The organism is Melioribacteraceae bacterium (assembly GCA_035362835.1).
Classification (GTDB): domain Bacteria; phylum Bacteroidota; class Ignavibacteria; order Ignavibacteriales; family Melioribacteraceae; genus DSXH01.
Window position 1 is genome coordinate 173015 of sequence record DAOSDY010000004.1, and the last position, 57671, is coordinate 230685.

The following is a 57671-nucleotide window of genomic DNA, read 5'->3' on the forward strand; positions in this document are numbered from 1 at the left end:
TTTGCCCTTTGTTGCCATTGATGAACCGACTCTTACTATGAATTTTATTGTAAACAATTCACCGTTTGCAGGGCTGGAAGGGAAATATGTTACAACAAGAAATTTGAGTGAAAGACTTTCCAAGGAATTAAAAACGAATGTCTCTCTGCGTGTGGAAATGACCCAATCTCCGGATGTTTTCAAAGTTAGCGGAAGGGGAGAACTTCATCTGGCTATCCTTGTCGAAAATATGCGAAGAGAAGGGTATGAACTTCAGCTGAGCAAACCTGAAGTGATTATGAAAAAGATTGATGATGTGCTTTGCGAACCGTTCGAACACGTCATCATCGATGTGCCCGAAGAGTTTGTCGGCGTCGTTATTGAAAAACTGGGCAAGCGAAAAGGTGAAATGAAAAATATGATTTCATTTAATGATAATACGCGGCTCGAATTCTTAATCCCTGCAAGGGGACTTATCGGATACCGTTCGGAATTCATGACGGACACGAAAGGTACAGGAATACTTCATCACAATTTCCACGGATATGAACCATTCAAAGGTGAAATAAGTAATAGAACACGGGGTGCTCTTATCTCTATGGAAAGCGGAGTCGCCTCCGCATATGCTATGTGGAAACTTCAGGAAAGGACTCTCTTCTTTATTGAACCGGGTATTAAAGTTTATGAAGGAATGGTTGTAGGTGAAAATTCCAGGGACAACGATATGAGGATCAATGTTTGTAAAACCAAACAACTTACAAATATGAGAGCCTCAGGAGCCGACGAAGCTATCCGTCTGGAACCGCCCCGTTTATTAAGTCTCGAAACTGCTATTGAATGGATTAATGATGATGAATATGTTGAAGTTACGCCGCAGAATATCAGAGTTAGAAAAAAGTATTTAACAGAACTCGACCGTAAAAATGCCCGGCTTGCGGAGAAACAATCCGCTGGTTAAATTCTAAATGAAATTTTTGATTAAATGTGAGGTGTTATGAAAGCCATAGATGGTTTAGCCCCGGCGGTTCTATGGAATCGATTCTATGAAATCTCTCAGATTCCCCGTCCATCTAAACATGAGGAGAGAATTCGGCTCTACCTGAGAAACTTTGCCGGCACTAATAATCTTGAATTTAGAGAAGATAAAGTGGGTAATATTGTGATCACAATTCCCCCTAAACCCGGATTTGAAAACGTACCCGGCATTGTTCTTCAAAGCCATGTTGATATGGTCTGTGAAAAAAATAAAAATACTGACCACGATTTTTATAACGACCCGATTAATCTTGTTAGGGATGGTGAATGGATTAAAGCCGATGGAACCACTCTCGGTGCCGATAACGGTATCGGTGTTGCCGCAGCTCTCGCTATTGCAACCGATAACCATTTTAATCATGGTCCTATTGAATTACTCTTTACCGTTGATGAAGAGACAGGATTAACCGGCGCTAATAATCTTGAACCCGGTTTTATTAAGGGTAAATTCCTGTTGAATCTAGATACCGAGGAAGACGGATTTTATTATGTAGGCTGTGCCGGTGGTATGGATACAATGGGATCATTTAAAATCGAATCGGTTCAAATCGATGATTCATGGTTGCCCTATACTATTTTTGTCAGCGGCTTAAAAGGAGGACATTCCGGAATAAATATTTCTGATAAAAGAGCAAACGCAATTAAACTGCTTGCTCTCCTTCTTAATAAATTAAAAGTGATTGATTATTATGTCGTTATTATCTCAGGCGGTTCCAAAAGAAATGCCATTGCAAGAGAAGCTGAAGCTCAGATTCTGATTAAAAGTGAATATGAAGCAGTATTGCGCGAAAAAATAAACGAGTTCTCACTTGAATCGGTCCTTGAATTCAAATCGACCGACCGCGACTTAAAGATTACATTTGAAAAATCTGAAAGCGGAAAAACAGGAACAGTCTATACAAAGGATTTCACAAATAAAATCTTAAATGTTTTGCTCTCAATGCCTCACGGAGTAGTCTCAATGAGCCCGGATATCCCCGGACTTGTAGAAACCTCTACCAACCTTGCAACTGTTGTTGTTGAAAATGAACTGATGAAAATCGGCACAAGTCAGAGAAGTTCTATTGAGTCAGCAAAAAAGAATATTGCCGCATCCGTTAAAGCGGTGTTCGACCTGGCCGGTGCCGAGGTTATAGTGGGCGACGGGTACCCGGGCTGGCAGCCGAACCTGGATTCCAAACTGCTTCGCCTTTCCAGAAAAGTATTTAAGGATTTGTTCGGTCACACTCCTGAACTGAAAGCAGTTCATGCGGGTTTGGAATGCGGAATTCTGGGTGATAAATATCCGGGCCTGGAAATGATTTCTTTCGGACCGACAATTGAAGGTGCCCATTCACCCGATGAAAAAGTTAAAATTGAGGATGTTGAAAAATTTTACCGCCTCCTCAAGGCAATTTTAGTGGAAGTATCTAAGACTAAATAGATCCCGTCCCTTATGAAAGGGATTTTGTTCATTTAAATAAATTATATCGTCAGGATTATTTCCAACTAAAAATAGAGATGAAATGAAAAATGAACTAAAACTATATCCTGTCCCCAGAATTGAATCGATTCAGGATATGATCGTTCAATCGTCAAGAAAATTCAGCTCCAAAATTGCTTTGGAAGATCTAAATTCAACTCCTATCGGTAAATTGAATTTCAGAGAACTTCTTGATAACATTTTAAGGTTCGGTTCCGCATTAAGGGAAATCGGAATCAAAGAGCGTACTCATATCGCATTGATCGGCGAAAACCGCGTTCAATGGGCCGTATCCTATCTTACGGCTATGTGCTTCAATTATGTAATTGTTCCTATCGATAAAAATCTTACTACCAACGAGATAATGAATATCATGCATGAGTCGGACTCCGAAGCTGTTATTTTTGCCGGCTCCTACTCAGGAATTATGGCCGAAGGTAAATCATCTCTTAAAAAAATTAAACATTACATCTGTATGGACGAGACAGGCGAGGATAAAGAATTCCTCAATATGTCTAAATTAATCAGGCAGGCCAAAGAAATAACAACAGATAACCTTCCGAGGATTAATCCGAACGATCTTGCAGAGATTATTTTTACTTCAGGTTCACTGGGACGCGCAAAAGGTGTTATGCTTACTCAAAAGAACCTTGCGTCGAACCTGATGGATATGGTGAGCATGGTTCTAATAACCGAAGCCGACCGTTTCCTCTCCGTTCTTCCTATGCATCATACTTATGAATGTACGTGCGGTATGTTGTGCCCACTTTATTGCGGAGCCTCTGTGCATTATGCCCGCTCCTTGAAAACTGTAGTTGATGATATTCAGCAGGTGAAAGCAACTATTCTGCTCGGCGTTCCTCTCCTCTATGACAAAATGTTCCGGAGAATAGTTAAGACAATTAAAGAGAATAAGGTTAAAAATGTTATTGTACCGCCGCTTGTAAAACTTACAAACATTTTTGCCCAGGCAGGATTATCCAATATAAAGAAAAAAGTATTTTCAGAACTGCATCATAAATTCGGCGGAGCCGTAAGAATCTTTATTGCAGGCGGCGCCGCGCCCGACCCTCTTGTTGCAAAAGGTTTAAGAGAATTCGGATTTACTTTTATTCAGGGATATGGACTTACAGAAACCTCACCCATTCTGGCATTAAACCGTCTCGATAATTTGAAAGATAATGCCGCTGGAATTCCTCTCCCTTCAGTCGAAATTAAAATAAATAACCCCGACGAAAATGGAAGCGGCGAAATCTGGGCTAAAGGTCCCAGCGTTATGCTTGGATATTATAAAAATGATAAGGCAACTGCGGATACTTTTGATAACGGATGGTTTAAAACAGGGGATATCGGTTTCGTTGATAAGGATGGATTCCTGCATATAAACGGTAGACAAAAAAATGTTATTATTTCACGTACGGGCAAGAATGTATTCCCGGAAGAAATTGAAGATATCCTTAACAGAAGTCCTTTCATACTCGAATCCTTAATCTTCGGCGAAAAAGATCTTAAGCAGGATGAAATAATTGCTGCTCAGGTTGTTGCTGATGCCGAAGCGTTTATTGAATATTCCGGATCGAATAATGTATCTATTACCGGCGACCTGATTAATAAGATTGTTCAGGAGGAGATCGATAAAGCTAATAAACAGCTCCCATCCTATAAGCAAATTAAAAAAATATATATCCGCGAAAAAGAATTCGAAAAAACTACTACTCAGAAGATTAAAAGATATCTTGTTGGAAGCACAGACAATCAGGATTAGAAATTATTAGGGCAGCATCATAAACGGTGCTGCCTGCAATTAAGTTTATTTTTTCAACTGCTAATTTATTTCTGAAAATATAATTGGATAAACCGATTAAAATTGGCATAACGGGCGGAATTGGATCCGGCAAATCAATTGTAAGCGATTTAATCGAGAAGAGCGGCTTTGCTGTCATCCGTTCCGATCTCGTCGCTAAAGAATTAATGGCAACCGATCAGAAAATCCTTGGCAGAATTGTAAAAACTTTCGGAAAGGAATCTGTTGCCGGCGGCAAATTAAATACACATTACCTGGCCGGAAAAGTTTTTAACAATAAAAAAAATGTTGAATTGATTAATAGTATAGTCCATCCTCCTGTTATCCGGAAAATAAATGAAATGATTGAATCGGAATTCGCAAAATCGAAAATCGTTTTTGTTGAATCCGCCCTGATCTTTGAAGCAAAGATTAAAGATATGTTCGATTATGTTGTCCTGATTTATACCGCTAAAGATCTCAGAATTAAAAGGGTAATAAAGAGGGATAAAACAAATGAATCTGATATTATCTCGAGAATGACCTACCAGATTGACGATGAACTGAAAAGGGATAAAGTTGATTTTATTCTTGAAAACAATTCTACACTCGCAGAACTGAAGATTAAAGTTTCTTTCCTGTTAAAACTTCTCAATTCTATAGCTTCAAGTAGTAATTAAGACCTGTCGGTCCTTCCTTGATTTATATGGTATGTTAGGGTAATTTTGATAACTAATTTTTCAATTATAGGTGCTACTGTGAATCCATTTAACAAATTAATCGTCGAATTTGTAAAGTTATTACCAAAATCCGTTGTTTATCTGTTTGCTAAGAAGTATATCGCCGGCGAAAAACTTGAAGATGCCGTAAAAGTTGTTAAGGAATTGAATGCAAAAGGAATTGTTGCTACTATGGATGTTCTCGGAGAAGCTGTTACATCCAAAGCCGAATGTGAGGAAGCTAAGAAGGAATGTCTTGAAGTTCTTGATACGATCAATAAAAATAAGCTTAACTCCAATCTCTCTCTTAAGCCGACCCAGTTAGGACTTGTAATCGACCCCGACTTCTGTTACCAGCAGATATCAGAGATACTCGAGCGGGCAAAATCGTATAACAATTTTGTAAGAATCGATATGGAGGATTCGCCTACAACCGATGCTACTATCAACCTTTACAGAAAGCTTAGAGAGAAGTACAATAATGTTGGTATTGTTGTGCAATCTTATTTAAAACGGACACTCGACGATGTAAAATCACCGGAATTGAAAGGCACGAATTACCGGTTGTGTAAGGGAATCTATATTGAGCCTGAGGAAATTGCGTACAAAGGAAAACAGCCTGTCCGGGATAATTTTGTTAGGATTATGGAATACCTTCTTGATAACGGAAACTATGTGGGTATTGCTACTCATGATGATTATCTTATTGATCAGGCCTATAACCTGATTAAAAAGAAGAACATTGCCAGAGATAAATTTGAATTTCAGATGCTCTATGGCGTGAAGGAAAGGTCCAGAGACAGAATAAATGCCGACGGGTATAAAATAAGAATCTATGTTCCATTTGGAGATCACTGGTATAAATATTCAATACGAAGATTGCAGGAAAATCCGAACATGGCATGGCATATTACCAAGAGCATACTCACTTTTAACTGATTTTCAATTTTGCCTGTTTGAAAGATTAGAAAGGGATCTGTTACTAATAGAATGAATTTACTCGGAATAGAAACTTCATGCGATGAAACTTCGGTTGCAATTCTTTCGGACGGGGTGTTAAAAGCAAACCTTATTTCTTCACAGGATTTTCATCAGGATTTTGGAGGTGTTGTTCCCGAGCTCTCTAGCAGGGCGCACCTCCAGATTTTATTGCCTCTCATCAAAGATGCTCTCGCTAAGTCAAATCTTAAATTGCAGGATCTCGATGTTATTAGCGCAACTGCAGGTCCGGGACTTATCGGGGCTTTACTTGTAGGATTAACATTTGCTAAAAGCTTGTCATACAGTCTGGATAAACCTTTTATCCCTGTTAATCATATAGAGGGACATATTTTTTCCGGTTTTCTAATGGATGAAAAACCGGAATTCCCGTACCTCTGCCTTCTCGTTTCCGGAGGTCATACACTTCTGTTAATAGTAAAAAGTGATATTGAGATTATCCGTGTCGGATCCACTATAGACGACGCTGCGGGAGAGGCATTCGATAAAGTTTCCAAACTTCTCGGCTTGGGATATCCGGGCGGCCCAAAAATTCAAAGCGTATCTCAAAATTATGATTCAGAACTGATAAGTTTCCCCATTGCACGGTGTAAAAACGAATACGACTTTTCCTTCAGCGGACTTAAGACAGCTGTACTAAGGTATATTCAAAAAAAATATGGTACTGCTGATAATATTCCGGCCGATCACCTCCCGGTAATTGCTTCTTCATTCCAGTGGACAGCAGTTAAATCCCTAACTGATAAAGTAGAGAAGGCCCTTAGCAGTTTTGATGTAAAAGCTGTGTCTCTCGTCGGTGGAGTTGCGGCAAATAAACTCCTCAGGGAACAGTTCATTCGTATTGCAGACCGTTTTAATAAAAAGCTTGTAATCCCGTCTCAGGAATTCTGCGGGGATAATGCGGCGATGATAGCATACAGAGGAATGCGGCTTTATGAGTCGGGCTTCACATATTCTCTTGAATATAACGCATTCCCGGGTCTGCAGGATAATACAATTATCACGTCTTCCAGCCGGTAGATGTGATCGCCTTAATTTTTTTTATGCATTTTAGAATTTTTTCCCCCCTCATCTTATGGGTCTTTCCTATAAAAATAAAATCGATATATTTAAGAAACCGAATAAGGAACTCTATTGAATAATTCCTTCAAAAACATTCTTAAATCCGTCTTCTCCCGGAAAGAGATGATCTACATCGTTTCTTTTTTCTTCTTTGTCCTCGGTCTGCTGGTTTTCACTTTCTTCTTTCCCAACTATCATGATCTAAAAGAACCGGTTTTAGTTGAAGTAAAAAAAGGGCAAACGTTATCACAGATAAGTGATACTCTCTACCAGCGGAAAATTATTCCGAGTAAAATAAATATGAAGATTGCCGCTATCATCTACGGAGCGGAACGTAAAATTAAAGCCGGCCGATATGTTATCCCGAATGGATTGAGTTATCTTCAACTGGTCGAATTGCTTATTGAAGGCTCTCCTGATCCCGAAGTTTTAATTACAATCGGCGAAGGAATATGGCAGATGGATCTTGCAAAATTGTTGAAGGAAAATTTCGGGATCGATTCTTCCAGTGTGATTGAACTCAGCAGAAGTAAATCGTTCTTAAATTCGCTTGGTATTTATGCCGATAATCTGGAGGGTTATCTTCTGCCGGAAACATATTTCTTTTATGCGCATAGCGCCCCGGAGGAAATTCTACGTAAACTTGCTTCTGAAATGGATAAAATCTTTTCGGATAATAAAGTAATTGCGCGTATGAAGGAATTGAATATGGATAAGCACAAGATTCTTACAATGGCTTCCATAATCGATGCGGAGTCGAATCTTTTCAGCGAGTTTAAGACTATCTCGGGTGTTTATCACAACCGGCTTAAAAAAGGCATGCTTCTGCAGGCGGATCCGACTGTCCAATATCTGATTCGGGACAGGCGAAAGAATAAAATCTATTTCAAGGATCTTGAGATCGATTCGAAATATAATACATATAAATACGCCGGACTTCCGCCATCACCAATCAATAATCCTGGAAAAGACGCAATCTACGCTGCGCTTTATCCGGAGAATCATAAGTATCTCTATTTTGTAGCAAACGGGCAGGGCGGTCATTATTTTTCAACAAACATGAATGATCACTCCGTTAATGTCTCACGTTACAGACAATGGCGTGCGTCTCAAAAATGAATATGAAATTTTTATTTAAAATATCTTACTGTTTGAAATTTCTGCACCTCTTGACGGCATTGTTAATTTTTAATTCATGCGCAAGCCAGCTGCCGCCGGGCGGAGGTGAGATTGATAAAACTCCACCTGAAATTATTGGGGTATTTCCGCAAAACGGTTCAACAGATTACAAAGATGATTTTTTTGAATTGATTTTTTCAGAATACGTTGATAAGAGGTCGGTTCAGGAAGCGATTTTTATTTCTCCTCCGTTAAATAAATCACTTATATATGATTGGAGCGGAAAACGTCTTTCGGTATTCTTTCAGGATACACTTAAAGAAAATACAACTTATACCGTGACTCTTGGCGCCGAAGTTGCCGACCTTAATAATCAGAATAAGATGATTGAACCGTTTACATTTGCATTCTCAACCGGCGGCACAATAGATAGCGGAAAAATCGCCGGGAAAATATACGACGTCGATCCCGGCGGCATTATGGTCTATGCTTATGTGAAAAATGACCACGAAGTAGATCCTTCGGTTCGAAAGCCTGATTATATATCCCAGGTCGGTAAGAACGGAAAATTTATCCTTATGGGTCTGAGTGAAGGCGAATACAGGGTCTATGCATTAAGGGATAACCTGAGGGATTTCCTGTATCAGAGTAATGAAGATCAGTTCGGCGTTCAATTTAAAGACTTAAAATTAAGTGGTGAACAGAATGTAATTACAAATTGCGATTTCCTCATGAGCAGGGAGGATACTATCCCTCCGAAAATCAGCAGCGTTGTTATGAGAGACCGTAATCATTTCTTAATTGAATTTTCCGAACCGGTCGATAGTACAAATATTCTTAACACGAACTTTTTCGTTTACGATTCCACTTTACAGAAGCAGTACAATATTAAATACTTTTTCAAAGGCGACTCACGGCCCGGTCAGTATTTCCTTTCAATAAGTGACTCACTGGTTAACGGAAATAAAATTTACCTGACGGTTAATTCCATCTATGATAGAACCGGTAATATCAATCCATCTGAAAGTATTTCAATAACTCCAAAGGCCGATCCGGATACTATCCCTCCTAAAATACGCAAGATTGCCGGTTCAATGCAGGGAGAAAAAGTGGATTTCATTAATCCTGTAATCACTATTAAGTTCGACGACGGATTTTCGCGCGCAGGCATTGAAAGCGCAATAACTATTGACGACGGTAAGGGGATTATATTTCCCGTTGAGATCAGTTTTGTTGATGACGCATCATTCGATGTCAGGATTAAAAGTAAGCTTCAGCAGCGGAAAGACTATTTATTAAAACTGGATTTAAATAAATTTATTGATGCTGCAGGCAATACTACCGATTCGTTGCATATTCACAAATTTACAACCAACAGCGAACTCGATTTCTCCGGCGCCGCAGGTGTGGTCTCCGGAATAAATGACCCTTCGGATGTATATGTGGAATTAAAAAGTATTGAAAGCGGAAGTAATACTTATATCAAAAAGATCGGTAAAGACAAATCCTTTAATGTCGATAGAATTGTACCGGGTAAGTATTTGCTGAACAGTTTTATCGATAAAAATAAAAACGGTAAATATGACCACGGTAAAGTGAAGCCATTCACATATGCTGAAAAGTTTACATTCTACCCGGATACTCTTAATCTGAGAGCTCGCTGGCCAGTTGTTGATTTGATCCTGGATTATTAATTATAAAGAAAGTATTTACCCGATAAATTTCTGAATGATGTGAGGTCTTTTCTTAAGTAATCTTTGATTGCATCTACTTTATAATCTCTGCTGAATAATATTCTTACCCTATCGGTGCCCATAACCTTATCGAACATCTTGATCCTCGTTGAATCGGTCAGATCGAAAATCTTTTTGTCCGGGTAGAGATTATTGTGGACCTCCATAAAATAGAACTGCAGTTCCATAAGATTTACTTTGTCGTAATCAGTTATATGTATTTGAACGCCCTTTAATATTTTATCGATCCAGATACCGTAATTAGTTCTGTAAATTATCGGCCGGAATCTGACTCCCTTAAGTTTTAAATCGTTCATCCTTGCCGAAAGTGTGTCGGGATCAATCCACTCTGCTGCAAACGTCTGGAAGGGAAGAGTATAACTAATTCCTATCGAAATTGTTACGAGCTCGCCAAGTATTCCGGAACCGACTAAATAAAAGGGCGTTGAACTGTAAGGTACATTAGTAGAAGAAGGAACCCAGATAAGGCCGGTATCATAAAAATGCATCCATCGTTCCCATCCCACCATCTTAACAATATGCAACTTACATTTAACACTGTCTTTAAGCATTCCTTCTTCGTTTATTAGCGTGGCGAGTTCTCCGCATGTTAGCCCATATACATATGGAATTTTGAATGGACTAACGAATGAAGTAAAACCATCTTCAACGATGTTCCCTTCGATTCTCAAGCCGCCGAGCGGATTAGGCCGGTCAAGAATGATAAATTCCTTTCCGGATTCTGCCGCCGCTTCCATTGCCAGTCCTAATGTTGTGATATATGTATATGCTCTGCATCCGATGTCCTGAATATCATATACAATCGCGTCAATATTCGTAAGCATTTCCCGGGTCGGCTTCGTCCGCTTTCCGTAAAGAGAATAATATTTAATCCCTGTAGTTGAATCGGTAAAATCCTCAACTGATTCACCGGCGGTGTTTAATCCGTGAAAACCGTGCTCGGGGCTGTATACAGAAACCAGTTGCAGATTCTCTGCTCTGCTTAAAAGATCAACTGTTGAGACAAGTCTGCTGTTCAATCCAGTCTGATTGGTGATTAATGCGATCCTCTTATTCTCTAAAAGCGTAAAATTATCTCTCTCCAGCAGATCAATACCCAATAATACTTTCGGAGTCTGAGTAAATAGTACTAAGGGAAAAAATAAAAAGAGGAGGAGAATTTTTTTTATCATAATGGCATTAACGATTTGGTTATTATTTCAAGAAGTCCTGATGTCGTTCTGTCTGTCTCCTCAAAAATAATATCGGCTCTCTTTCTTATTTCACCTGCGATTGTCTGATTGCTCAGCGACCCGCAATTGATCAGCACATTTAAATAAGCTCCCTGAGCAGACGATCTTACAAGAGAAATTGCAACACCGGCATCAGAGAGCGAGTTTTTGTTCCCTTTCTCGGAAATAGTTTTAAGAAGTGGGAGCAATTCATAACAGAGTCGCATCACTTCCGAAGGAACCTCCGCGGCTTCTATTGTTGCTTCTTCTATTTTTGCATTACGCAGAACTTTATCGTTTTCCGTTTCTTTGGGGAGTTTGAATGCCTCCATCACTTTGTCGAATGCTGCATTGTCTTTCTTTGCCAGCTCAACAAAATCACTCTGGTATTTAGTCAATTTATCTTTTAATTGGGTCATCTCTGCCTCAACTTCAGCATATTTCTTCTTGCCTATTGTAAGGTTGCATACCATAGTACCGAGTCCGCTTGCCAGCGCACCGCACAGCGCTGCAACATTTCCGCCGCCGGGTGTAGGTGATCCGGAAGAGAGTTCGTTCAGATATTCCTGTATTGTTCTGGATAATTCCATTTTACCTCCGTAGTTGATCAGATCATTAATCAATCTGGTTTAGATCATATATTCAATTATTTTTTCTTCAGGTTTGAAAGTGTTCAGTGTACTCAGGCCGAGATGATTAATCGCTTCTTCAACCAATCTGTTCTCATTTGTTTCTTTTCCGCCTGTATAAAACCTGCCTGCCTGAAGCATTGCTTCGAGAGGAACAAGTCCAACGATTTCGCTACCGTTAACTTCAGCACCGAGACGCGCCGCTTCCTTTTTCACTTCTTCAAATGCTGTGTGCATTGGTGTCACATTATAATTTGTAAGATTAATTGAAACCTGCGTACAATTGTATTTCTCAAGTGAAACACCCATTCCTTTGAATTCTTTTAAACGTCCCGGCACTTTCACAGTTTTCCCGTCAACCTTTATCAGATTGCCGTTCTCATCGCGTTTTGAATATCCGCTTTCCCTTAATACTTCAGCAATTTCCTTCGAATATTTTACGTCGGTTGAAATGATATTAACATTGTAAGCTATGAGGAAGAATCTCGACCCTGTAACAATTGCACCTAATTTCGGATTAAAAACAGGTGAACCGAAATCGGGTGACCAGGTCGGGTCCTTGAGTTTATCCTTCAATCCTTCATATTCACCCTGACGTATACTGGATAAACTCTTTCTTTCAGGTTTGCGGGCTGCACTTTCATAAAGATAAACGGGCACGTTTAATTCTTTGGATATAATTTCTCCGAAACGCTCAGAAATTCTTACGCATTCTTCGGTGGTTACATTGGAGACCGGTACAAACGGAACTACGTCAATAGCTCCGAGACGCGGATGTTCTCCTTTGTGATTTCTCATATCGATTAATTCCGCTGCGGCTTTACATGCATTAACTGCTCCATTTAGAATCCCTTCCTCGTTCCCGGCCATTGTAACTACAACACGGTTATAATCTGCATCCGGTTCCAGGCTCAGTAGTTTTACGTTCTTTGTATTTTTTATTGCTTCTTTGATAGCAGAAAAAGTTTTTTCATCCTTACCTTCACTGAAATTCGGTACGCATTCAATAATTTTAGGTTTTGCTGAATTCATTACAATCATTTCTCCGTTTTACTTTTGTAAATTATCTCGCCTTTTTTAATAGTCATTGAATTTAAGTTTTGTCCTATATTATAAATTATATCCTGATACTCCCGGGCTTTAAATACGGCAAAATCCGCCTGTTTACCTATTTCAATACTACCGGTGATCCTGTTCATATCAAGTGCTTTTGCCGCATTTATTGTAACGCCGCTTATAATTTCCTCGGCTGTCATTTTCATTTTAAGTGCGGCAAGACTCATTATGAAATGAAGATCGGGAATATTCGATGATCCCGGGTTATAGTCGGTTGATAGGGCAACCGTCGCATTGTTTTTCAGCAGCTCACGTGCAGGGGCATACTGATAATCAAGAAAAAATGAGACGCCCGGCAAAAGAACCGCCACAGTATCGGAACCGTTCAGCTTATGAATATCTTCATTTTTAATTACTTCCAGGTGGTCCACTGAAAGTGCTTTGTGTCTGAGGGCTACATCAAGGCCGCCTACATTGTTAAACTGTTCTGTATGAAGTCTTAATTTGTATCCCAGTTTTTTTGCTTTCGAAAAAATTCTATCAACTTCTTCGCTGCTGAAAGCTCCTTTTTCACAGAATGCATCCACATGCCCTGCAAGATTATTTTTTATTATGAAGGGAAGAAGCTCTTCCGAAATTATTTTTAAGTATTTATCATGGTCGTTTTTGTATTCCGGCGGATAGGTATGAGCGCCGAGAAACGTTGGTATAATTTCTATAGGCAGCGAATTCTTGAAATAATTGATTACCTGAAGCAGTTTTATTTCGTCGTAATAACTCAAACCGTATCCGCTCTTTATCTCCAGAGTTGTTATTCCCTGAGAAATAAAAAGTCCGATTCTCGGTTTTATGATTTCCACTAATTCTTCGAAAGTTGATTGCCGGACGGCTTTAACCGTAGAGATTATTCCTCCGCCGGAAGCAGCGATCTCCTCATAAGTAGCTCCACGCAGACGCATCAGAAACTCATTCGACCTTGAACCGGCAAAAGCCGTATGCGTATGGCATTCAACCAGTCCGGGCAGTATTGTACAATCTTTAACGTCGATAACTTGATCAAACGAATTATTTGCAACTGAGTAGTCCGGAACTATGTCTTTTATTATCCCATTTTCAACTATAATCGAATGATCGTACAACGGATCGATTGAGGTAAGGTCAATGCCTCTTTTCAGGTTTTTCCCCTTTGTATCAACGGTAACTATTTGCGAAGGTGCTTTTAATAGTTTTTTCATCTGTTAAAAATCTGTTTAAATATCTTTATTCAATATGATTTTAAAAATAGATAATTCAGGACTTTATTTTCTATTCTTTTTGTTCAAAAGATGTGATTTTCGTATTTTTACCTTATTGAAAAGTAAGTAATAGGGTTCAAATGCCTTCTAAGTATAAAATTCTTTTTATCACCTCGGAAGTTGTCCCATTCATTAAAACAGGCGGTTTAGCAGATGTATCCTCAGCTTTGCCACAGAAATTGCAGGAATTAGGTCACCAGGTTCGTATTGTTGTCCCTAAATATGGTGCAATTGATGAACGGAAATACAAAATCCACGAAGTTGTTCGACTCAAGGATCTTAAAATAAATATTGGGAACAAAGAAGTTGTTTTTTCACTTAGATCTTCATTCCTGATAGGACCAAAAACCAGGGTTCAAATCTATTTCCTTGATAATCCCGAATTTTTCGGGAACCGGCACAGTCTCTATTCCGACCCATTAAGCGGCGAGGACTATCCTGATAATGACGAAAGGTTTATTCTTCTTTCGCGTGCTGTCTTTGAACTCGTTACTAAATTAGGCTGGGTTCCGGATGTAATCCACAGTAATGACTGGCAGACCGGACTAGTACCGGCTTACCTGAAATCGATGTTCGCAAAAGATCCTTTATTCTCTCCGATTAAAACACTTTTCACAATTCACAATCTGGCTTTTCAGGGGGTCTTCCCCAAGACTTCATTTGCTAAAACTGAATTGCCAAAAGAAATGGAGAGTGAAAAGGGGATTCTGCATAAAGGTAAAGTTAATTTTCTGAAAGCAGGATTGGTTTATTCTGATATGATTACAACCGTTAGCGAAACTTATGCAAAGGAATTATGCCTGAAGAAAGATTTCGGTGCCGGCTTGCAGGATGTGCTCTGTAAACGTAAAAAGGATATGTACGGCATCATTAATGGAATTGATGAAGCAATCTGGAATCCTGAAATAGATAATAAAATTGCTCAGAAATATTCAGCCAGGAACCTGGAACATAAGAAGGAGAATAAAAAAGCTCTGGCTGATAACTTCGGATTTAAGTATGATGAAAAGGTTCCTGTTATCGGTATGATCTCCAGATTAATCGAGGATAAAGGTCTTGATCTTCTGGAAAAGGCTTTTCCACAGTTAATGAAATTGAACCTCCGTCTAATCTTACTCGGTACGGGCGATAAAAAATATCATAAATTTTTCACAAGCGCGGCTTCCAAATATCATAATAACTTCTCCTGTTTTATCGGATTTGATGAAGAACTTGCTCATCTTATTGAAGCAGGTTCGGATATGTTCCTAATGCCTTCGAAGTATGAGCCTTGCGGACTCAATCAGATGTATAGCCTGATGTACGGTACTGTTCCAATAGTTCGTTATACTGGCGGTCTGGCTGATACCGTTCAACCGTTCAATCCGAAATCTAAATCGGGTAACGGATTTGCTTTCGAAAAATATGCCGTTGGCGATATGATTGCTGAGATTAAAAAAGCGATCAAGATTTTTTCTTCGGATCAGGAAACCTGGCAGACAATTATGCGGAACGGTATGAAATCTAATTTCACCTGGCTCAGCTCAGCCAAGAAGTATCTCGACTTATATAAAAAGCTTACCGATTAATTGATGCAGCACGCGGTTTTTTTAGACAGAGACGGTACTATCAATTTTGACCCCGGATACCTGAAGGATCCCGAATTGGTCAATCTTTTTCCGGGTGTTGCCGAATCTATTAAAAAACTGAAAGACCAGTTTGGCTTTAAAATAATTGTAATCTCTAATCAGGCGGGTATTGCTTACGGAATGATGACTGACCTAGATGTGATAGCTGTCAATAATAAAATTAACTCGCTTCTGATGGAAAAAGGTACTTCAATCGATCATTTTTATTTCTGCCCGTTTCATCCTGATTATAGTAATGAAGAAGATTCAAAATGCAGGAAACCATCTCCGTATATGATTGTACAAGCTTCTAAAGATCATGGATTAGATTTGAATAGATCTTATATGGTGGGTGATAAAGGAATTGATGTAGAATGCGGACTTAATGCCGGTATAAAAACAATTTTAATAACTCATAGTAATGACAATAGAGAAATTAATAGCTTGCATAATCAAGGGAAAAAGCCCAATTTTGTAGCCGCTAATTTCATAGATGCATGCGACTTTATTGTCAGGGATTACCTGGAGGTTAATACTTGAATAGGCTTTATAAGTTTCTTCTTATCCCGATCCTTTCGATTTTTTTTATATCGTGCAACGAGGATCCAACTTCAACCGGAGCAGGCCTGCTGCCGGAAGACGGCAAAATTCAATTCAAACAATTCGATACTCAGAATTTTCCGGTAACCCAATCATCTGCTACTTTTAATGCCGATGTCGACTTAGATCAGTCAATTACTCTATTGTTAGGAAAAAATTCATATGCAGAATCTGTAATGCTGCTGAATTTCCCCAACCCTTTTTCAGACTCTATGATTACTTATTATAAGAATAATCAGTTTAAAGTTAGAAAAACATGGATGGAGATGATGCCGGTGTATAAACTCGGTGAAGAATCCCGGACTTTCGATTTTAATGTCCATCAGATTCGATCCGCATGGAGTTCTGCCGGATTTGATAAAGATAGCCTTGCGCAACTTAATTATGATGCTGTTAATGTTTCGTTCGATAAAAATATTACCGATTCATTGATTACATTTAAAATCAATAACAGTGTTGCAGAAGAAATGTTGAATTATCAGGCCAACTCAACAACAGGCACTAAGAATTATGGATTCTATTTTAAACCGACTTCAAACTGCGAACGTATTGTCGGGTTCAATTCTTATGATGGATTTCTAGATGGAGAATTCCTGCCCGTCCTTAAAATTGAATATGAACTAAAAACTACCACCGTAGATACAATCTTAGTGTCCCCGTTAGTTGATATCCATGTTGTAACCGGTTCTGTACCGACTCAAAATCAATTCATTTATCTTCAAGGCGGACTGGTATCAAGAGGTTTTCTTTCATTTGACCTTTCTTCACTGCCGAAAGAAATAATCGTCAATAGTGCAAAACTGGAGCTTACAGTAGATACCTTAAAATCTTTTAACGGGGTCCCTGCTTCCGATTCTATCGAGGTTAAGGCTCTTAAGGATAGTGTCGCAAAAACTTTTACATCAGATAGTCTGATTGTTTCTGTCTTGAAAAAAACGAATAACATCTATTCCGGTGAAATTACCTGGCTTATTCAGAGATGGCTCTCTTCTACCATTGCCGGTGTAAATCAGGGGATGCAATTATCACTTGCTGATGAAGTGAGATCAGCTTCCAGGATTGTAATCCATGGTAGCAGATCAACAGATTTACTTAAAAGACCAAGGTTAAAAATTGTTTACATGCAGAAGAAATAAATGAATAAAACTAAATTTATAATTGTTTTACTCTTGCTTTCATTGCCGCTAGATGTTTTACCATCCGGCGGGTCAATCTATTCGAGATATGGTCTGGGAGATTTTTATTTTTCTTTTTCAGCGAGAAGAATGGCACTGGGTGATCTTGGAATAGCTACAGCCGACTTCGACTATCTTAATTACCTTAATCCGGCCGGCTGGAATAAAGTAAGATTGTCCCGGTTCGAAACGGGTATTATAACTCATGGAAACGGTATCTCGTCCAATTCGTCATCTGTATTTCATACCCAGACAATTTTTTCAGGAATGATGCTCGGATTCCCATTGGAAAGAGATCTCGGATTAACTTTAGCAGGCGGTATTGTACCGTATTCCAATGTAAATTATGATGTTTCCTATGAGGAAGATGATCCGATTGCGGGTAAGCATTTTGTTCAATACAATGGAGACGGCGGATTATCTAAAGCTTTCATCGGATTGTCTGTAAAACTCCCGTTCGATTTTGCTCTTGGAGCTTCATTCGACTACTTTACTGGTAAGATCGAACATATTTCTTCAGCTGAATTTGGACCTGAATCTGAATTTATAAGTGCTTCTTTTGCCCGGGATTACAGCTATCATGGTATCGGGTTTACACTCGGACTTATTTCGAATAACCTGGCAGACATATTTGGTTCCGAATTTATTAAGGATCTTAGACTTGGATTTATTTATTCCAGCCAGTCCCAATTGAATACTGACACTACAGTAACATCGACTACTCTCATCGGAGATGTCGAATCTTCAACCGGTTCTTTTAAGACTGAGTTGCCGGGTAGAATTGGTGTTGGAATCTCATTGATGGTTAACGGCGGTTATTCAATTACTGCCGATTATCTGTATCAAGCTTTCAGTAATTATTCTGCCAACGGGAAAAACTTCGGTGTTCTAAGGGATTTAAGTAAAATCAGCCTCGGTGTGGAATACCGCAACCCCGATGTTAGATCATATTCTTTCTGGGAACAGGTTATGTTGAGAGGAGGTTTAAGCTATGAAAGCACTCAATACGAATTTAACGGTAAAGGTATAGATCAGATTTCATTATATACCGGTTTTTCAATGCCGCTTGGATTCGATAATACTCTGGATCTTGGTTTCCAGTTTGGCAGAAGAGGAACAAAAGAGGGAAATTTATTAAGTGAAAATTTCTATAAATTTTCCATAACTTTGAGCATTGGTGAACTCTGGTTTATCAGAACCGAAAGATAAATTAATAGAAGGAACATAAAATTGAAACGTTTACTACTTTTAACTTTACTGGTCGTTGGATTTATTTCCAATAATGAACTGTCTGCTCAGAATGATCAGGTAACTTTCAGCCTGTTCTATGAATATCATAAGAATAAGGATTTTGTGAGCGCTGTTGATTACGGCTGGCAGGTTGTTAATGGTGATCCGTCTCCCTGGTTAAAATATAAGATCTTCCCTAAAATGGAGGAAATTCTCTGGTACTTACACGATAGTTCTAAAGTGTCCGATCAGCAGAAACTGGCTATAAAGGATACTATTCTTTATTTCTACGACAGGGCAATTAAATATGAGCCGAATCTTGAAGGTTTCTATACCGCCAGAAAAGCCTATGTTATGGAAGTCTGGATCCAATCGAATCCTCTCGAAATTATTTCTCTTTACGAAGCTGCCATGGCTAAAGATCCGTCGCTGGATATTTTCTACAAAGACCGACTTGGGGTTCTCTACATAGCTAATGCAACAGAGGAGAACGATCTAAAATTGAAGGCACTTGATCTTTACAGCAAATTAGCTGAACAGGAACCTGATAATCCATTATGGAATCAGAAACTTGAAACGATTGCCGAGAATATTGACGAACTTGTTCCGATTATGAAAAAAGCCTGGGAATTTGATAAAGAAAATTTGGAAAAGGCTTATAAATATGCGGCTACATGTATTCGTGCTCAGGATTTTGAACAGGCGCAGATTCCTCTTGAGTTTCTTACTACTAAAGCTCCTGAAGTTATTAATTACTGGAAACAGCTTGCCAGTGTATATGAAAAACTTGATTTGAATGATAAAGCAATTAACGCATATAAAAAATTAATCGATCTTCAACCCGATAACCGGGATAATTATCTTAACCTTGCTCTTGTTTATAAAAGAATGGAACAACTTTCCGTATCCAGGACTTATCTCCTGAGAGCAATGAAAATTGATCCTAACTGGGATTATCCGGTTTTCATTGAAGCTCAGCTTTATGAACAGGGAGCCAGAGCTTGTGAATTCGATTTTATGGCTAAATGTGTTTATCTGCTTGCGGTTAATACCTATCGTAAAGCTGCATCTTTGGGCGGACAATTCTCTAATACAGCCTCTGAAAGAGTCAGGGCACTGCAGAATTCAATTCCTATGAAAGAAGACTACTTCTTTAGAAAATTGAAATCGGGTGATACAATTAGAATTGAAGGTGCATGCTACTCCTGGATTGATCGTAGTGTTGTTGTTCCGTAAAATCAATTAATGAAAAACGGTTTGAAATGAAAAATTATCTCAATGCTGATCCTGAAATTCTGCGTGTATCTAATCTTGAACTAGAGAGGCAGGAATCACATCTCGAATTAATTGCTTCCGAAAATTTTGTTAGTCCGGCCGTTCTACAGGCCGCCGGCTCTGTGTTAACAAACAAATATGCCGAAGGATATCCCGGCAAAAGATATTATGGCGGCTGTGAGTTTGTTGATATGGCAGAAGATATTGCAAGAGACAGGCTTAAAAAATTATTCGGTGCTGAATATGTTAACGTTCAGCCTCACAGCGGATCTCAGGCAAACATGGCTGTTTATATGGCTCTTCTTAAACCCGGTGATACTATCCTGGGCTTGAGCCTTGACCATGGTGGCCATCTTACTCACGGCTCGCTCGTGAATTTCTCGGGTCAGATTTATAGATCTGTTCCGTACATGCTTAATAAAGAAACTAAAACATTAGACTATAACCTGATTGAAGATCTTGCAAAAAAGGAAAAACCGAAGCTGATTGTTATGGGCGCCAGTGCATACTCTAGAGACTGGGACTATGCGAAATTCAGAGAGATCGCTGATAAAGTCGGATCTCTGCTTATGTGCGATATGGCTCATCCGTCCGGATTAATTGCCAAGGGCCTTTTAAATAATCCCTTACCTTATTGCGATGTAGTAACTTCTACGACTCATAAAACTCTTCGGGGACCTCGCGGCGGTGTTATACTCGTTGGAAAAGATAAAGATAATCCTATGGGCATTAAAACACTTAAAGGCGATCGATTGAAATTAATCTCCGAGGTTTTCGACGGCATGGTTATGCCCGGTATTCAGGGCGGACCTCTTATGCATATAATAATGGCTAAAGCTGTTGCTTTCGGAGAAGCTTTACAGGATTCCTTTGCGGATTATGCACGTCAGGTTATTAACAATGCTAAAACACTTGCTAACGAATTAATCGGGTATGGCTACGATATTGTCTCGGGCGGAACCGATAATCACCTGATGCTTGTCGATCTTACTGCAAAAGGTTTAAGTGGTAAGAAAATTGAAAATGCTTTAGGCCTTGCTGCTATAACTGTCAATAAAAACATGATTCCGTTCGATACTAAAAGTCCTTTTGTTACAAGTGGCATAAGAATCGGTACTCCTGCGGTTACTACAAGGGGAATGAAAGAAAATGAAATGAAGTTGATAGCGGAATTTATTAATAGAGCTATTATCAATTCTGAAAACGAATCTGAACTGAAATCCATCCGTAATCAGGTGGGTGAACTCTGTTCCGGATTCCCGTTGTATCCCGACCTAAAAACTAGTTAAGAACTGCGGTGAGTAAAAAGGAAATATCTGGTTCGGACACTTCAAGTGAAAAAGAAATTGAAATGACTTTCCTTGAGCATCTCGAGGAACTCAGATGGCGGATTATTTATGCTTTAATCGGAATCGTTATTGGCACTGTCATTGCCTGGATCTTTATCGATTTCTTTGTTGATCAAATCCTATTACTCCCCGCTAAAAAAGCTAATTTCAACCTGCAGAACCTGCGTCCCTTCGGACAGCTCTTTCTCTTCTTTGAAATCGCAATTATAATAGGATTGATCTTCAGCTTCCCGAATGTTGTCTATCAGCTCTGGAAGTTTATTTCGCCTGCCCTTCGTGAAAAAGAGAAAAAATATATTTCTGCGATTGTAATTTTCACTACACTTTGTTTTCTCATTGGAGTTGTCTTCGCCTATTTCGTAATGCTTCCATTTACACTTAAATTTGCTGCGCAGTTCGGCTCTCAGGATATTGTAAATAACTTTGCAATTGACGAGTATTTTTCGATTATTCTCAGTGTTATTATTGGAGCAGGACTTGTATTCGAATTACCGATGCTCTCATTTTTCCTTTCGAAGATCGGCATTCTGAATCCGGGAATTATGAAAAAGTACAGACGTCATTCAATCGTAACAATTTTAATTTTTGCCGCTCTCTTAACACCCGGTACTGATCCGGTCTCGCAGGTCATTTTGGCCATTCCATTGGTTTTCTTATATGAAATAAGTATTTTAGTTTCAAAAATATTTCAAAAGAAAACTTGAAAATAAATTCTCTTTCCGAAATCACTCATCTTATTGAATCTGATCTTGAACGGTTTAATGGATTGTTCAAACAATCCCTGAAATCTAAAGTCGGCTTGGTTGATCTTGTAACACGTTATATTCTTAAACAGAAAGGAAAGAAAGTTAGGCCTGTCCTCGTTCTTCTTTCTAGTAAACTGGCTGGTGGAATAAGCGAAAGAAGCTATAGAGGAGCTATACTTGTTGAATTGCTCCATACAGCAACACTTGTTCACGATGACGTTGTTGATAATGCTGAAACTCGAAGGGGTTTCCCATCCATCAATTCTGTCTGGAAAAATAAAGTTGCCGTTCTGATGGGGGACTACCTCCTTGCACGGGGACTTATGCTTGCAGTTGAAGGAAGTGATTTTGATTTCCTCGGCGTAATTACTAATACAGTAAAAAGAATGTCTGAAGGTGAATTGCTCCAGATAAGTAAAACACGAAAACTTGACAACGACGAAGAAACCTACTTTAAGATAATCTCCGATAAAACCGCCTCTTTGTTAACTACATGCTGCGAAATTGGTGCGAGAGCTGCGACAAATGATGAGAACAAAATAGCTGCGTTAAAAACTTATGGCGAGTACCTTGGTATTGCCTTTCAAATAAGGGATGATATACTGGATTATATCGGAACAGCCAAACTGTTCGGTAAACCTCTTGGCGGCGATATCAAAGAAAAAAAACTTACTCTTCCGCTGATATATGCTCTCAAAAAAGCTCCGCCTGAAGATTCAAAAAAAATAATTAAACTGATTAAAAACGGCGGAAAAAATCTGAATGTTAAAGAAGTGATCGATTTTGTTAAGAAACATGGTGGCATCAATTATGCGGAGAAGGTATCAAAGGATTTTGCTGAAAAGGCAATAGATGCTCTTAAAATTTTTGACGAAAATGAAATCCGTATTGCTCTCGAATCTTTAGTTAATTTTGTTGTTGACAGGAATAATTAATATTAAAAGGTCTTTTTCGGAAGTTTTCTATCTCAATTTTATGATAGAAAACTTTTTTGTTTTTATTCCCCATTTCTTATCTTAGCTCGTGGAATTTTTAAGAAATTCTACGGCATGTCTTAATTAAATAATCTAACTAATCTGGGATTTCAATCTGCTCTTTCGGGAAGACCAGGTTTCTTTTATAGAAGGGACTTTACTATAGGGATTAAATGAAAAAGACTGTTCTTGATTACGCACTAAAAATTCGCCTTCCATTAACTTTATTTGTAATTGCTGCAACGTTTGTGCTAACCTATTATATCTCCAGGCCCGAAAGGGACGGAATCGGTCATGCACCCGAACAGCCGATTAAATTCTCACATAAACTTCATGCCGGTACTATGGCTATCGACTGTCAGTATTGTCATACTGAAGTTGCTAAAGGAAGACATGCTACTATCCCTTCGGTAAATATCTGCATGAATTGTCATTCGGTTGCACGTAAGGATAAACCGGAAATTGTAAAATTAACTCAATACTACGAGGAAGGTAAACCCGTTCCATGGAAGAGAATTCATAAGGTCCCCGACTATGCGTATTTCAACCACAGCGTACATGTTAATAAAGGGATCGATTGTGCTAGCTGTCATGGTGATCTAAAAGAAATGGAAGTTGTTAGCCAGGTAAGGCAGTTTACTATGAATGCGTGCCTCGATTGCCATAGAGAACCGCATAAGAATCTTCCTTATCTGGAAAACGTTAACATTGGTCCCGATAATTGTGCTGCTTGTCATCGGTAATTCTACAAGGATTTAATTATGGATATTAAAAAAATTGGTAGAAAAGTTTTTGTAGGCAGATTGGGTAAAGGTGCTTTCTTCGCATTTTTGGCATCCGTATTACCTTTAAAAATATTTGCTTCGTACAAACCGGAACAGAAAATTGATATAAAAATTCATCCTTCTGCAGTTAAAAGAAATAACAAGGTTTAGGAAATGAACGATAATCGGAATTCTAAGGAAGTAAAAAAAGATTTTTGGAAAAGTCTTAAAGACTACAATAATGATCCGGAAATGATCAGGATTAAAGAGAATGAATTTCTCGAAGGTGTTACTAACGAATTTGACGAATCCGGACTTTCAGGAATTTCCAGAAGAAAATTTATCGCACTTCTGTCTGCTTCAACAGCATTTGCAGCAACTGCCTGTACCGATTATCGGGATAAAGGCGAAATAATTCCGTACAATAAAAGACCTGAGGAAATACATCCGGGTAAAGCAAACTATTATGCTTCAACTTGTAACGGTTGCGCTAATACCTGCGGGATTCTTGTAAAGACAAGAGAGGGGAGACCTATTAAAATTGATGGTAACCCCGATCACCCCGTAAATAAAGGGAAATTATGTTCAAAAGGTCAGGCCGGAATTCTAAATCTCTATGATCCCGAACGTTTAAAAGAGCCAATGTCGGGCGGCAGAAAATCCGATTGGAAAAGTATTGATGCTGAGATAATCAGTTATCTGAATGATTCTAAAATATCGAATAAAGAAATTGCTCTTATTTGCGGGACGGTTGTCTCACCAACGGTTAAAAATCTTTTTGATGATTTTTCCAGAATTTATCCGAATACAAAAATTTATCCTATAGAACTAACCGGCGACCGTATAAGACGTGAAGCGTGGTTCGATTCTTACGGTACATATGATTATCCGGCCTTTAAACTTGATGAAGCAGAAGTTATTCTCTCCCTCGATTCAGATTTCCTTGGTGTTGAAGGAAATTATATTGAGAATATGCAAAAGTATACAACAAGGCGCGAATCTGTTGATAAATTGAATTTTAACCGGCTCTATGTTGCCGAGGGCAGATTGAGCGCTACAGGAATGATGGCCGATTACAGAATTCCCATTTCTCCTGATAAGCAGTATCAGTTTGTATTGATGTTGATTAAGGAATTAGTGAAATCAGGGTCATCGGTTAATCTTGGGAATGAAGCATTATCAATAATTAATAATACTTCAGTCCAGGTAAATGCTGATAAACAGAAAATCGCTCACCTTATTAGAGACCTTAATTCTAATCGTGGAAAGTCAATTGTTATTGCGGGCGATACGTTGCCTAAAGAGGTTCATATAGCTGTAAATATGTTAAATGAAATACTGGGCAATACAACACTCTTTGATTTTTCGAAATCATTTAAATCAGTTTTACCTTTTGCTGCTCCTGATCAGATCTCCCGGTTGATAGATTCAATGAATAACGGAAATGTCGGCGTTGTTATTCATCTCGACTCTAATCCTGTATTTATTCTACCGCCTGATTACGGCTACCAAGCCGCGCTGAAAAAGGTTACTGCTACAGTTGCATTGACCGAATCGGAAAATGAAACCTCTACTCTTTGCAAATATTCTTTGCCGGTCAATAATCAGCTTGAAAGCTGGGGCGACTCAAATAACCGCTACGGAGTTTACAGCCTGCAGCAGCCTGTTATTTCACCTTTATTCAACACAAGACAAAAGGAATCTGTCTTGTTAACATGGATTTCTGGCGATGCCGCTTCTTATAATGATGATCTTTATCATAAATATCTGATAAATTATTTTAATCAGAATATTTTCACCAAAGCGAACAGCATGGCAGATCAGAAATCTTTCTGGTATTCCGCACTGCACGACGGAGTTGTTCTGTTTTCTGAGAACAAAAATAGAACTCCGTTTAATTCAGGTGCTTTCAAAATTCGGAAAGAGTCAGATCGTGAAAAAGGATTTACTGTTCATCTCACGGAAAGTTATTTCCTTGGCGACGGCCGCTTTGCAAATAACGGATGGCTTCAGGAAGTACCTCATCCGGTAAGCAAAATCACATGGGATAATTATGCGGCATTGTCTCCTTCAACAGCCGTAAGTCTCGACGTAGAGATGAATGATCTGATCGAAATATCAGTGAACAGAAAAGTTCTGCAATTACCTGTTATGGTTCAGCCGGGTATGTCGGATTCTACTATAAACATTGAACTTGGATACGGAAGAACCGTAATTGGTGATGTTGGTAAAAACGTCGGAATCAATCCTGTCCAGTTTATGTCGAAGAATAATATCGATTCACCTTTTGTCTACACTAATGCTACTGTAAGAAAAGTTGAAGGGAAACACAAATTAGTGTCTACGCAGGAACATCATTCCCTCGACGATACTTTTGTGAAAGATTTTCACAGGATCAGAAAGATTATTCAGGAAGGAACCGTGGAAAACTATCAGAAAGATCCTCACTTCCTTCATGCCAATAAACATGAAATCTTTGGAATCACAAGAGAGCATAAATACACCGGCGTTAAATGGGCTATGTCGATCGACCTTAATAAATGTACCGGTTGTACTGCGTGTGTTACTTCATGTAACGTAGAAAATAATATTCCTGTTGTCGGTAAAGATCAGGTTGAGAAGGGACGCGAAATGCACTGGATGCGCCTCGATCGGTACTACTCCGGAACACCGGATGACCCGGTTGTAAGCAACCAGCCGATGTTGTGCCAGCATTGCGATAACGCTCCTTGCGAAAATGTATGCCCTGTTAATGCTACGAATCACAGCCCGGATGGTCTGAACCAGATGGCCTACAATCGTTGTGTCGGTACACGTTACTGCTCGAACAACTGTCCCTATAAAGTTAGAAGATATAATTTCTTCGATTTCCGCGATCACTTTGCCGATGAATACTATCAGAACAACCTTACTTCATTGATTAATAATCCCGAAGTAACTGTCCGGTCACGAGGAGTAATGGAGAAATGTACTTTCTGCGTACAAAGAATTATGGAAGCCCGTTCCAATGCTATCACCGAAGGAAGAGAACTCAAAGGTACTGATGTAGTTACAGCTTGCCAGCAGGCTTGCCCGACTAACGCAATCGTATTTGGCGATTCGAATGACCCTGAATCAAAAATCTCGAAATTAAGAGAACACAACCTGGCCTATCACGTTCTCGAGGAATTGAATATTAAACCTAATGTTACATATATAGCAAAACTTAGAAATACTCATCCGGAGGGCAATTAGTGAGTTTCATCGACTATAGTCAGGAATTATCTGTTGTTGAAGGGAAACCGCCGTTACGTTCCCTTGATGATTTGATTTCAAAACCGTTAGAGACCAGACCGGATAAAAAATTTTACATCGCGCTTTCAATTACTCTTTCGATGCTTGGACTTTTTGTAATTGGTCTCGGATTAACATTCTGGTACGGCGTTGGAATGTGGGGTAATAACAACCCTGTAGGATGGGCGTTCGATATTGTTAACTTCGTCTTCTGGGTCGGTATCGGTCATGCAGGCACCTTGATCTCGGCAATTCTTTTTCTCTTCCGTCAGAAGTGGAGAACCGGTATCGCCAGGTTTGCTGAAGGTATGACGATATTTGCTGTTATGACTGCCTTACTATTCCCTTTGATACACGTTGGTCGTCCCTGGCTGGACGGGTGGTTAATGCCGTATCCTAATCAGCACGGCTTATGGGTGAATTTTACTTCGCCTTTGCTTTGGGATGTGTTTGCGGTATCGACCTATTTCCTTGTATCACTAATTTTCTGGTATGTGGGATTAATACCTGATTTCGCTACATTAAGGGAAAGAACTTCCGGAAAAATTAAAAAAGTAATCTATTCTACTTTCAGTCTCGGATGGAGATTCTCAAACCGGCACTGGCAGCATTATGAAATGGTCTATTTAATACTTGCCGGATTTGCCACTCCGCTTGTACTTTCGGTTCACACAATAGTAAGTTTCGACTTTGCCGTTTCAATTCTTCCCGGCTGGCATACAACAATTTTCCCTCCGTACTTTGTTGCCGGCGCTGTCTTCTCCGGATTCGCGATGGTTCAAAATGTTCTGATCTTTGTCCGCAAAATTTTTAACTATGAACATATTATTACCCTCGATACACTCGAGAAAATGAACAAAATAATGCTCGTAACCGGTTCAATGGTTGGATATGCTTATGCAATGGAATTCTTTATTGCATGGTACAGCGGCGTTCAGCCCGAACAGTTCACTTTTCTTAACCGTGCTTTCGGTCCATATGCATGGGCTTACTGGATAATGGTATCATGTAATGTCATCACTCCACAGCTCTTCTGGTTCAAAAAGATTAGAAGATCTATACCTGTTATGTTTGTCGTTGCTGTATTCGTTAATGTCGGAATGTGGTTCGAGAGATTTGTAATAGTTGTTACATCCTTATCCAGAGATTACCTCCCGTCAAGCTGGGCATACTATACACCAACATTAGTAGACGCGATGATATTGCTCGGAAGTTTCGGATTTTTCTTCACCTGGATCTTATTATTTACTAAAGCATTACCAGTTGTTTCAATTGCAGAAGTTAAAGCAGTCGTAGATGATGCTCAACCTACTCATAAGGATCATTGATAATGAGTGATAAGATATTATATAGCTATACCGGTATCTTCGATACACCCGATGAAATAATCCATGCCGCCGGAAAAGCCTCGGAACATGGATTTGAAAAGTACGATGTTCATACACCGTACCCGCTGCACGGTATGAATAAGGCTATGAAACTACCGCCTTCCAAACTCGGCTATGTTGCTCTCGTAGTTGGTCTGTCCGGTGCTCTGGCCGCTCTACTTTTAATGTTCTGGATGTCTGCTGTCGATTACCCGATTGTCATCGGTGGAAAACCGTTCTTTTCATTCCCAGCGTATGTACCGGTGATGTTCGAAGTTACCGTTCTATCGGCTTCGATTGCTACGGTTCTTACAATGCTTTTTGTTTTCTTTAAATTGCCTAACAATGCTCATCCACTTCATGATACTGATTATATGAAAAAGGTAGCATCCGATAAGTACGGTATTAGTATCCAGGCCGAGGATAAACTATTCTCAGAATCCTCCGTCCAGAAATTCCTTAACGAGTGCGGTGCCAAAGAAATAACGGCTGTCTATTACGATAACGATGAGATTGCTCATAAACACAAAATACTCGAACCTAAGTTTATCGCCTTCCTCCTCTTTACTGCTTTTCTTACATCAGGTGTAACATATTTCACTCTTAATAAATTACTCTTTATGCCCCCGTTCGATTGGATGATGGAACAGGCAAAACTCAATCCTCAATCAGTTTCTGAGGTATTTTCTGACGGCTTCGGTATGAGAAAACCCGTTGAAGGAACTATCGCCAGAGGATTCACTCCGTATCAGTTCGCCGGTCAGCCGGAAGTTGCTGAAGCCAATCTTGTCAACCCTATCCCAGTTTCGAAAGAAGTGCTCGAATTAGGCCAGCAGAAATATGATACATTCTGCAGTCCCTGTCACGGTTATTACGGGGAAGGGGATAGCCGATTGAGAGGCCAATTCCCGAATCCTCCTTCTCTTCATTCCGAAAAGATTAGATCCTGGAAAGACGGACGGATTTTTCATGTTATTACAGACGGACAGAATATTATGCCCTCATATTCTGGTCAACTTACGGTTGAAGAAAGGTGGGCTGTCGTTCACTACACAAGAGTTTTACAAAGAGCGCTAAATGCTAAGGAGTCTGACTTACAATGAGTTCAACTCAAAATGTAGATTATCAGAAAAAAGATTTACCGGGAAAATTGAGAATTGCCGGACAGGTTTTATTTGTAATTGGTCTGTTAGGTGTTGCAGCAGCATATCTGGTAGATGGGTCACGTGCGGCGTTCAATAACATTATTATGTTAATGTTCCTTACCAGTATCGGCCTCGGATCCTTATTTCTTGTGGCTGTTGAATATGTCGCTGGTGCTGTCTGGAGTACTCCGTTTAGAAGAATTCCGGAAATTCTCTCTTCTGTATTGCTTGTCCTTCCTGTTGTAGTAATTCCCTTACTCTTTAAATTAGGTGATATCTTTCACTGGATGCATCCCGAGGTTGTTGAAGCAGATAAAATTCTAAAAGGGAAAGCTCCCTATCTTAATACTGAGTTTTTTATCGTAAGAGTTGCCTTATTCATGATTTTGTGGATTGTCTTCTATTTTTTCATTACTAGAAATTCCAGGAAACAGGATTCATCCTTCGATCAGACTCTTACAAAGACAAACATAAAACTCTCTGCTGCGTTTATTCCTGTATTCGGGATTACGATTTCGTTCTCGGCATTTGACTGGTTAATGAGCCTCGAACCCCATTGGTTCTCAACAATTTTCGGGGTTTATTATTTCTCCGGATCGATCCTGGCTGCTTTTGCCGCCGTAACACTGATAGTAGTATGGTTGAATGAAAACGGGTACCTTGTTAAAGGATTAACCAATGATCATTATTACTCGCTCGGTGCCTTCATGTTTGCTTTCACAAATTTCTGGGCTTATATCGCATTCAGTCAGTTCCTGCTTATCTGGTATGCTAATCTTCCGGAAGAGACTTTCTGGTTTCTCCAGAGATGGGAGGGTAACTGGATGTATGTCTCTATCGGATTAATATTTATCCGCTTCGCTATTCCGTATTTCGGATTACTTACTCAGCCGTCCAAAATGGATCCTAAGAGATTGATGATTATGTCTGTCTGGCTCCTTTTTGCTCATCTCTATGATCTCTATTGGCTGGCAATGCCGAATTACAGTAAGGTAGGGGCTCTGTTCGGATGGATCGAACTCGCTTTCCCGATGCTTTCCATTGGTGTTGTTATTCTGCTCTTTGTAAATCTATCTAAGAAAAATAATTTAGTGCCGGTAGGCGACCCCAAACTTAAAAGGGGAATTGATTTCAGATTATAAAATTTTTGAATTATGGAAAAACAGAAAATCCGCGACGAAATAGACTTTAAAGAATTACTTAAATCACCGCTGAGATTATACGGATGGTTCTTTGTCTATTTCTTTGTCATCCTTCTTGCATTCGGAATCTTTTTCGGGCATAAACTTATTCAAATCTCCTTTAACGAACAGAACGTTAGCGCTCCCGATATCTCGAACATAAAACTTGATCTCGATGAAAAGAAGGGCGGAATTACTCCCGCTGTTGATCTTAACTCGGTCAAGAATCCGACGGCTGAATTGATTGCGAAGGGGAAAGAACTCTACGATGCTAATTGCAAATCCTGTCATGGTGATAGCGGACTCGGAGATGGCCCGGCCGGACTTTTATTGAATCCTAAGCCGAGAAATTTTCATGAGACCGAGGGATGGACTGTCGGAAGAACCCTGGATGCTCTTTATAAAACTCTGCAGGAGGGGATACTTTCGCGGGGAATGGCAGCTTATGAATATCTTCCGCCTTCAGACCGGTTCAACATAATCCATTATATAAGAACCTTAGCAGATTATCCGGAGATTACAGATGAACAGATTGAGCAGCTTAATGCTCAGTATAATCTCTCAGCCGGTACAGTTCAGCCTAACCAGATTCCAGTTGAAAAAGCTATCAGCAAAATACTTGATGAAAATCTGGATATTCAAGCCAGAATCGCTGTTGCTAAAACAAGAATTGAGGAATCAAAATCGGATCAGGGAGCAGCCCTGCTCCTATCATATTCGAATAGTCTGGATCGGATTCTCTATTCTTTTGCGGGTAGCAGTTTCGGTTCATTCGAAAAATATCATCAATTTGTAAAAAATGCTCCTTTGAATTTCGGTTTTAATCCTTCAATTGTTCGAGTAACTGATTCGGAAATGCGGTCGATTTACGAATATCTGAATTCAATCATGATTTAGTGAATAGAAATGAAACTAATTAGAAAAATTAACCTAACCTCTTTTATCGTAATGAGTTTCGTCTTTTACCTGACAAGTATTAATGGTCAGAATCCAATAGAGGTTGGAATTGATGAAAAACTCGGCAACTATCTCCCTCTGGATCTTAAATTTATCTCCAGCGAGGGAGAGGAGAAGACTCTTAAAGAATTGATCGATCGGCCTGTGCTCCTGGCTCTGGTCTATTATGAGTGCCCGGGTATCTGCAGTCCGCTGCTTAATGAACTTTCCTGGACAATCGATAAAGTTCAGCTTGAACCGGGTGATGATTTCAGAATTATTGCTGTCAGCTTCGATCACAGGGAAACACCTGAAATCTCTTCAAAGTGGAAAAAGAATTATCTTCAAACCCTTAAACGTCCTTTCAATCCTGCTGACTGGATTTTCCTTACAGGGGATTCGGTCAATATTAAAAAGTTGACTGATGCCGCAGGATTTTATTTTAAGAAAAGTGATGATGGTCAGTACATCCATGCCGGTGCCGTCTTAACTATTTCACCGGACGGGAAAATTTCACGTTATCTGTTCGGAAATACATTTAATCCGTTCGATGTTAAAATGGCTCTTATCGATGCCAAAGCCGGTAAGACCAATCCGACTATTTCCAAAGTCCTCCAGTTCTGTTTCAGTTACGACCCTGAAGGAAGACAGTATACTTTAAATGTTACCAGAATTATAGGTTCGGTTATGCTGATTGGTGTTGGAATATTTCTGGTTGTTTTATTGAGAAAGAAAAAAAAAGAATGAGGGAGTTGAAATAAATGAATAGCGGTAATCCAACCGTAAATGAAAAAAATTTTTATCAGCAGAGTACTAATAAATATTCGGGGATTTTATCCTGGCTCCTTACTACCGATCATAAAAGAATCGGAATTATGTATGGGATTACAATCATCTTTTTCTTCCTGGTAGGAGTTATTCTCGGCGTTCTGATGCGCCTTGAACTAATTGCACCCGGAAAAACTATTGTCGAAGCGCAGACATATAATTCGTTGTTTACTCTGCACGGCGTAATAATGATTTTCCTTTTCATCATACCGGGACTGCCGGCAATTTTCGGAAATTTTTTCCTGCCGATTCAAATAGGCGCGAGGGATGTTGCGTTCCCGCGGTTAAATCTGCTTTCGTATTACGTCTATGTATTTGGTGCGATTCTGGCTCTTCTGGCTGTTATCTTACCCGGCGGAGCGATTGATACAGGGTGGACATTCTATATTCCTTACAGCGTGCGAAGTAATACAAATGTTTCTCTTCCGCTGCTGGCCGCATTTATTCTCGGATTCTCATCTATCCTTACCGGATTAAATTTTATTACAACGGTTCATCGTTTAAGAGCCCCGGGGATGACCTTCTTTAAGATGCCTCTTTTTGTCTGGGCTACCTATGCGACTGCTTGGATACAGATTATTGCTACTCCTGTTGTTGGAATTACAATAGTTCTTGTTATTCTTGAAAGATTGTTCGGAGTCGGAATTTTTGACCCGGCACTCGGAGGCGATCCTATTCTCTTTCAACACCTGTTCTGGATCTATTCCCATCCGGCTGTATATATTATGATCCTTCCTGCTATGGGCGTAGTTTCCGAAATAATTCCGACGTTTGCACGCAGAACGATTTTTGGTTATAAAGCTATTGCAATGTCGTCTCTTGCTATTGCGTTTGTCGGTTATCTCGTCTGGGCACATCATATGTTTACTAGTGGAATGAGCGATACTGCTCGGTGGGTCTTCTCACTACTTACTTTTATTGTAGCGCTCCCAAGCGGTGTTAAAATTTTTAATTGGGTCGCTACAATGTATAAAGGCTCAATTGATCCTAAGCCGCCTTTCCTATGGGTTATGTCGTTCATTTTTCTTTTCTCTATCGGCGGTCTTACCGGACTGGTACTCGGCTCTCTTGCAACCGATATTCATGTTCACGATACATATTTTGTTGTTGCGCATTTCCATTTTGTTATGTTCGGTGGAACCGGAACAATATTTTTTGCAGCTATCCATTACTGGTTCCCGAAAATGTTCGGAAGATTGTATAACGATAAACTTGCCGCTCTTGGTGTCCTCGGTTTCTTTGTCGGATTTATGATGCTCTACTTCCCGAAATTTATTATGGGTTATATGGGAATGCCTAGAAGATATTACGACTATCTCCCGGAATTTGCCTCGCTTCAGCTTATCTCGACAATCGGTTCCTGGATTCTTGCCGCAACTATTTTCTTTATAGTCGGCTACCTAATTTACGCTCTTTTAAAAGGTCCAAAGTCCGGACCTAATCCGTGGGGAGGCGTTACGCTCGAATGGCATATTCAATCACCGCCTACAATGGAAAACTTCAAGGAGATTCCAAAAGTGACACATGAACCGTACGATTTCAGTCAGTTGCAGGAGATGAAAAATGAGTAATCACGCTGATACTGCCCCGGTACATCATGTCCATCGCGATGATGTAGGTGCGAAAATGGGGATGTGGCTCTTCCTCTTTACCGAATTACTCCTTTTCGGCGGAATGTTCCTTGTCTATGCCGTCTATCGTTACCAGCATCCTGAACAGTTTCATCTCGCTGCAATGGAATTAAATACCGGAATCGGTACACTCAATACCGTGATTTTGCTTACCAGCAGTCTTACTGTTGCACTTTCGATTGCTGCATTGCAGAAAAAAAATAAATTCTTATCGGTTCTTATGCTTTCGCTGACTCTTACTTTCGCTTTTATGTTTATGATTAATAAGTACTTTGAATGGTCTGCAAAATTCTCTCACGGAATCTATCCCGGATCGGATGAACTTCTGAGTCTGCCTAACGGGCAGATCCTCTTCTTCGGATTGTACTATGTAATGACCGGACTCCATGGACTGCACGTTCTGATCGGAATTGTTATACTCTCCATTATTCTTGTAATGATCATTAAAGACAAGATTACATTCGATAATTATACAAAACTTGAAAACTCCGGACTCTACTGGCACCTTGTCGATTTGATCTGGATCTTCCTTTTTCCTTTATTCTATTTAATTCAATGAGGAATTCATGCACGAAGAAAAACATAATCACCATATTGGTTACGGAACCTACGTCTTAGTCTGGCTTGCTCTGCTTGCTTTTACTTCCATTACGGTTACTGTTGCCGGCGTAAGTCTTGGTAGATATACTCTTTTGGTCGCACTCTTAATCGCTGCTGTCAAATCGGCTCTCGTTATTAATATTTTTATGCATATTAAGTTCGATGAAAAGATTTTTAAAGTCTTCCTCCTTTTAAGCGGCTTTACTTTATTGGTAATTTTCATTCTAACATTTTTTGATTTTCTATATCGTTGAGGTTTATAAATGTCGCCAGCACCAACACAACATGTTGAAACTGTAGATTTTGTAATGCTCTATATTGTTGGCATCTCTGTAATTCTGCTTCTGGGAATTACGGCGGTGATGATCTATTTTGTTTTTAAATACAACAGAAAGAAAGGCCATAAACCGGTTGACATACACGGAAATATCTGGCTCGAAATTATCTGGATTGTAGTTCCAACCATTCTCGTGCTTTCGATGTTCTACTTTGGATATACCGGATTCAGGGATTACCGTGATATACCGGAAAATGCTTATGTCATCCATGCTACTGCAAGAATGTGGGCATGGGAATTTGAATACCCTAACGGAAAGAAACTCGACACTCTGTACGTCCCGCAGTCTTTACCGGTAAAACTTGAAATGAAATCTGCCGATGTTACTCACTCTCTCTATATCCCGGCCTTCAGGATTAAGGAGGATGTAATGTTCGGGAAAACGACTTACCTCGGATTTACTGCTGATCAGGTTGGATCCTTTGATATTGCATGTGCCGAGTATTGCGGATTAAACCACTCTATGATGTATACTAAAGTAAAAGTTCTTCCAGAATTCGAATTTTATGAGTGGCTGAATAAAAAGAATGATCAGGAAAAATAATCTTAAACAGAATATTGACAGATCTTAAAAAACATATTAAACTTTTCGTTGAACTCTGCAAAGTAAGAATTACTTTTTTTGTAGCTGTCTCGGCATCTGTCGGATATATAATCCATTCCGGTCATCTTACATGGCACATTTTACTTCCTGTCTTCGGTGTGTTCATACTTGCAAGCGGATCTTCGGCATTGAATGAGTACCAGGAGCGTGAATACGACGCGCTTATGGAACGTACTAAAAACCGCCCGATTCCCTCCGGAGCAGTTTCGGAAAAAGCCGCTCTATTGATTGCTCTGTCTCTTTTAATCGCCGGTTTCTTAGTAATTTACTTCTCTTCTAATCTTACTGCGGCTATGCTTGGATTGCTTGCTTTCGTCTGGTATAATTTGATCTATACACCGCTTAAAAGAAAATATGTCATGGCCGTTGTACCCGGTTCTCTTATCGGTGCTATTCCGCCAGTCATCGGCTGGGCTGCCTCCGGAGGCAATCCTTCCGATTTTCAGATCTTAACGGTTGCTCTCTTCTTTTTTATCTGGCAGATTCCTCATTTCTGGCTCCTTCTGCTTATTTACGGAAAGGATTATACTTCCGCTGGATATCCGACATTAACGGAAAAGTTTTCCAATATCCAGCTCAGCCGCATTACATTTATCTGGATTGCCGCGCTGGCTGTAAGTGGATTGTTAATTCCTGTGTTCAATGTCTCATCCACTATTTATTCATTAATTGCGATGATACTGATCGGTGCGTGGCTTCTTTTTGATACCAAAGGAATTTTAAGTCTTTATCTGGAAAAAATTAAATTCAGAAAAGCGTTTATTTCGGTTAACCTTTATGTGCTTGCAATAATAGTTATCATCTCAATTGATAAACTGTTACTAACAGAATTTTAACGGTAGGGAATATGGACTTTTTAGATAATCTTGTTTTACCTCAGTCAGCTCATCATATGGTATTGCTCAAATACCTTCTTGTACTAACTTATCTTCTTCTCCTGCCGTATCTGAGCATATTATTCGGTTCTCTTTCGCTCTCCCTTTACTTCGAAAGAAAAAAGGAAACGGATAACAAGTATTACCGATTTGCAAAAGAACTGATTGATCAGATTACATTTAATAAGAGCGTTTCATTTGCTCTGGGAATTGTTCCTTTAATTAGCTCAGCATTCTGTTATGCTCAGCTTCTTCACCTTTCAGGTCTTAATGTACCTGAATATATTTTAATCTCAACTATCTTTCTTGCTGTCTCTTTAGTACTCATCTATACTTATAAATATACTTTCCATCTGAAAGACATTTTTGAGTTTGCTTCAAAAAAGGGAACTGGAACCGAAGTCCCCGGTGAATTGCCGCACTATTCATCTAAAACCTCCAGTCTGCATAAAAAAGCGGGATGGTACGGATGGATCCTTCTTCTGGTCTCGATATACCTGTTCATTGCTTCTGTGCAGCTCGCGGGCGATTCTGCTAACTGGTCGGAGAATAATAATCTGACCGGACTGATTTTTTCATTGAAAGCTATCGTTTACTTTATACAGTTTTTTGTTGCGTCGTTTGCGATTACTGCGGCAATAGTCTTATATAAATATTTCAAAGCTGAGCCTGATTTCTCAGGAGAAAAAGATTACCTTGATTTAGTTAGAAACTATTCGTTGAAGATCGGAGCCGTTGCTACAGTCGTACTGCCTCTTCTAATTATTCTTAATGTTATGGTAAAACCTGTTGAATCTTTTTCTTTCGATGTATTTGGTTACGCCCTCCTTGCTCTGATTTTAGTTCTTTTCATTGCGATTCTGTTCTACATGATGCTCAAAGAATCGAGTACAAAATTTGCTTCTCTGCTCATCTATCTCTTCGTTCTTCTCTTCGCTTTCCTGATTATAAAAGATCAGTATGCATTCGATACTTCCACTAAAAAACAATTTGCAATTCTTGCTGCAAATTATGAGGACTATCAGAAAAAAGTTAAAGAGGAATTCGGCCTTGTAGTAGAGGTTGTTAACGGTGCGGATATTTATAACGGCAAGTGTATAGCGTGCCATCAGTTCGACCGTAAACTGGTCGGTCCGCCGTATCAGGAAGTACTTCCAAAATACGAAGGCAAACGAGACGAGCTTGTTCAGTTTGTTCTTAATCCTGTTAAAGTAAATCCGGAATATCCTCCGATGCCGAATCAGGGTTTAAAACCTAAAGAAGCGGAAGCTGTGGTCGATTATATACTGTCGACGTATAAATAATGATTTTTATATAATCATTAGAATGGGGAAGTATTTTATGCTTCCCCTTTCGTATTTTAAAGAAGCAAATTTAAATCAACTATGCTAACAGTACTAAATGCGCTTAAATTAGCTACAGAATATTTTGAGAAGAAAGAGATTCCCTCGGCCCGGATTAATGCAGAACTGCTTCTGTCTCATCTGCTCAAATGCAAACGGCTCGATCTCTATCTTCGTTTCGAACAACCCCTTTCTGAAAATGAAGTAGATGAATTTCGTAGTATGATCGCACGCAGGGGTAAGTATGAACCAGTACAGTACATTATCGGTAATACTGATTTCTATGGACTTAATTTCCTTGTCAACCCCTCCGTCCTAATTCCCAGGCCGGAAACCGAGATCCTCGTGGAAACGATTATTAATAATCACAAATTTGATGGCCCGATTAAAATCCTTGATATAGGAAGCGGATCAGGTAATATAGCTGTGTCACTTGCAAAAAATTTGTCGGACGGCGATCTCCTTTCAATCGATATTTCTGAAGAAGCTTTGAAAACTGCAGAATCAAATGCCGGGAGGCTTAATGTTAATAATGTTAAATTTATTAAGGCCGATATTCTCTCCAACGGTTTTGCAGCTGATTCCCATTTCGATCTTATTGTCTCCAACCCTCCGTACATAAGTGATTCGGAATACGGTTCATTACAAAAGGAAATTATTCTGTATGAACCGAAAAATGCTCTGTCGGATAATATGGACGGTCTTAATTTCTACAGAAGGATCAGCAGCTTTGCAGACGAAAAATTGAATCCCGGTGGTTATCTCTATTTCGAGATTGGTCTCGGCCAGTCTGATTCAGTAAAGTCGATTCTGGAGAATAACGGATTCGGAGAAATTAAAATTATTCAGGACTATCAGAGAATTGATAGGGTAATTTACGGAGTAAAAAAATGAGAGCGCTTGTTCAAAGAGTAACTGAAGGATCTGTTGAAATCCCCTCGCATAATTATTCGGCATCTATCGGTAAAGGAATGGTAATATTGCTTGGTGTTAAAGAGGGGGACACCGCTGAAGATCTCAGTTTCGTCGCGGATAAATGCTCCAACCTCAGGATTTTTGAAGATGAAAATGATAAGATGAATCTTTCCCTTAAAGATATTAATGGCGAGGTTCTCGTTATCTCTCAGTTTACACTTTACGGCGATACTAGAAAAGGGAACAGGCCGAGTTTTACTGATGCTGCGCGGCCTGATACTGCAAATGACCTCTACAATAAATTTATAATCAGGATGAAGGAAAATCTTGGAGAAGCTAAAGTTAAAGGGGGCATTTTCGGCGCTATGATGCTGGTAAAGATATTTAATGATGGACCTGTTACCATTATTGTTGAGTCAAAAGGGGAATGATGATTCTCTTGCTCATCAAGCGGGCCCTGATCCATTCTCTTTTTGATAATTGAAGGGAGTTCGATTGCATTCTACAATTATGATATTCATCGACGGTGTGGGAATCGGGAAGAAGGATCACGAATTCAATCCTTTCTTCAAATTCGGTTTCAAAACATTCACGGAGAATTTCGGCTCGATACCTCACCTCGATAATCAGCGCCTTTCCAACGGTTACGGGAATCTATTCCCCGTGGATGCCAGAATGGGAATACCGGATATCCCACTTAGCGGAACCGGTCAGACTTCCATCTTCTGCGGTGTTAATGCCCAGAAAATTATCGGAAAGCATTTCGGACCTTATCCCTATTCAACACTTGTACCTATCATTAAGGAGAAAAACATTCTAAGGGAATTTAAAAGCCGGAGAATGAAAGTTTCTTTTGTAAATGCTTATCCTAAAGTTTTTTTCGATTATGTTAACTCCGGAAGACGCCGGCTCAGTGTTACTACTTTAAGCTGCCTGTTAACGGGAATTAGACTAAATAAAATAGCCGATCTCCATAAAGGGCGAGCCTTGAGTGCTGAAATAGACAACCGCCGGCTTGCCGAGCGGATGAATTATAAACTCCCGGTAATTAAACCCGAAACTGCTGCCAACCGGCTGATCAGAATTGCAGGCAAACACCACTTCACTCTGTTCGAAATATTTCATACCGATCATCTCGGACACGGCAGAAATACCGATTGGCTTGAATACACTGCCGGTGTGCTGGACGGTTTCCTTCTACATCTCTCAAAAAATCTTAAACGTGATATGACTCTTATTGTCTGTTCCGATCACGGTAATTACGAAGACATGTCAATTAAGATGCATACTCTTAACCCGGCGCTCGGAATGACATTTGGAAAGAATGCCTCAATTCTTGCAAAAAAAATTAAAAAACTTTCTGACATTAAACCCGCAATTATGGAGATGTATGATTGAATGACTATCCGCTTATAAAATTTGTCCTGCTTTTTATCTGCGGTCTTATTTTACAATCAATTCTTAGTATTCTGCTAATCCCTCTTGTAATATCCTTTTCCGGTTCGCTTCTATTAATCTTTCTCCTCTATTTCATCTCAAGAAGAAAGGAAACATTTTTCAATTTACTTTTAATATCTATCTCTGTTGTTCTCTACGGAATGATTCATTTCTCAATATATAAGAATGTAAGAGTAACATTTCCCTTTGAATTACCTGTCAATAAAAATGCGCTGATCTTCGGGACAATTACAGATATAAACCTGATCCGGGAGGATAAAGTTGTTTTCCAAATAGAAACGGATTCAGTTAGGCTGAATAAGAAAACAGCGGCAGGAAGTATTAATCTTGTCTGTTCCGTAAAAGATTCCAGAAAGAATCTGGAAAAATTCTATTCTTCGATTCTGATAGGAAACCGGCTTGCTGTTAAAGGTACACTCAGCCGCCCAAGGAATCAGCGGAATCCCGGTGAGTTTGATTATGAATCGGCACTTGCTGAAAACGGCATCCACGGACTAATATACGTCTATAAAACCGGAGATGTTTCTATACTGCCCGGTGAATCATCCGTCCTTAAAAATATTCCGTTTGAATTACGAAAAAGTATCGACGGTTTAATTACAAAGTATCATAATAATTCTACAACTGCACTGCTGCGCGGACTCCTCCTTGCAGACAGAAGCATGATCGATTACGATATAAGAACGGAATTTATAAATTCAGGTGTGGTGCATGTTCTGGCGGTCTCAGGTTTGCACGTCGGTTTTGTTGTTCTGATTTTTGTAGTACTGTTCAAACGTTTCAATCCATATGTACGATACGGATTTACAATTCTGGGCCTTCTACTTTTTATGGTAATCACTAATTATCCCACGTCTGTAGTCCGCGCAACTATCATGGCTCTTGTAATGATCGCATCTCCTTTAACTGGAAGGAATTACAATAGTATCAACTCGCTTTCTTTTGCCGCTCTAATTATTCTGCTTCTCAATCCATCCGATCTTTTTTCACCCGGATTCCAGCTCTCTTTCTCTGCCGTATTGTCCATTGTACTTCTTTATCCGCCCATCGCTTCACGGATCGCTAAAATGAAAATTAAATCCTCTGCGTTAAGATATATCCTTCTATTTTGTGCTGTCTCATTTGCAGCTCAAATCGGGACACTCCCGTTTACACTCTTTTATTTTCACAAATTATCGGTTATAGCTTTGATCGCGAATTTTATCGTTATACCGATGATCGGAATGATTGTTGGACTCGGAATCTTTACAATTTTTACTGGGTCCATACTGTCCATTCTGGGAATGATATCCGGTTCTGCAAACGAATTACTCTCCTTCATACTTTTTTCTATTGTCCGTTTCTTCGGGAATGAAAATTACTCATTCATCTTTATCCGGCAGTTCTCACTTTACGATTCTCTTATTTTTTATGGAATTGTAACTGTTATATTTTTATTCCGGAATTATCTTGTCTCTCTCAAATCCAGAATAATTGCCGTCGTTCTGTCAATATTGATAATGAGTATTGGATTCACTCTGGATAACAGGGAACTATTGAAAGAAAATATACTCTCAGTTTATCTAATAGACATTGGCCAGGGTGATGCTATTCTAATAAAGTTTCCGAACGGTAAAACAGCTCTGATAGACGGCGGCGATGCAACAGAAACTTTTGATAACGGGAGCAGAGTAATAATCCCCTTACTCGAACATTTAGGTATCAATAAAATCGATTACGGATTTATAACTCATGCCGATGCCGATCATTATCGTGGGTACATATCGCTTATAAAAAATAACCGGATTTGGCAAATCTGCATACCTGTTCCCAATTTTTCAGAACCCGGGGATATCGAAATTGAAGATGTGATCAAAACCCACCGGGTTCCTGTTAAATACTTCGGTAAAAGTATGATGCCAGTTGGTAATGTCAGGTTGTATATTCTCAACGATACACTCTGTCATGAATTTAAAAATCTTAGTATGAATGATAAAAGCGGAGTGTTTAAACTTGTCTACGGCAAAACCTCTTTTCTATTTACAGGCGACGCGGGGATTAAAGCGGAGAATTTCTATATTGGCAATTATGGTGGCTTTCTAAAATCAGATGTTCTAAAAGTTGGGCATCATGGCAGCAAAACCAGCACTGGTGAAAAATTTCTCGACGCTGTTAAACCGGATTATGCTCTTATTTCTGCCGGTGTTATGAATAAATTCAGGCATCCGAGCCCGGAAATTATCCAACAGCTTAATAATAGAGAGATCGAAATTTATAGAACTGACCTATCAGGCGGAATTCTTTTTCAGTCCGATGGATACCAAATCAAAAATATTAATTGGAAAAAGGAATAACTCGGCTTTATATTTTGAATGAAAATCTTGTGGCTTAATGAATATTCGCGAAAACTATCCGCTTAAAAATCTTAATACCTTCGGACTCGATGTTTACGCCTCCTATTTTATTGAGATTGAAAACGAAGATCAATTATTCCCTTTCCTGGAATCCCGATATTACAAACCGGACCGGTTCCTTGTTATTGGTGGTGGAAGTAACCTTCTCTTTAAAGGGAATTACGAAGGAACCCTGCTCAAATATTCTGTAAAAGGAATAAAAATAATCGATGAGAGTCCCGATGAAATAATCCTTGAATCTTCCGGCGGCGAATTGTGGGATGACCTCGTTGCATATACAGTTGAGAGGGAATACTACGGACTCGAAAACCTTACATTAATTCCGGGAACCGTAGGTGCCGCTCCAATTCAGAATATAGGTGCCTACGGTGTTGAATTGAAAGACTATTTCTATTACCTCGAATACATTAATCTGGAAACCCGTTCTCTAAAAAAAATATATAAGTCAGATTGCAGGTTCGGTTACAGGGACAGCATTTTTAAAAATCAATTAAAAAACAAATCGGTTATTACCAGAGTTGCCTTTCGTTTATCGAAACAGAAAAAATTGAATCTTTCATACAAATCATTATACGATGAATTAAAAAATATTCCTGATAAAGATTTAACGATAAGAACTGTTCGCGAGACGGTTAGAAAAATACGGGAAAGCAGATTGCCCGACCCTCTGGTTATCGGAAATGCCGGCAGTTTCTTTAAAAATCCGGAAGTTAGTAATGAGTATTACTATTCATTGATAAAAAAACATCCTGATATCGTCGCCTTCAAAGTGAATGATTCGGTTTACAAGATTTCTGCTGGATGGCTTATTGAAAAATGCGGTTATAAAGGGAAGAGAATCGGAAATGTCGGCTCGTATGGGAAACAGGCATTAATTATTGTTAATTACGGCGGTGCCTCCGGAATGGAGATTCTGAACTTCGTTGAAAAGATTATGGAGGATGTAAAATCAAATTTCGGAATTGAACTCATTAGTGAAGTGAATATAATCTAAAAACTAAACAGGTGATTTATGGATCTACTTGTATCTATCATTGGTATCGGTCTGATAGTTTACTTTGTTCTTTTACTTGGAGGCACCAGGCTTGCAATAAGGAAAGGATTTAATGCTAAACTGATGTTCCTTGTGGCAATGGTTCTTCCACCCGTTGCACTCATTCTGGTCCTTCTGATTTTAAATAAAAATAATATTGAGAGGGATGAAAAGGACACCTTTACAAATATTATCTGGGAGGTAACTCAGCCTTTTATCGATCTAGTACATACGTCACGTGCCCTCCTCGGATTGAATTTCTCTTATATATTGGAAGGGCTTACTTACTTCGGCGTTGTTGGATTGCTTGCCATCTATTTTAATGAATTTATTCAGCTCGATGATATCCGTGCGGGTAATATGGTTGGAGTTCTTACCGCAGGAATTACACTTAGTATGCTCTTCCTGGGTGCTACAGTCGATATTGTTGGCGTCCGCAAAGCACTCCTTTATGCTTTGTCATTCATGCTCGTCGGAAGAATTTTCCTTTCCACCGCACCTCATCTCGGCACTCCGGGGCTCTGGGGTTCAGGTCATATTTATGCCATGCTGGGAATACTCGGTATAGTTATCGGATACGGTATGTATCAGCCGGCTGCGTATGCTGCGGTTAAAAAATTTACAAATGAAAATACTGCCGCGATGGGATATGCAATGCTTTATGCTCTTATGAACCTTGGCGGTTATCTGCCCGGTCTAATTTCACCGCCCGTTAGAAGAGAGGCCGGAATTCTTGGCGTATTCTGGGTCTATGCTGCCCTCACAGTTGCCGGTATTGCTGTTGTCTATTTTATCATGACAAAAAAAGCGGTAGCCAGCGCAATTGAAACTGCTTCAAAAGATAAAAACGAAAATCAGAAAGAGAATGAGGACGAGCTTTCCAAAATGTCCGCGAAGGAAAAGCTTAAATTCTACCTTAAAAACTTTCCGCTGAAGGATAAGCGTTTTCTCTTTTTCATATTCATACTTATCCCTGTCCAAACTCTCTTTGCTCACAACTGGCTAACTATTCCTCTTTACACCAGCCGCGCTTTCGATGGTTTTGTTCAGAATAATTTTGAGTTCTTTGTTAACCTTAACCCGATCTTAATATTTGTACTAACGCCGATGATCGCGGCATTGACATCGAAAAAGAATGCATACACTATGATGATTATCGGTACATTCGTTATGGCATCGCCTACTTTTATTCTTGCACTTGGTCCCGGTATGGGTACTCTGCTCGCTTACCTGATTATAATGACGATAGGTGAAGCAATGTGGCAGCCGAGATTCCTGCAATGGGTTGCTGAAATTGCACCGAAAAATATGACGGGAATTTATATGGGAATCGGACAGTTCCCGTGGTTCCTTACAAAAGTTGTTACTAGTCTTTATTCCGGCTGGTTCCTTATGCAGTATTGTCCGGCAGATACTCCTCCGGCGGAAATGAATACGGAATTCATGTGGCTAGTTTACGGTTTCATTGCCGTTATTACCCCTATAAGCCTCCTTCTCGCAAGGAAGTGGATGGTCAAAGGATTTAAAACCAAACATGAGGTATAAAATGAAATTGAGTTCATTATTCTCAAGATACTTAACTGCTAATTTGATTTTCCTATTACTTCTTCCTACGATAATAGAGGGACAGGTGAAACAATTTAATTTTGATCATGCTAATAGTCCGTGGCCGTCAATCCGGAAAGAAAGAATTGAGAAGCTTCTGCCCGCAGCAATGAAAGAAGCCGGAATCGATTCCTGGCTTATCATCTGCAGGGAAAATGATAATGATCCTCTTGCTGTTCATGTCGGAGGTGAAAATGCCGGCGGTACGGCTGCTTTTTTATTCTTCCTTAAAGGTGATAAAGTTGTTTCAGTTGCTGTTTCTCCGGTCGGGGAGGCGATGGCTCTTAAAGATGTTGGACTTCATGACCGTGTGGTCGAAATAGAACGCGGCTCAAGTGTATGGCTGGAAGTTAAGAAACTGATTGAAGAAAATAATCCTGAAAAAGTCGGAATAAACAGTTCGCCAAGAAATATTTCCGACGGACTTTCATATACACAGCGGATTGAAATGGAAAAGGAATTGGGGCCCGGGATAAACTCTAAACTTGTTTCTTCGGATCCTATTGTTACCAACTGGCTTTCTATTAAACTTCCGGCCGAAGTCGAAATTATGAGGCAGGCTGCCTTTCTTACTGAACAGATCCAGATCGAAGCCTATAAAACAATTATTCCCGGTAAAACTAAAGACTCTGATGTTGCTAAATATATTAAAAAGAGGATGAGAGAATTCGGTGTTGGGGATGCCTGGCAGGCTGATCAGAATCCGAATGTGAATTCCGGTATCGACAGGGGACACTCTCATGCAACTGAAAAAATAATTCAACCCGGCGATGTGATTCAGACTGACCACGGAATTAAAGTCTATGATATCTGGGTGACCGATATTCAAAGGTTTGCTTATGTCCTTAAACCGGGTGAGAAGGAAGCTCCGCAGGATATTCTGCAGAAATGGGAAAACTCGAAACGCGGAAGCAGAATTGTCCTCGAAACTATGAAACCCGGTATCGAAGGATTCTATGTCGATAAAGCCCAGCGAGACTGGATGAAACAACAGGGGTCTCTTCCGGTAATGTGGGGAACGGGCCACCCGGTCGGATATGTTGCTCATGATATCGGCCCTTCGCTCAGCGGTGCTCAACGTGGCGATAAACCGATGGGAAGCGCTGCTCTTAAATTGAAACCCGGACAGGTCTTTGCGTACGACGGATTTTTCTGCTGGTACCTGGATGAAAATAAAAAAGAGACAAAGACAATCTCTGTAGAGGAAATGGCTGTCGTTACTGAAACAGGCGCCGAATATCTGATCCCTCCTCAGGAGGATTTGATTACAATTCCCTCAAAATAATAATTTAATGGTAGCCGGATATTTACCGGCTGCCTCTATTAAATATTTATATGACTCTATTCCATTATGCGTCTCTGTTTGTAATTGTTTTTACTCTCTACGGAATTGCCGTTGGAAGTTATCCGGCTTTCCGTATGAACCGTGCTACAATTGCTCTGGTAGGTGCGGCCGTACTTATTTTTATCGGTTCAATTTCTCTTGAGCAGGCCTACGATTCTATTGACCTTAATACAATCCTGCTTCTTTTTTCAATGATGATTATAAACGGCAACCTGAGAATCTGCGGCTTCTTTAAAATAGTCTCATCGAAAATTATTTCTTTCGCTAAAACGCCGAATCAGCTCCTGGCCCTGATTATTTTCTCGTCAGGTGTTCTTTCGGCTTTCTTTTTGAACGATACTATTGTAATAATATTCACTCCGCTTGTTATTGAAGTTACACTTGCTCTAAAAAGGAATCCGGTACCATATCTTATCGGTCTCGTGGCAGCGGCCAATATCGGGTCTTCTGCAACCATAATAGGTAACCCGCAGAATATGATAATCGGTGTTTCATCCGGAATCTCTTTTTCAAATTATGCTTTGTATCAGTCTCCGCCTTCTCTCGTAGGATTATTTATTGTATGGATTGTAATAATTGTTATTTATAAAAAAGAATTCGGGAAATTCCGTTTCGAAAAAGTTGAACTGGAAAAGGTCAAGCCGTACAAACCTTTGCTTATTAAAAGTATTTTTGCGTCAGTTCTTATGATTGCGGCATTTTTTTCGGGAGTTCCTGTTACTCTGGCGGCATTCGGCGGCGCCGCACTGTTACTTATTACAAGGCGTCTTAAACCAGAAAGAGTATTCCATGAGATCGACTGGTCCTTGCTTGTCTTTTTTTCGGCATTATTTGTTGTCACAAAATCGATTGAATCGGCAGGGTTCGGAAGGTACCTCTCATTAACCCTTCAGCCATATATAACGGAAGGGATTGCTTCCTTTTCAATCTCTTCGGCATTGCTAAGCAATATCGTTTCAAACGTTCCCGCAGTGCTGCTTTACCGGCCGATTATTCCCGGTCTTGCTAATCCGGAACAGGCCTGGCTAATTCTCGGAATGGCTACTACATTTGCGGGGAATCTTACTCTCATCGGTTCGGTTGCAAATCTTATTGTAGCGGAATCTGCCAAAAAACACTTCATAAAACTTTCTTTCTTCGAATATCTGAAATCGGGAATTATTATAACCGTTTTTTCTCTTCTCTTTGGAATAATCTGGTTTAATATTATTTTTTAATGTGAGTTCCAAAAATCAAAGGCAATTGTAAATGAAAACATTTCTGGTATATCTAATGATCGCTTCAACATTATCATTCGCAAATGGTTCCGAAGATGAATTAAGGAAATTAGCGGACCGTCTTTCAAAGGAAATTATAATTATAGACAGTCATATAGATCTTCCCGGCCGACTTCAATATAATTGGGAGGATATTACAAAAAAAACCGGCGGCGATTTCGATTATCCCCGCGCCAAAGCAGGGGGACTCGATGTTCCTTTTATGTCGATCTTTGTCTCCCCTCGATATGAAAATAATGGTGCGAAAGAGGAAGCTGATAGTATAATTTATATTGTTGAAAAAATTATTAATTCATATCCGGATAAATTCGCTTATGCAAAAAGTACGGACGATATCCATAAGAATTTCAAATCAGGGAAAATGTCCCTCCCGATGGGAATGGAGAACGGTGCTCCGATTGAAGGAGATTTGAAAAACCTTACTTACTTTTATGACAGGGGAATCAGGTACATTACTCTTGCACACTCTAAAAGCAACCATATCTGCGATTCTTCCTATGATCCTGAAAGAAAGTGGAAAGGTCTTAGCCCGTTCGGTAAGGAATTGATTAAAGAGATGAACAGAATCGGTATGATGATCGACGTTTCGCATATAACCGACGATGCCTTTTACCAGGTAATTGAAATAACAAAAGCTCCTGTGGTAGCAACTCATTCATCATGCAGGTCTTTTACTCCCGGCTGGGAACGTAATATGAGCGACGATATGATTAAAGCTCTTGCCAAAAATGGCGGCGTGATACAAATAGCTTTTGTATCCAATTTTATCAGTCAGGAAATAAGGGACCGGGAGGCAAAGAATAGAGCTGCGGTTGCTGCTTACTTAAAAGATAATAATATACCGTCTAACGACCCGCGCGCATCTGAATTCTCCAGACAGTACTGGAAGAATAATCCGATCGGATATGCAGATGTTAAAGATGTTGTTAAACATATCGATCATGTTGTAAAACTGGTGGGGATTGACCATGTAGGGCTCGGTTCCGATTTTGACGGTGCAGGAGATTCGTTCCCCTACGGATTAAAAGACGTATCGCAGTTTCCAAATCTTATTTATGAATTGCTGAAAGCAGGTTATTCTGAAGAGGATATTAAAAAGATCTGCAGCGGCAATTTTATGAGGGCCTGGAGCAGGATTGAACAGATCTCCAGGGAATGGAAATAATTAGATTTGTATTTGAGTCTTCAGAATTCTATTCCTGAAGACTCATTCATTAATAAGACGCTATTCTTCAATTTGAACTGCGGTTCCGCATGCTGAAACCATTAGCATGCTGCCCTGACCAATCGTTTCATAATCGAGATCGACTGCAATAACGGCATTCCCGCCAAGTGCTAGAGCCTGATCCTTCATTTCAGAAATGGCGATATCCTTGGCCTTTCTTAACTCAGATTCGTAAGCTGCCGACCTTCCGCCCACAATATCTCTCACACTGGCGAAAAAATCCTTTATTATATTCGCGCCCAGGATTGCCTCACCTGAAACGAGGCCCAGGTATTTAACTATATTTTTCCCTTCAATAGTATTTGTGGTTGTAACCAGCATTTCTGCTCCTTTCATTATTTTTTTACGGGACTAAAATATCACTAATAAAATTTTATAACAACGAGTCCGGTAAAACTCATGAACCGTGTTTTAAAAGCCCTTATATACCGATGCAAATCTTCATTAAAATTCATTACATTTGATTATCAAAATTCAGAAAAATCTATCTATAGTTGGATCTTGCTAAACAATATATTGTTCAGTGTATCAATGCTGCCGCCAATAATCTCCGCTTAAGTTCGGAAAAGATTGAAGCAGTTGCCTTGATACGTGAACGGCTCTCTGATTCCGAAAATTTGACTGAAGAATTAAAAAATTTTAAGAAGGTTACCGAACTTTCGAAACTCGGAATTAAATTAAGCGAGTATCAGGTCTACATGGAAACAGGCAAGATCGATTTTCTGAAATTATCGGATAAATTCAAGGAACATAGTTATAACCTTGTGCGCGATCTGAACTATCTTCTCGATGTTGTTACTCCTCAAATGATGAGAAGCATTTTCCAGCGCCTCGATGAAAATCCGATTAAAGTCGACTTAACCAGGCGCGATTCGAAAGAAGAAAAATCTCAGAATAAGCCGGCCGCGGGTATGACTTTCCCTAAAAGATCCTCTGCCGATGATCTTAAGGAAGCGCTGATATTTGAAGAACTTAACAAGGAGGATGAATTCAATTTCGAAAACTTCGAAGAAAAAGTGTTGAGACCTATTAAGGATTTCGATTCTTTTCTTAACCGGGTACTTAAATACGATTATACTGAAAACGAAATGAATACCTGCATCCGTACTATTAATGATAATGGCGCTCTTTCCGAAAAAGTCGGATTCGAAATTCTTTCGAATATGCATAAGATCTTTGCAGGCGGGCTCGATTTAATCAATAAGAAAAAAATTGCACCGAGCCTCAATGTAATTGAATCATTGAGATCATGCCTTATTGTTATCGTTGCTGTAGTGCGGGGTAAAGAAGTTGATATTACCAATTATCTTACAAGAGCCGAAAATTTCGGCAAAACAATTTTTTCTAATAAAAAGGATAGGTAATGGAATTATATGCTGTTATTATGGCCGGAGGTGTAGGTTCAAGATTCTGGCCCAGAAGTAAGGAGCGGAAGCCGAAACAATTGATAAGGATCTTCGGCAATAATACAATGATACAGGATACTGTTTACAGACTCGATGGCCTGGTAAAAAAAGAAAATATAATAATCATTACAAATAAAATTCAGAAGATGAGGGTTAAGGAACAGCTCCCCGGAATTCCCGAAGCAAATATTATTGACGAACCTTTCGGAAAGAATACCGCCGCTTGTATTGGCCTTGCTTCCGTTCTGGTTAAATCAAAAAATCCGGATGCTGTTATTATTACTTTACCTTCCGATCATCTTATTAAAGATGAAGAGCAGTTTAAGAATTGTCTCATCACCGCCGCCAATTATGCATATAAATCGGGCGGACTCGTTACAATCGGAATAACTCCGAACAGGCCTGAGACGGGTTACGGATACATTCAGTTTGATGAAGAGGGAATTGAAAAAAGTATTTATAAAGTATTAACATTCGCCGAGAAACCGAATCTCGCTACTGCCCGCCGTTTCATAGAAAGCGGGGATTTCCTGTGGAATTCCGGCATATTCATCTGGCGTGTCGATTCTATCATAAAGGAAATCAAAAAGTATCTTCCGGATCTCTCTGATGGCCTCGACAAAATTGAAGCGTCTATCGGAACCCCTGAATTCGAAAAGCAGCTCGTCCAGGTCTATGGTCAGTTGAAAAGTATTTCAATTGATTATGGTGTTATGGAAAAGTCGGATAATGTTTATCTTACCAAAGCGGATTTTTACTGGAATGATGTTGGAAACTGGGAAGCGGTTTATGAAATCTCTGAAAAGAATGAGGAGGGGAATTCAATTGTAGGCGATGTATATGCACAGAATACTTTCGGTTCGTATCTCTTTTCACCCAGGAAATTTACCGCTGCTATCGGTGTTGAAAATCTTATTATTATTAATACCAATGAAGCTCTTCTGGTATGTCACAGGAATAACGCTCAGGATGTAAGGCAGATTGTCGACTATCTTAAAATGAACAAACGGACAGACCTTATCTGATGAAAAAAGTTTTTACTGAAATAGAAATTCTTAAACTGATTAAATCCGGCGCAAAAGAAATTGTTGTCTCAAAAAATGATCTTCTTACGCCCCTTGCTTTGGACAGGATTAAGCACTCGGGAATGAAGGTAATCCGTGGCGGCAATACTATCTCTGATCCGGCCAGTTCTAAACTGAAAATTCTGATCGGTTCGGATCATACAGGAATAAGAATGAAAAAAATCGTTGTTGAGTTTCTTAAATCGAAATCATATGAAGTACTTGATATTGGAACCTACAATGAAGACCCTGTCGATTACCCTGATATAGCTTCCAATGTAGCCTACAGGGTTGTTAATAAAGAATTTGATCTCGGAATAATACTCGATGCCACCGGAATACCTTCTGCCATCACGGCTAATAAAGTACCCGGAATACGGGCTGCTACCTGCTACAACGAATTCTCCGCAAAGAGCTCCCGTGAGCATAACGATTCAAATATCCTGGTCCTCGGCGCAAAAGCCCTGGGAGAAGAAACCATTAAATCGATTGTTGACGTTTGGTTGAAGAGCGCTTTTTTAGGGGACAGACACCAGAGAAGGCTCGACAAGATTAAAAACATAGAAGATAAATTTTCTAAGCGTTCCTGATCTTTTTCTGAAATAATTAATAATTAAACAGAGTAATCCGTTTGCATATCGAAATAGCGCGCGTTGAATCCTTGCAGCTTCTTATCCCGAATACTTATTTATTGAGAGTCTATTCACCTTTAATCGCATCGACAGTTAAACCGGGACAGTTTTGTAATATCAAAGTTTCTGAATCGGATTTCCCGCTTCTCAGACGGCCATTCAGCATCTGCGAAGTCGACGGGGATTACATTCATTTTATGTTCGATGTCCACGGTGAAGGAACGCAAATTCTTGCATCGAAAAAGGTTGGCGATAAATTGGATATTCTTGGCCCGCTCGGACAGGGGTTTGATTACTCCGGTGATTTCGATACTGCGGTTATAATGGCGGGTGGTATAGGTGCAGCTCCGTTCACTTTTCTTATTAAAGAAATTCCGGCTGATAAGAATATTATTTCATACATGGGCGGTAGATCCGAAAAGAATTTAATCGAATACGGATTTAAAAATCTGTCGGTTGCAACCGACGACGGTTCTAAGGGATTCAAAGGTAATGTCGTTGAGCTATTCAAATCGGAGTTCCAGAATTTCCAAGGCAAGAAGATCAGGATATTCGCCTGCGGCCCTAATCCGATGCTGAAATCTCTACAGCAATTTGCAATCTCGAACAATCTCGATTGCCAGTTAAGTACCGAATGCGCGATGGCATGTGGTTTCGGTATTTGTCAGGGCTGTCCGGTCGATAAAGCAGATGAGGACGGGTACCTCCTTGTTTGTAAAGACGGTCCGGTTTTCGATGCGAGGAGAATTAAATTATGAGCCGGATTAACCTCGGAGTCCGCATAGGAAAACTTAATCTTAAGAACCCCGTTCTTCTCGCTTCCGGAACTGTCGGCTACGGAAACGAGATCTCAAATTTAACTGACCTTGGTCAGCTGGGCGGGATCGTTACCAAGTCGCTTTCTCTTAGACCCCGTAAAGGTAATCCGCCTCAGAGAATTGTTGAAACTCCCTCCGGAATGCTCAACGCAATAGGACTTGCTAACGTTGGAGTTGAAGTTTTTATTAAAGAGAAGATTCCGTTTCTAAAGGAGCTTAATACAGCTTTAATCTGTAATATTGCCGCAAGTTCTATTGAGGAATATGTTGAGTGTACAAAAATTCTAGATCCGGTCGAAACTATCTCTGCTTTTGAAATAAACGTCTCCTGCCCTAATGTTAAAGAGGGAGGATTAATATTTGGCAATGATATCAAATCTGTCGGAAGAATTACTGAGAAGGTCCGGGCTGCGACAGGTAAAACGTTGATCATTAAACTCTCTCCAAATGTCTCGAATATCAAGGACTTCGCAAAAGTTGTTAAGGAGGAAGGTGGCGACGCAGTTTCCGCGATTAATACGCTGGTTGGCACCGCGTTCGATATCTGGACCCGCAAACCGAAGATAAAGAATATCACCGGAGGATTATCCGGACCCGCAATCAAGCCGGTAGCTCTAGCAAAAGTTCTTGAAATCAAACGGAATGTCGATATACCTGTTGTCGGTATCGGCGGAATAATGAACTGGAAAGATGCCGCTGAATTTATGATTGCCGGAGCTTCGGCTGTTCAGATTGGAACCGTGAATTTTATTAATCCGAATGCCGGAGTGGAAATAGTTGAAGGGCTCAAATCTTACTGCGAGAAAATTTCATTGATTAATTTAACCGACCTTACAGGTTCCTTCCAGATTTAGTATGGATTTACAAAGAGCGTTGAATAAGATCTATTCGATGCACCAGTTCGATATTAAACTCGGACTGGAACGGATAGAAAAGCTTCTTGAGCTGATAGGCAATCCTCACCACGGTAAGAAATATTTCCACGTTGCCGGTTCTAACGGTAAGGGGAGTACTTCATCTTTCATCGCATCAATTCTTTATGAAGCGGGATTTAATGTCGGGCTTTATACGTCGCCTCATCTTGTCAGGTTTAATGAACGGATCAGAATTAACGGAATAGAAATATCCGATGAATACATATCTGAATTTATTAATTCAATTGATCATTTAATCGATCAACATAAACCTACCTTCTTCGAAATTACAACCGCGCTTGCCTTCAAATATTTTAATGATAAAAATCCCGACTATATAGTTCTTGAAACAGGATTAGGCGGACGGCTGGATGCAACTAATGTTATTATTCCGGTTGCCTCTGTAATTACATCAATCAGCCTTGAACACACAAATATACTCGGGAGTTCGCTCGGGAAAATCGCATTTGAAAAAGCCGGTATTATTAAGAATGGAATCCCGGTATTTACTGCTGATATTAATCCCGAAGCTGCAGATGTAATTTCTAAACGTGCCTTGGAATTGAATTCACCTGAATTCAGATTTAAAGATTTTGTAATAACCGGTCATGATTCACTTCAAATCGCACTTCAAAAGAAATTATTTAATCTTTACAAAACGGGGCTTCACGGCTTTCACCAGCTCTCTAATTCTGCTCTGGCTGTTAAAACTGTGAGTGAATCTGTCGGAATTTCAGATTCCGTCGTTGTAAATAGAGGCTTGATGAATGTTATTAAAAACACTGGAATTCAAGGCCGTTATGAAGTCATTCAGAAAAATCCTAAGGTGATTTTTGATGCCGCACATAATGTGGAAGGAGTTAAAGCATTCCTGAAGGTGTTCGAAAAGGAATATCAGATTTACAGACGCAGGGAATTGATCTTCGGAGTTATGAGGGATAAGGATTTGAGCTCGATGCTCGGATTGCTCCGTAATTACTTCGATACAATTTATGCGGTGGAAACCGGGTATGAACGGTCTGCCGGTATTTCAGAAATTATTGATGCCGGAGGGGAACTTGGTTTGCAGTTGAAACCTCTTGAAAATCCTTCCCGGTTTATCGAACAATTCCGGACCGATAGGGATAACGAATGCCTTGTCGTACTGGGCAGCATCTACCTCCTGGGTGAATTAAAATCAAAAATGTCTTAAAAAAAACTTGACAAAAAGGGGATTGCGGGCTAACTTTGACATGTGCCTCAATAATCTTCTGCATTAATTAATTAAATCACTTAATCATTAATTCAATTAGTCCCCAAATTGTAAGCCTAGTAAAAATCACGAATAAATCACAATTCTCAGGAAATAGTTATGCCGATGGATATTTCAGAACTGCAATCGAAAAAAATTGTAGATCTCTATAAGATTGCAAAAGATTTTGGATTAGCTGGTTACAGCGATCTCCGCAAACAGGAATTAATTTTTAAAATTCTTGAAGCACAGTCCCAGAAAGATGGATTGACCTTTTCGAAAGGAGTGCTTGAGGTCTTACAGGATGGTTACGGATTCCTCAGATCAGCCGATTATAATTATCTTCCTTCACCCGATGATATTTATGTATCCCCGTCCCAGATCAAAAGATTCAGTCTCAGAACCGGAGATTTTGTATCCGGACAGGTGAGGCCTCCTAAAGAAGGGGAACGGTTCTTTGCTCTCTTAAGAGTTGAAGCGGTGAATGGTAAAGATCCTGAAGCTATACGTGAAAGAACTTTATTCGATAACCTTACCCCGATCTACCCGACTAAAAGATTAAAACTGGAATCCGCTCCCGGCGAGTATTCAATGAGAATTATGGATCTCCTTTCACCGATCGGTAAAGGTCAGAGAGGTTTGATTGTTTCTCCTCCTAAAGCCGGTAAAACTATTCTTCTTCAGAAAATAGCCAACTCAATTACGCGTAATCAGCCGGAAGTTAAAATTATTATGCTCCTTATCGACGAAAGGCCAGAGGAAGTTACCGATATGCAGAGATCCGTTCAGGCGGAAGTTATAAGCTCTACTTTCGATGAACCGGCCGACCGTCACGTTCAGGTTGCTAACATGGTAAGCGAAAAAGCCAAACGTATGGTGGAGGCAGGGGATGATGTTGTTATCCTCCTCGATTCAATTACAAGACTTGCAAGGGCTCACAACACCGTAATTCCGCACAGCGGTAGAATTCTTTCAGGCGGTGTTGACGCCAACGCGCTTCATAAACCTAAAAGATTTTTCGGTTCTGCGCGTAATACCGAGGACGGCGGAAGCTTAACAATTATCGCTACTGCTCTTATCGATACCGGCAGCAGAATGGACGAAGTTATCTTCGAGGAATTCAAAGGAACCGGTAATATGGAACTTGTCCTCGATAGAAATCTGGCCGATAAGAGAATCTTCCCGGCAATCGATCTTAATAAATCCGGTACCAGAAAAGAAGAACTTCTTCTCAAAGAGGAGGAGCTTAATAAGATCTGGATCTTAAGAAAATTGCTTGCTGACTACGATCCAACCGAGGCTATGGAATTCATACTCGATAAAATGCGCGGTACAAAGAATAACAAAGAATTTTTATTAAGTATGAATAGTTAATCCAGGATATGATTATTGCCCGGAGATTTTTCTATCCGTCATTCGTTTTAATATTCTTATCGATTCTTCTTTCAACCGTTTCTGCTCAACCCGGTAAAGGAGGGGAACGCGGTAAACCTCCCGGTTTTTTCGAAAAAGTATTTCTGTCCGACGGGGATTCAATCGATTGCTACCTCGCTTTCAGAATTCCGTTCGACAAGCTGATATTTGTTAAAAATGGCGACTTGTTTTCTTCAGGTGTAAAAATTGATCTGGAAATAATAAACCGGAACGGATTGATCGATAGAAAATCATATTCTAAAAGTACTGTGGCAATTAACTATGAAGAATCCAAATCAAAAAGCAGGTTCCTGGAAGGATTTATCAAAATCAAAATTGATGATGGCGACTATGTAATCTATCCTGTTATTCAGATCGGGAATGTTAAGGAATCTTTTAAGCTCGATTCTGTTTCGATCTCTGCCGGAGAGATTAAGAAAGGAAATCTGCTCCATCCGGTAATTGTTGAAAGTCTTCCGGATGAATGCATCAATAATGGATCGTATCGACTTGTAAATAATAGCAACAGCATTCCATTCGCACCTAACGACTATTTAATGATTATACCGTTGACCGGCAGCCCTGCTGAGGTTTATTCATTGAAAATTCTTCAGAAGGGGAAAACACTTTTTCATGAAGAGTCGGTAAAACCTGGAAACGGAAAATTATCGCTCTCATTCTGCAATGATGCGGTTGTTATCTCCGACTCAAATACAAATCGGAAAACAAATTATATAATTGTTAAAGGATTCAATAAAAAATTAGATGAAGGACCTGTTGAGATTATTATTGAATCAGACGGGAAAGAAGAAAAATTTAAAATGAGTGTTGATTGGCTGAATAAACCATTTACATTATTCAATCCGGTATTGTCTGCTGAATTGCTCGAAATTATTTACAGTCGCGAGGAATTACTGCCGATTCTTAAGAGCAGTAATGATGAAAAGTATGAGGCATTGATCGATTTCTGGGATAAGAAATTGCCCGGAAGGGAATATA

At 39.7% G+C, this 57671-nt stretch carries 52 protein-coding genes (2 of these 52 running past the window's edge); 47 read left to right on the forward strand and 5 right to left on the reverse strand.

What is annotated here, in order from left to right; translation table 11 throughout:
* The 8 genes from typA to PLZ15_13840 form a co-directional block, all read left to right on the forward strand.
* Nucleotides 1–937, forward strand: partial view of a translational GTPase TypA gene (gene typA, locus PLZ15_13805; GenBank protein ID HOI30817.1) — the 3' portion only. Its footprint begins 887 nt before the window's first position; only the last 937 of its 1824 coding nucleotides appear in the window; its start codon lies off the left edge, out of view; its stop codon occupies nucleotides 935–937.
* Between the two features lie 36 nt (nucleotides 938–973).
* Complete coding sequence (locus PLZ15_13810) at nucleotides 974–2437, forward strand: aminoacyl-histidine dipeptidase (protein ID HOI30818.1); 1464 nt, start codon at nucleotides 974–976, stop codon at nucleotides 2435–2437.
* An 82-nt stretch (nucleotides 2438–2519) separates the two neighbouring features.
* Nucleotides 2520–4241 (forward strand): AMP-binding protein, encoded by a 1722-nt coding sequence (locus PLZ15_13815; GenBank protein HOI30819.1) that lies wholly within the window; start codon nucleotides 2520–2522, stop codon nucleotides 4239–4241.
* Between the two features lie 83 nt (nucleotides 4242–4324).
* Nucleotides 4325–4939, forward strand: coding sequence for a dephospho-CoA kinase (coaE, locus tag PLZ15_13820; protein ID HOI30820.1), 615 nt, complete (start codon nucleotides 4325–4327; stop codon nucleotides 4937–4939).
* A gap of 78 nt (nucleotides 4940–5017) precedes the next feature.
* On the forward strand, nucleotides 5018–5917 hold the full coding sequence (locus PLZ15_13825; protein ID HOI30821.1) for a proline dehydrogenase family protein: 900 nt from the start codon (nucleotides 5018–5020) through the stop codon (nucleotides 5915–5917).
* A 51-nt stretch (nucleotides 5918–5968) separates the two neighbouring features.
* Nucleotides 5969–6997, forward strand: coding sequence for a tRNA (adenosine(37)-N6)-threonylcarbamoyltransferase complex transferase subunit TsaD (gene tsaD / locus PLZ15_13830; GenBank protein HOI30822.1), 1029 nt, complete (start codon nucleotides 5969–5971; stop codon nucleotides 6995–6997).
* 114 nt (nucleotides 6998–7111) lie between these two features.
* The gene (gene mltG, locus PLZ15_13835) at nucleotides 7112–8158 is read left to right on the forward strand and encodes an endolytic transglycosylase MltG (GenBank protein ID HOI30823.1); all 1047 of its coding nucleotides are present in this window, start codon (nucleotides 7112–7114) and stop codon (nucleotides 8156–8158) included.
* 59 nt (nucleotides 8159–8217) lie between these two features.
* Nucleotides 8218–9852: an Ig-like domain-containing protein gene (locus tag PLZ15_13840; protein HOI30824.1), complete on the forward strand. Its 1635-nt coding sequence runs from the start codon at nucleotides 8218–8220 to the stop codon at nucleotides 9850–9852.
* Here PLZ15_13840 and PLZ15_13845 read toward each other — a convergent pair.
* The 4 genes from PLZ15_13845 to hutI all read right to left on the reverse strand — a co-directional run bounded on the left by PLZ15_13845 (nucleotide 9849) and on the right by hutI (nucleotide 14043).
* Nucleotides 9849–11012, reverse strand: coding sequence for a DUF1343 domain-containing protein (locus PLZ15_13845; GenBank protein HOI30825.1), 1164 nt, complete (start codon nucleotides 11010–11012; stop codon nucleotides 9849–9851). The two genes, PLZ15_13840 and PLZ15_13845, sit on opposite strands and share 4 nt — an antisense overlap.
* A gap of 68 nt (nucleotides 11013–11080) precedes the next feature.
* On the reverse strand, nucleotides 11081–11713 hold the full coding sequence (locus tag PLZ15_13850; protein HOI30826.1) for a cyclodeaminase/cyclohydrolase family protein: 633 nt from the start codon (nucleotides 11711–11713) through the stop codon (nucleotides 11081–11083).
* 39 nt (nucleotides 11714–11752) lie between these two features.
* Entirely contained in the window at nucleotides 11753–12784 is a 1032-nt protein-coding gene (gene ftcD / locus PLZ15_13855; GenBank protein HOI30827.1) for a glutamate formimidoyltransferase, read from the reverse strand.
* A gap of 5 nt (nucleotides 12785–12789) precedes the next feature.
* Entirely contained in the window at nucleotides 12790–14043 is a 1254-nt protein-coding gene (gene hutI, locus PLZ15_13860) for an imidazolonepropionase (protein ID HOI30828.1), read from the reverse strand.
* A gap of 140 nt (nucleotides 14044–14183) precedes the next feature.
* Between hutI and glgA the strand changes: the two genes are divergently transcribed.
* The 31 genes from glgA (at nucleotide 14184) to PLZ15_14015 (ending at nucleotide 49134) form a co-directional block, all read left to right on the forward strand.
* Nucleotides 14184–15671 (forward strand): glycogen synthase GlgA, encoded by a 1488-nt coding sequence (gene glgA, locus PLZ15_13865; GenBank protein HOI30829.1) that lies wholly within the window; start codon nucleotides 14184–14186, stop codon nucleotides 15669–15671.
* Between the two features lie 3 nt (nucleotides 15672–15674).
* Nucleotides 15675–16250, forward strand: coding sequence for an HAD family hydrolase (locus PLZ15_13870; protein HOI30830.1), 576 nt, complete (start codon nucleotides 15675–15677; stop codon nucleotides 16248–16250).
* Nucleotides 16247–17446: a hypothetical protein gene (locus PLZ15_13875; protein HOI30831.1), complete on the forward strand. Its 1200-nt coding sequence runs from the start codon at nucleotides 16247–16249 to the stop codon at nucleotides 17444–17446. The genes PLZ15_13870 and PLZ15_13875 overlap by 4 nt, the downstream gene beginning before the upstream one ends.
* Nucleotides 17447–18694, forward strand: a complete 1248-nt coding sequence (locus tag PLZ15_13880; GenBank protein ID HOI30832.1) for a hypothetical protein — start codon at nucleotides 17447–17449, stop codon at nucleotides 18692–18694.
* A 21-nt stretch (nucleotides 18695–18715) separates the two neighbouring features.
* Nucleotides 18716–19951, forward strand: a complete 1236-nt coding sequence (locus tag PLZ15_13885; protein ID HOI30833.1) for a tetratricopeptide repeat protein — start codon at nucleotides 18716–18718, stop codon at nucleotides 19949–19951.
* Between the two features lie 26 nt (nucleotides 19952–19977).
* On the forward strand, nucleotides 19978–21279 hold the full coding sequence (glyA, locus tag PLZ15_13890) for a serine hydroxymethyltransferase (GenBank protein HOI30834.1): 1302 nt from the start codon (nucleotides 19978–19980) through the stop codon (nucleotides 21277–21279).
* A gap of 8 nt (nucleotides 21280–21287) precedes the next feature.
* Complete coding sequence (tatC, locus tag PLZ15_13895) at nucleotides 21288–22043, forward strand: twin-arginine translocase subunit TatC (GenBank protein ID HOI30835.1); 756 nt, start codon at nucleotides 21288–21290, stop codon at nucleotides 22041–22043.
* Entirely contained in the window at nucleotides 22040–23020 is a 981-nt protein-coding gene (locus tag PLZ15_13900) for a polyprenyl synthetase family protein (GenBank protein HOI30836.1), read from the forward strand. The genes tatC and PLZ15_13900 overlap by 4 nt, the downstream gene beginning before the upstream one ends.
* A gap of 212 nt (nucleotides 23021–23232) precedes the next feature.
* On the forward strand, nucleotides 23233–23802 hold the full coding sequence (locus PLZ15_13905) for a cytochrome c3 family protein (protein ID HOI30837.1): 570 nt from the start codon (nucleotides 23233–23235) through the stop codon (nucleotides 23800–23802).
* 18 nt (nucleotides 23803–23820) lie between these two features.
* A complete protein-coding gene (locus PLZ15_13910) occupies nucleotides 23821–23994 on the forward strand; it encodes a hypothetical protein (GenBank protein ID HOI30838.1) in 174 nt (57 codons plus the stop codon).
* Between the two features lie 3 nt (nucleotides 23995–23997).
* Complete coding sequence (locus PLZ15_13915; GenBank protein ID HOI30839.1) at nucleotides 23998–27057, forward strand: TAT-variant-translocated molybdopterin oxidoreductase; 3060 nt, start codon at nucleotides 23998–24000, stop codon at nucleotides 27055–27057.
* Entirely contained in the window at nucleotides 27057–28424 is a 1368-nt protein-coding gene (nrfD, locus tag PLZ15_13920; protein HOI30840.1) for a polysulfide reductase NrfD, read from the forward strand. Before PLZ15_13915 ends, nrfD begins: the two co-directional genes overlap by 1 nt.
* 2 nt (nucleotides 28425–28426) lie before the next feature.
* The gene (locus PLZ15_13925) at nucleotides 28427–29566 is read left to right on the forward strand and encodes a DUF3341 domain-containing protein (protein HOI30841.1); all 1140 of its coding nucleotides are present in this window, start codon (nucleotides 28427–28429) and stop codon (nucleotides 29564–29566) included.
* A complete protein-coding gene (locus PLZ15_13930; GenBank protein ID HOI30842.1) occupies nucleotides 29563–30750 on the forward strand; it encodes a quinol:cytochrome C oxidoreductase in 1188 nt (395 codons plus the stop codon). The genes PLZ15_13925 and PLZ15_13930 overlap by 4 nt, the downstream gene beginning before the upstream one ends.
* 12 nt (nucleotides 30751–30762) lie before the next feature.
* Nucleotides 30763–31686 (forward strand): c-type cytochrome, encoded by a 924-nt coding sequence (locus PLZ15_13935; protein ID HOI30843.1) that lies wholly within the window; start codon nucleotides 30763–30765, stop codon nucleotides 31684–31686.
* 9 nt (nucleotides 31687–31695) lie between these two features.
* Nucleotides 31696–32472 carry an SCO family protein gene (locus tag PLZ15_13940; protein ID HOI30844.1) on the forward strand — a complete coding sequence of 259 codons (777 nt, stop codon included), beginning with the start codon at nucleotides 31696–31698 and terminating at the stop codon, nucleotides 32470–32472.
* A 14-nt stretch (nucleotides 32473–32486) separates the two neighbouring features.
* Nucleotides 32487–34124 carry a cytochrome c oxidase subunit I gene (ctaD, locus tag PLZ15_13945; GenBank protein HOI30845.1) on the forward strand — a complete coding sequence of 546 codons (1638 nt, stop codon included), beginning with the start codon at nucleotides 32487–32489 and terminating at the stop codon, nucleotides 34122–34124.
* The gene (locus tag PLZ15_13950; protein HOI30846.1) at nucleotides 34117–34743 is read left to right on the forward strand and encodes a cytochrome c oxidase subunit 3 family protein; all 627 of its coding nucleotides are present in this window, start codon (nucleotides 34117–34119) and stop codon (nucleotides 34741–34743) included. Before ctaD ends, PLZ15_13950 begins: the two co-directional genes overlap by 8 nt.
* Nucleotides 34744–34750: 7 nt before the next feature.
* Nucleotides 34751–35038 (forward strand): cytochrome C oxidase subunit IV family protein, encoded by a 288-nt coding sequence (locus PLZ15_13955; GenBank protein ID HOI30847.1) that lies wholly within the window; start codon nucleotides 34751–34753, stop codon nucleotides 35036–35038.
* 9 nt (nucleotides 35039–35047) lie between these two features.
* Entirely contained in the window at nucleotides 35048–35665 is a 618-nt protein-coding gene (gene coxB, locus PLZ15_13960; protein ID HOI30848.1) for a cytochrome c oxidase subunit II, read from the forward strand.
* A gap of 14 nt (nucleotides 35666–35679) precedes the next feature.
* Entirely contained in the window at nucleotides 35680–36561 is an 882-nt protein-coding gene (locus tag PLZ15_13965) for a protoheme IX farnesyltransferase (GenBank protein HOI30849.1), read from the forward strand.
* An 11-nt stretch (nucleotides 36562–36572) separates the two neighbouring features.
* A complete protein-coding gene (locus tag PLZ15_13970) occupies nucleotides 36573–37904 on the forward strand; it encodes a c-type cytochrome (protein HOI30850.1) in 1332 nt (443 codons plus the stop codon).
* 81 nt (nucleotides 37905–37985) lie between these two features.
* Nucleotides 37986–38837: a peptide chain release factor N(5)-glutamine methyltransferase gene (gene prmC / locus PLZ15_13975; GenBank protein HOI30851.1), complete on the forward strand. Its 852-nt coding sequence runs from the start codon at nucleotides 37986–37988 to the stop codon at nucleotides 38835–38837.
* Nucleotides 38834–39289: a D-aminoacyl-tRNA deacylase gene (gene dtd, locus PLZ15_13980; protein ID HOI30852.1), complete on the forward strand. Its 456-nt coding sequence runs from the start codon at nucleotides 38834–38836 to the stop codon at nucleotides 39287–39289. The genes prmC and dtd overlap by 4 nt, the downstream gene beginning before the upstream one ends.
* A 64-nt stretch (nucleotides 39290–39353) precedes the next feature.
* Nucleotides 39354–40256: a metalloenzyme gene (locus PLZ15_13985; protein ID HOI30853.1), complete on the forward strand. Its 903-nt coding sequence runs from the start codon at nucleotides 39354–39356 to the stop codon at nucleotides 40254–40256.
* Nucleotides 40253–42649 (forward strand): DNA internalization-related competence protein ComEC/Rec2, encoded by a 2397-nt coding sequence (locus tag PLZ15_13990; protein ID HOI30854.1) that lies wholly within the window; start codon nucleotides 40253–40255, stop codon nucleotides 42647–42649. The genes PLZ15_13985 and PLZ15_13990 overlap by 4 nt, the downstream gene beginning before the upstream one ends.
* Nucleotides 42650–42686: 37 nt before the next feature.
* Entirely contained in the window at nucleotides 42687–43703 is a 1017-nt protein-coding gene (murB, locus tag PLZ15_13995; protein ID HOI30855.1) for a UDP-N-acetylmuramate dehydrogenase, read from the forward strand.
* An 18-nt stretch (nucleotides 43704–43721) separates the two neighbouring features.
* Entirely contained in the window at nucleotides 43722–45287 is a 1566-nt protein-coding gene (locus PLZ15_14000; GenBank protein ID HOI30856.1) for an MFS transporter, read from the forward strand.
* A 1-nt stretch (nucleotide 45288) separates the two neighbouring features.
* Nucleotides 45289–46632 carry a M24 family metallopeptidase gene (locus PLZ15_14005; protein ID HOI30857.1) on the forward strand — a complete coding sequence of 448 codons (1344 nt, stop codon included), beginning with the start codon at nucleotides 45289–45291 and terminating at the stop codon, nucleotides 46630–46632.
* 50 nt (nucleotides 46633–46682) lie between these two features.
* Nucleotides 46683–47909, forward strand: coding sequence for an anion transporter (locus PLZ15_14010; protein HOI30858.1), 1227 nt, complete (start codon nucleotides 46683–46685; stop codon nucleotides 47907–47909).
* A gap of 31 nt (nucleotides 47910–47940) precedes the next feature.
* On the forward strand, nucleotides 47941–49134 hold the full coding sequence (locus tag PLZ15_14015; GenBank protein HOI30859.1) for a dipeptidase: 1194 nt from the start codon (nucleotides 47941–47943) through the stop codon (nucleotides 49132–49134).
* Between the two features lie 60 nt (nucleotides 49135–49194).
* Here PLZ15_14015 and PLZ15_14020 read toward each other — a convergent pair whose 3' ends face one another.
* Nucleotides 49195–49515, reverse strand: a complete 321-nt coding sequence (locus tag PLZ15_14020; GenBank protein ID HOI30860.1) for a heavy metal-binding domain-containing protein — start codon at nucleotides 49513–49515, stop codon at nucleotides 49195–49197.
* 173 nt (nucleotides 49516–49688) lie between these two features.
* On the opposite strand from PLZ15_14020, the gene PLZ15_14025 reads away from it, so the two are divergent.
* The 8 genes from PLZ15_14025 to PLZ15_14060 form a co-directional block, all read left to right on the forward strand.
* Nucleotides 49689–50558, forward strand: coding sequence for a hypothetical protein (locus PLZ15_14025; protein ID HOI30861.1), 870 nt, complete (start codon nucleotides 49689–49691; stop codon nucleotides 50556–50558).
* Nucleotides 50558–51625, forward strand: a complete 1068-nt coding sequence (locus PLZ15_14030; GenBank protein ID HOI30862.1) for a mannose-1-phosphate guanylyltransferase — start codon at nucleotides 50558–50560, stop codon at nucleotides 51623–51625. Before PLZ15_14025 ends, PLZ15_14030 begins: the two co-directional genes overlap by 1 nt.
* The gene (gene rpiB, locus PLZ15_14035; protein ID HOI30863.1) at nucleotides 51625–52254 is read left to right on the forward strand and encodes a ribose 5-phosphate isomerase B; all 630 of its coding nucleotides are present in this window, start codon (nucleotides 51625–51627) and stop codon (nucleotides 52252–52254) included. The genes PLZ15_14030 and rpiB overlap by 1 nt, the downstream gene beginning before the upstream one ends.
* Nucleotides 52255–52295: 41 nt before the next feature.
* Complete coding sequence (locus PLZ15_14040) at nucleotides 52296–53054, forward strand: dihydroorotate dehydrogenase electron transfer subunit (GenBank protein HOI30864.1); 759 nt, start codon at nucleotides 52296–52298, stop codon at nucleotides 53052–53054.
* Entirely contained in the window at nucleotides 53051–53968 is a 918-nt protein-coding gene (locus PLZ15_14045) for a dihydroorotate dehydrogenase (protein HOI30865.1), read from the forward strand. The genes PLZ15_14040 and PLZ15_14045 overlap by 4 nt, the downstream gene beginning before the upstream one ends.
* A gap of 1 nt (nucleotide 53969) precedes the next feature.
* Entirely contained in the window at nucleotides 53970–55220 is a 1251-nt protein-coding gene (locus PLZ15_14050) for a folylpolyglutamate synthase/dihydrofolate synthase family protein (GenBank protein HOI30866.1), read from the forward strand.
* 165 nt (nucleotides 55221–55385) lie between these two features.
* Entirely contained in the window at nucleotides 55386–56633 is a 1248-nt protein-coding gene (rho, locus tag PLZ15_14055) for a transcription termination factor Rho (protein HOI30867.1), read from the forward strand.
* Between the two features lie 8 nt (nucleotides 56634–56641).
* Nucleotides 56642–57671, forward strand: the 5' portion of a protein-coding gene (locus tag PLZ15_14060; protein HOI30868.1) for a GWxTD domain-containing protein. It continues 254 nt past the right edge of the window; 1030 of the gene's 1284 nt are visible here — the first part of the coding sequence; the start codon lies at nucleotides 56642–56644; its stop codon lies off the right edge, out of view.

Bases quoted from the DNA above. Each gene is read 5' to 3' on its own strand.
- PLZ15_13810 (HOI30818.1), top strand. From the start codon at position 974: ATGAAAGCCATAGATGGTTTAGCCCCGGCGGTTCTATGGAATCGATTC.
- PLZ15_13815 (HOI30819.1), top strand. From the start codon at position 2,520: ATGAAAAATGAACTAAAACTATATCCTGTCCCCAGAATTGAATCGATT.
- tsaD (HOI30822.1), top strand. From the start codon at position 5,969: ATGAATTTACTCGGAATAGAAACTTCATGCGATGAAACTTCGGTTGCA.
- PLZ15_13850 (HOI30826.1), bottom strand. From the start codon at position 11,713: ATGGAATTATCCAGAACAATACAGGAATATCTGAACGAACTCTCTTCC.
- ftcD (HOI30827.1), bottom strand. From the start codon at position 12,784: ATGAATTCAGCAAAACCTAAAATTATTGAATGCGTACCGAATTTCAGT.
- hutI (HOI30828.1), bottom strand. From the start codon at position 14,043: ATGAAAAAACTATTAAAAGCACCTTCGCAAATAGTTACCGTTGATACA.
- glgA (HOI30829.1), top strand. From the start codon at position 14,184: ATGCCTTCTAAGTATAAAATTCTTTTTATCACCTCGGAAGTTGTCCCA.
- PLZ15_13870 (HOI30830.1), top strand. From the start codon at position 15,675: ATGCAGCACGCGGTTTTTTTAGACAGAGACGGTACTATCAATTTTGAC.
- PLZ15_13880 (HOI30832.1), top strand. From the start codon at position 17,447: ATGAATAAAACTAAATTTATAATTGTTTTACTCTTGCTTTCATTGCCG.
- glyA (HOI30834.1), top strand. From the start codon at position 19,978: ATGAAAAATTATCTCAATGCTGATCCTGAAATTCTGCGTGTATCTAAT.
- PLZ15_13905 (HOI30837.1), top strand. From the start codon at position 23,233: ATGAAAAAGACTGTTCTTGATTACGCACTAAAAATTCGCCTTCCATTA.
- PLZ15_13910 (HOI30838.1), top strand. From the start codon at position 23,821: ATGGATATTAAAAAAATTGGTAGAAAAGTTTTTGTAGGCAGATTGGGT.
- PLZ15_13915 (HOI30839.1), top strand. From the start codon at position 23,998: ATGAACGATAATCGGAATTCTAAGGAAGTAAAAAAAGATTTTTGGAAA.
- PLZ15_13925 (HOI30841.1), top strand. From the start codon at position 28,427: ATGAGTGATAAGATATTATATAGCTATACCGGTATCTTCGATACACCC.
- PLZ15_13930 (HOI30842.1), top strand. From the start codon at position 29,563: ATGAGTTCAACTCAAAATGTAGATTATCAGAAAAAAGATTTACCGGGA.
- PLZ15_13935 (HOI30843.1), top strand. From the start codon at position 30,763: ATGGAAAAACAGAAAATCCGCGACGAAATAGACTTTAAAGAATTACTT.
- PLZ15_13940 (HOI30844.1), top strand. From the start codon at position 31,696: ATGAAACTAATTAGAAAAATTAACCTAACCTCTTTTATCGTAATGAGT.
- ctaD (HOI30845.1), top strand. From the start codon at position 32,487: ATGAATAGCGGTAATCCAACCGTAAATGAAAAAAATTTTTATCAGCAG.
- PLZ15_13950 (HOI30846.1), top strand. From the start codon at position 34,117: ATGAGTAATCACGCTGATACTGCCCCGGTACATCATGTCCATCGCGAT.
- PLZ15_13955 (HOI30847.1), top strand. From the start codon at position 34,751: ATGCACGAAGAAAAACATAATCACCATATTGGTTACGGAACCTACGTC.
- coxB (HOI30848.1), top strand. From the start codon at position 35,048: ATGTCGCCAGCACCAACACAACATGTTGAAACTGTAGATTTTGTAATG.
- PLZ15_13970 (HOI30850.1), top strand. From the start codon at position 36,573: ATGGACTTTTTAGATAATCTTGTTTTACCTCAGTCAGCTCATCATATG.
- prmC (HOI30851.1), top strand. From the start codon at position 37,986: ATGCTAACAGTACTAAATGCGCTTAAATTAGCTACAGAATATTTTGAG.
- dtd (HOI30852.1), top strand. From the start codon at position 38,834: ATGAGAGCGCTTGTTCAAAGAGTAACTGAAGGATCTGTTGAAATCCCC.
- murB (HOI30855.1), top strand. From the start codon at position 42,687: ATGAATATTCGCGAAAACTATCCGCTTAAAAATCTTAATACCTTCGGA.
- PLZ15_14000 (HOI30856.1), top strand. From the start codon at position 43,722: ATGGATCTACTTGTATCTATCATTGGTATCGGTCTGATAGTTTACTTT.
- PLZ15_14005 (HOI30857.1), top strand. From the start codon at position 45,289: ATGAAATTGAGTTCATTATTCTCAAGATACTTAACTGCTAATTTGATT.
- PLZ15_14010 (HOI30858.1), top strand. From the start codon at position 46,683: ATGACTCTATTCCATTATGCGTCTCTGTTTGTAATTGTTTTTACTCTC.
- PLZ15_14015 (HOI30859.1), top strand. From the start codon at position 47,941: ATGAAAACATTTCTGGTATATCTAATGATCGCTTCAACATTATCATTC.
- PLZ15_14020 (HOI30860.1), bottom strand. From the start codon at position 49,515: ATGCTGGTTACAACCACAAATACTATTGAAGGGAAAAATATAGTTAAA.
- PLZ15_14030 (HOI30862.1), top strand. From the start codon at position 50,558: ATGGAATTATATGCTGTTATTATGGCCGGAGGTGTAGGTTCAAGATTC.
- rpiB (HOI30863.1), top strand. From the start codon at position 51,625: ATGAAAAAAGTTTTTACTGAAATAGAAATTCTTAAACTGATTAAATCC.
- PLZ15_14045 (HOI30865.1), top strand. From the start codon at position 53,051: ATGAGCCGGATTAACCTCGGAGTCCGCATAGGAAAACTTAATCTTAAG.
- PLZ15_14050 (HOI30866.1), top strand. From the start codon at position 53,970: ATGGATTTACAAAGAGCGTTGAATAAGATCTATTCGATGCACCAGTTC.
- rho (HOI30867.1), top strand. From the start codon at position 55,386: ATGGATATTTCAGAACTGCAATCGAAAAAAATTGTAGATCTCTATAAG.